This window comes from Parachlamydia acanthamoebae, from assembly GCF_000875975.1.
Lineage (GTDB): Bacteria > Chlamydiota > Chlamydiia > Chlamydiales > Parachlamydiaceae > Parachlamydia > Parachlamydia acanthamoebae.
In genome coordinates this window covers 1-57512 of the sequence record NZ_BAWW01000028.1, presented here as the reverse complement: position 1 = coordinate 57512, position 57512 = coordinate 1, and the positions used below count along the sequence as shown (strand labels likewise).

The 57512-nt window shown below is 40.3% G+C and carries 60 protein-coding genes, 1 tRNA gene and 1 pseudogene (1 of these 62 running past the window's edge); 13 read left to right on the top strand and 49 right to left on the bottom strand.

Annotated features, from left to right (window positions below; translation table 11 throughout):
• Together AOM43_RS06775 and AOM43_RS06770 are read right to left on the bottom strand one after the other, a co-directional pair.
• Positions 1–490, bottom strand: the 5' portion of a protein-coding gene (locus tag AOM43_RS06775; RefSeq protein ID WP_226987435.1) for a thiamine diphosphokinase. It extends 134 nt beyond the left edge of the window; only the first 490 of its 624 coding nucleotides appear in the window; the start codon lies at positions 488–490; the stop codon falls past the left edge of the window.
• Positions 491–513: 23 nt separating this feature from the next.
• Positions 514–597 (bottom strand) — tRNA-Leu (locus tag AOM43_RS06770).
• A 234-nt stretch (positions 598–831) separates the two neighbouring features.
• Here AOM43_RS06770 and AOM43_RS06765 point away from each other — a divergent pair.
• Together AOM43_RS06765 and AOM43_RS06760 are read left to right on the top strand one after the other, a co-directional pair.
• On the top strand, positions 832–1305 hold the full coding sequence (locus AOM43_RS06765) for a Dps family protein (protein WP_006342197.1): 474 nt from the start codon (positions 832–834) through the stop codon (positions 1303–1305).
• A gap of 29 nt (positions 1306–1334) precedes the next feature.
• The gene (locus tag AOM43_RS06760) at positions 1335–2282 is read left to right on the top strand and encodes an NADP-dependent oxidoreductase (protein ID WP_059359570.1); all 948 of its coding nucleotides are present in this window, start codon (positions 1335–1337) and stop codon (positions 2280–2282) included.
• On the opposite strand, the gene AOM43_RS06755 is transcribed toward AOM43_RS06760, so the two are convergent.
• Positions 2273–3214: a hypothetical protein gene (locus AOM43_RS06755; protein ID WP_059359567.1), complete on the bottom strand. Its 942-nt coding sequence runs from the start codon at positions 3212–3214 to the stop codon at positions 2273–2275. The two genes, AOM43_RS06760 and AOM43_RS06755, sit on opposite strands and share 10 nt — an antisense overlap.
• Positions 3215–3370: 156 nt before the next feature.
• On the opposite strand from AOM43_RS06755, the gene AOM43_RS06750 reads away from it, so the two are divergent.
• A complete protein-coding gene (locus AOM43_RS06750; protein WP_059359565.1) occupies positions 3371–5425 on the top strand; it encodes a methyl-accepting chemotaxis protein in 2055 nt (684 codons plus the stop codon).
• A gap of 62 nt (positions 5426–5487) precedes the next feature.
• Here AOM43_RS06750 and rplQ read toward each other — a convergent pair whose 3' ends face one another.
• The 32 genes from rplQ to AOM43_RS06590 form a co-directional block, all read right to left on the bottom strand.
• Positions 5488–5916 (bottom strand): 50S ribosomal protein L17, encoded by a 429-nt coding sequence (rplQ, locus tag AOM43_RS06745; protein WP_036746478.1) that lies wholly within the window; start codon positions 5914–5916, stop codon positions 5488–5490.
• A gap of 11 nt (positions 5917–5927) precedes the next feature.
• On the bottom strand, positions 5928–7043 hold the full coding sequence (locus AOM43_RS06740; protein WP_006342202.1) for a DNA-directed RNA polymerase subunit alpha: 1116 nt from the start codon (positions 7041–7043) through the stop codon (positions 5928–5930).
• Positions 7044–7172: 129 nt separating this feature from the next.
• Positions 7173–7529 carry a 30S ribosomal protein S11 gene (gene rpsK / locus AOM43_RS06735; protein ID WP_013925470.1) on the bottom strand — a complete coding sequence of 119 codons (357 nt, stop codon included), beginning with the start codon at positions 7527–7529 and terminating at the stop codon, positions 7173–7175.
• A 71-nt stretch (positions 7530–7600) separates the two neighbouring features.
• Complete coding sequence (gene rpsM, locus AOM43_RS06730; RefSeq protein WP_013925471.1) at positions 7601–7969, bottom strand: 30S ribosomal protein S13; 369 nt, start codon at positions 7967–7969, stop codon at positions 7601–7603.
• 78 nt (positions 7970–8047) lie between these two features.
• The gene (gene secY, locus AOM43_RS06725; RefSeq protein WP_006342205.1) at positions 8048–9418 is read right to left on the bottom strand and encodes a preprotein translocase subunit SecY; all 1371 of its coding nucleotides are present in this window, start codon (positions 9416–9418) and stop codon (positions 8048–8050) included.
• A gap of 130 nt (positions 9419–9548) precedes the next feature.
• Complete coding sequence (gene rplO / locus AOM43_RS06720) at positions 9549–10004, bottom strand: 50S ribosomal protein L15 (RefSeq protein WP_006342206.1); 456 nt, start codon at positions 10002–10004, stop codon at positions 9549–9551.
• Positions 10001–10501, bottom strand: a complete 501-nt coding sequence (gene rpsE / locus AOM43_RS06715; RefSeq protein ID WP_006342207.1) for a 30S ribosomal protein S5 — start codon at positions 10499–10501, stop codon at positions 10001–10003. Before rpsE ends, rplO begins: the two co-directional genes overlap by 4 nt.
• Positions 10502–10541: 40 nt before the next feature.
• On the bottom strand, positions 10542–10910 hold the full coding sequence (locus AOM43_RS06710) for a 50S ribosomal protein L18 (protein WP_013925473.1): 369 nt from the start codon (positions 10908–10910) through the stop codon (positions 10542–10544).
• Between the two features lie 63 nt (positions 10911–10973).
• The gene (gene rplF / locus AOM43_RS06705; RefSeq protein WP_006342209.1) at positions 10974–11519 is read right to left on the bottom strand and encodes a 50S ribosomal protein L6; all 546 of its coding nucleotides are present in this window, start codon (positions 11517–11519) and stop codon (positions 10974–10976) included.
• A gap of 64 nt (positions 11520–11583) precedes the next feature.
• A complete protein-coding gene (gene rpsH / locus AOM43_RS06700) occupies positions 11584–11985 on the bottom strand; it encodes a 30S ribosomal protein S8 (RefSeq protein WP_006342210.1) in 402 nt (133 codons plus the stop codon).
• A gap of 17 nt (positions 11986–12002) precedes the next feature.
• Positions 12003–12560, bottom strand: a complete 558-nt coding sequence (gene rplE / locus AOM43_RS06695) for a 50S ribosomal protein L5 (protein ID WP_006342211.1) — start codon at positions 12558–12560, stop codon at positions 12003–12005.
• A 2-nt stretch (positions 12561–12562) separates the two neighbouring features.
• Positions 12563–12937, bottom strand: coding sequence for a 50S ribosomal protein L24 (rplX, locus tag AOM43_RS06690; protein WP_006342212.1), 375 nt, complete (start codon positions 12935–12937; stop codon positions 12563–12565).
• 2 nt (positions 12938–12939) lie between these two features.
• Positions 12940–13305 carry a 50S ribosomal protein L14 gene (gene rplN, locus AOM43_RS06685; RefSeq protein ID WP_006342213.1) on the bottom strand — a complete coding sequence of 122 codons (366 nt, stop codon included), beginning with the start codon at positions 13303–13305 and terminating at the stop codon, positions 12940–12942.
• 113 nt (positions 13306–13418) lie between these two features.
• Positions 13419–13661, bottom strand: coding sequence for a 30S ribosomal protein S17 (gene rpsQ / locus AOM43_RS06680; RefSeq protein ID WP_006342214.1), 243 nt, complete (start codon positions 13659–13661; stop codon positions 13419–13421).
• Positions 13662–13670: 9 nt separating this feature from the next.
• A complete protein-coding gene (gene rpmC / locus AOM43_RS06675; protein ID WP_006342215.1) occupies positions 13671–13886 on the bottom strand; it encodes a 50S ribosomal protein L29 in 216 nt (71 codons plus the stop codon).
• A 10-nt stretch (positions 13887–13896) separates the two neighbouring features.
• Positions 13897–14316, bottom strand: a complete 420-nt coding sequence (rplP, locus tag AOM43_RS06670) for a 50S ribosomal protein L16 (protein ID WP_006342216.1) — start codon at positions 14314–14316, stop codon at positions 13897–13899.
• A gap of 14 nt (positions 14317–14330) precedes the next feature.
• Entirely contained in the window at positions 14331–14981 is a 651-nt protein-coding gene (gene rpsC / locus AOM43_RS06665; protein WP_006342217.1) for a 30S ribosomal protein S3, read from the bottom strand.
• Between the two features lie 4 nt (positions 14982–14985).
• On the bottom strand, positions 14986–15327 hold the full coding sequence (gene rplV, locus AOM43_RS06660) for a 50S ribosomal protein L22 (RefSeq protein WP_013925474.1): 342 nt from the start codon (positions 15325–15327) through the stop codon (positions 14986–14988).
• A gap of 11 nt (positions 15328–15338) precedes the next feature.
• Complete coding sequence (gene rpsS, locus AOM43_RS06655) at positions 15339–15602, bottom strand: 30S ribosomal protein S19 (protein WP_006342218.1); 264 nt, start codon at positions 15600–15602, stop codon at positions 15339–15341.
• 2 nt (positions 15603–15604) lie between these two features.
• Positions 15605–16450, bottom strand: a complete 846-nt coding sequence (gene rplB / locus AOM43_RS06650; protein WP_059359562.1) for a 50S ribosomal protein L2 — start codon at positions 16448–16450, stop codon at positions 15605–15607.
• Between the two features lie 59 nt (positions 16451–16509).
• Positions 16510–16845: a 50S ribosomal protein L23 gene (gene rplW, locus AOM43_RS06645; protein ID WP_006342220.1), complete on the bottom strand. Its 336-nt coding sequence runs from the start codon at positions 16843–16845 to the stop codon at positions 16510–16512.
• A gap of 33 nt (positions 16846–16878) precedes the next feature.
• Positions 16879–17562 carry a 50S ribosomal protein L4 gene (gene rplD / locus AOM43_RS06640; protein ID WP_006342221.1) on the bottom strand — a complete coding sequence of 228 codons (684 nt, stop codon included), beginning with the start codon at positions 17560–17562 and terminating at the stop codon, positions 16879–16881.
• A 20-nt stretch (positions 17563–17582) separates the two neighbouring features.
• Complete coding sequence (rplC, locus tag AOM43_RS06635) at positions 17583–18245, bottom strand: 50S ribosomal protein L3 (RefSeq protein ID WP_006342222.1); 663 nt, start codon at positions 18243–18245, stop codon at positions 17583–17585.
• Positions 18246–18700: 455 nt separating this feature from the next.
• Positions 18701–18994 (bottom strand): hypothetical protein, encoded by a 294-nt coding sequence (locus AOM43_RS06630; protein WP_226987434.1) that lies wholly within the window; start codon positions 18992–18994, stop codon positions 18701–18703.
• A gap of 59 nt (positions 18995–19053) precedes the next feature.
• Positions 19054–20256 carry a hypothetical protein gene (locus AOM43_RS06625; RefSeq protein WP_059359555.1) on the bottom strand — a complete coding sequence of 401 codons (1203 nt, stop codon included), beginning with the start codon at positions 20254–20256 and terminating at the stop codon, positions 19054–19056.
• Positions 20257–20590: 334 nt separating this feature from the next.
• A complete protein-coding gene (locus tag AOM43_RS06620; RefSeq protein WP_006342225.1) occupies positions 20591–21316 on the bottom strand; it encodes a hypothetical protein in 726 nt (241 codons plus the stop codon).
• Entirely contained in the window at positions 21313–22263 is a 951-nt protein-coding gene (gene fmt, locus AOM43_RS06615; RefSeq protein WP_013925478.1) for a methionyl-tRNA formyltransferase, read from the bottom strand. Before fmt ends, AOM43_RS06620 begins: the two co-directional genes overlap by 4 nt.
• Before the next feature lie 104 nt (positions 22264–22367).
• Positions 22368–23222, bottom strand: a complete 855-nt coding sequence (gene lpxA, locus AOM43_RS06610; protein ID WP_006342227.1) for an acyl-ACP--UDP-N-acetylglucosamine O-acyltransferase — start codon at positions 23220–23222, stop codon at positions 22368–22370.
• Between the two features lie 50 nt (positions 23223–23272).
• Entirely contained in the window at positions 23273–23746 is a 474-nt protein-coding gene (fabZ, locus tag AOM43_RS06605) for a 3-hydroxyacyl-ACP dehydratase FabZ (RefSeq protein ID WP_006342228.1), read from the bottom strand.
• Positions 23743–24627, bottom strand: coding sequence for a UDP-3-O-acyl-N-acetylglucosamine deacetylase (lpxC, locus tag AOM43_RS06600; protein WP_059359552.1), 885 nt, complete (start codon positions 24625–24627; stop codon positions 23743–23745). Before lpxC ends, fabZ begins: the two co-directional genes overlap by 4 nt.
• A gap of 136 nt (positions 24628–24763) precedes the next feature.
• Positions 24764–26497, bottom strand: coding sequence for an apolipoprotein N-acyltransferase (gene lnt / locus AOM43_RS06595; RefSeq protein WP_006342230.1), 1734 nt, complete (start codon positions 26495–26497; stop codon positions 24764–24766).
• Between the two features lie 32 nt (positions 26498–26529).
• Positions 26530–26967 carry a DoxX family protein gene (locus AOM43_RS06590; protein WP_013925479.1) on the bottom strand — a complete coding sequence of 146 codons (438 nt, stop codon included), beginning with the start codon at positions 26965–26967 and terminating at the stop codon, positions 26530–26532.
• A 221-nt stretch (positions 26968–27188) separates the two neighbouring features.
• Here AOM43_RS06590 and AOM43_RS06585 point away from each other — a divergent pair, with 221 nt between their 5' ends.
• A complete protein-coding gene (locus AOM43_RS06585) occupies positions 27189–28286 on the top strand; it encodes an RsmB/NOP family class I SAM-dependent RNA methyltransferase (RefSeq protein ID WP_226987433.1) in 1098 nt (365 codons plus the stop codon).
• A 75-nt stretch (positions 28287–28361) separates the two neighbouring features.
• On the opposite strand, the gene AOM43_RS06580 is transcribed toward AOM43_RS06585, so the two are convergent.
• Positions 28362–29300 (bottom strand): MORN repeat-containing protein, encoded by a 939-nt coding sequence (locus AOM43_RS06580; RefSeq protein WP_059359548.1) that lies wholly within the window; start codon positions 29298–29300, stop codon positions 28362–28364.
• Positions 29301–29430: 130 nt separating this feature from the next.
• Positions 29431–31305 carry a hypothetical protein gene (locus tag AOM43_RS06575; protein ID WP_059359546.1) on the bottom strand — a complete coding sequence of 625 codons (1875 nt, stop codon included), beginning with the start codon at positions 31303–31305 and terminating at the stop codon, positions 29431–29433.
• A gap of 206 nt (positions 31306–31511) precedes the next feature.
• Here AOM43_RS06575 and AOM43_RS06570 point away from each other — a divergent pair, with 206 nt between their 5' ends.
• The 3 genes from AOM43_RS06570 to AOM43_RS06560 all read left to right on the top strand — a co-directional run bounded on the left by AOM43_RS06570 (position 31512) and on the right by AOM43_RS06560 (position 37970).
• Complete coding sequence (locus tag AOM43_RS06570; RefSeq protein WP_226987432.1) at positions 31512–33284, top strand: hypothetical protein; 1773 nt, start codon at positions 31512–31514, stop codon at positions 33282–33284.
• A 29-nt stretch (positions 33285–33313) separates the two neighbouring features.
• Positions 33314–35014: a hypothetical protein gene (locus tag AOM43_RS06565; RefSeq protein WP_059359539.1), complete on the top strand. Its 1701-nt coding sequence runs from the start codon at positions 33314–33316 to the stop codon at positions 35012–35014.
• 82 nt (positions 35015–35096) lie between these two features.
• Complete coding sequence (locus AOM43_RS06560; RefSeq protein WP_059359537.1) at positions 35097–37970, top strand: valine--tRNA ligase; 2874 nt, start codon at positions 35097–35099, stop codon at positions 37968–37970.
• 55 nt (positions 37971–38025) lie between these two features.
• On the opposite strand, the gene AOM43_RS06555 is transcribed toward AOM43_RS06560, so the two are convergent.
• The 3 genes from AOM43_RS06555 to AOM43_RS06545 form a co-directional block, all read right to left on the bottom strand.
• Entirely contained in the window at positions 38026–39411 is a 1386-nt protein-coding gene (locus tag AOM43_RS06555; RefSeq protein ID WP_059359535.1) for an alanine/glycine:cation symporter family protein, read from the bottom strand.
• Between the two features lie 20 nt (positions 39412–39431).
• Complete coding sequence (locus AOM43_RS06550; RefSeq protein ID WP_059359533.1) at positions 39432–40814, bottom strand: alanine/glycine:cation symporter family protein; 1383 nt, start codon at positions 40812–40814, stop codon at positions 39432–39434.
• A 298-nt stretch (positions 40815–41112) separates the two neighbouring features.
• Positions 41113–42735 (bottom strand): hypothetical protein, encoded by a 1623-nt coding sequence (locus AOM43_RS06545; protein ID WP_059359531.1) that lies wholly within the window; start codon positions 42733–42735, stop codon positions 41113–41115.
• Positions 42736–42827: 92 nt separating this feature from the next.
• On the opposite strand from AOM43_RS06545, the gene AOM43_RS06540 reads away from it, so the two are divergent.
• Genes AOM43_RS06540 through AOM43_RS06530 form a run of 3 tightly spaced genes read left to right on the top strand, consistent with a single transcriptional unit; the run spans position 42828 to position 44807 of the window.
• On the top strand, positions 42828–43904 hold the full coding sequence (locus AOM43_RS06540; protein WP_006342241.1) for a 3-deoxy-7-phosphoheptulonate synthase: 1077 nt from the start codon (positions 42828–42830) through the stop codon (positions 43902–43904).
• A gap of 9 nt (positions 43905–43913) precedes the next feature.
• The gene (locus AOM43_RS06535; protein WP_006342242.1) at positions 43914–44369 is read left to right on the top strand and encodes a hypothetical protein; all 456 of its coding nucleotides are present in this window, start codon (positions 43914–43916) and stop codon (positions 44367–44369) included.
• Between the two features lie 33 nt (positions 44370–44402).
• On the top strand, positions 44403–44807 hold the full coding sequence (locus AOM43_RS06530) for a hypothetical protein (protein WP_059359528.1): 405 nt from the start codon (positions 44403–44405) through the stop codon (positions 44805–44807).
• 32 nt (positions 44808–44839) lie between these two features.
• Here the strand turns inward: AOM43_RS06530 and AOM43_RS06525 are convergent, their stop codons facing one another.
• Positions 44840–46114, bottom strand: coding sequence for a hypothetical protein (locus AOM43_RS06525; protein ID WP_059359525.1), 1275 nt, complete (start codon positions 46112–46114; stop codon positions 44840–44842).
• Between the two features lie 235 nt (positions 46115–46349).
• On the opposite strand from AOM43_RS06525, the gene AOM43_RS06520 reads away from it, so the two are divergent.
• Positions 46350–46727 carry a hypothetical protein gene (locus AOM43_RS06520; protein ID WP_059359524.1) on the top strand — a complete coding sequence of 126 codons (378 nt, stop codon included), beginning with the start codon at positions 46350–46352 and terminating at the stop codon, positions 46725–46727.
• Positions 46728–46780: 53 nt separating this feature from the next.
• Here AOM43_RS06520 and AOM43_RS06515 read toward each other — a convergent pair whose 3' ends face one another.
• The 7 genes and pseudogenes from AOM43_RS06515 to AOM43_RS06485 form a co-directional block, all read right to left on the bottom strand.
• Complete coding sequence (locus AOM43_RS06515) at positions 46781–47209, bottom strand: ATP synthase subunit C (RefSeq protein WP_006342246.1); 429 nt, start codon at positions 47207–47209, stop codon at positions 46781–46783.
• Between the two features lie 18 nt (positions 47210–47227).
• Positions 47228–49147 carry a V-type ATPase 116kDa subunit family protein gene (locus AOM43_RS06510; protein ID WP_059359521.1) on the bottom strand — a complete coding sequence of 640 codons (1920 nt, stop codon included), beginning with the start codon at positions 49145–49147 and terminating at the stop codon, positions 47228–47230.
• Positions 49137–49787 (bottom strand): V-type ATP synthase subunit D, encoded by a 651-nt coding sequence (locus AOM43_RS06505; protein ID WP_059359519.1) that lies wholly within the window; start codon positions 49785–49787, stop codon positions 49137–49139. The genes AOM43_RS06510 and AOM43_RS06505 overlap by 11 nt, the downstream gene beginning before the upstream one ends.
• A gap of 9 nt (positions 49788–49796) precedes the next feature.
• Complete coding sequence (locus AOM43_RS06500) at positions 49797–51113, bottom strand: V-type ATP synthase subunit B (protein ID WP_006342250.1); 1317 nt, start codon at positions 51111–51113, stop codon at positions 49797–49799.
• Between the two features lie 15 nt (positions 51114–51128).
• The gene (locus tag AOM43_RS06495) at positions 51129–52919 is read right to left on the bottom strand and encodes a V-type ATP synthase subunit A (RefSeq protein ID WP_420835510.1); all 1791 of its coding nucleotides are present in this window, start codon (positions 52917–52919) and stop codon (positions 51129–51131) included.
• Positions 52913–53637: pseudogene (locus tag AOM43_RS06490) on the bottom strand (DUF2764 family protein). The gene AOM43_RS06495 and the pseudogene AOM43_RS06490 overlap by 7 nt, the downstream one beginning before the upstream one ends.
• A 54-nt stretch (positions 53638–53691) precedes the next feature.
• Positions 53692–54327 carry an ATP synthase subunit E gene (locus tag AOM43_RS06485; protein WP_013925494.1) on the bottom strand — a complete coding sequence of 212 codons (636 nt, stop codon included), beginning with the start codon at positions 54325–54327 and terminating at the stop codon, positions 53692–53694.
• Between the two features lie 255 nt (positions 54328–54582).
• On the opposite strand from AOM43_RS06485, the gene AOM43_RS06480 reads away from it, so the two are divergent.
• Both AOM43_RS06480 and AOM43_RS06475 read left to right on the top strand, forming a co-directional pair.
• Positions 54583–55647, top strand: a complete 1065-nt coding sequence (locus AOM43_RS06480) for an NAD-dependent epimerase/dehydratase family protein (protein WP_059359517.1) — start codon at positions 54583–54585, stop codon at positions 55645–55647.
• On the top strand, positions 55647–56939 hold the full coding sequence (locus AOM43_RS06475; RefSeq protein ID WP_059359516.1) for a vitamin K epoxide reductase family protein: 1293 nt from the start codon (positions 55647–55649) through the stop codon (positions 56937–56939). The genes AOM43_RS06480 and AOM43_RS06475 overlap by 1 nt, the downstream gene beginning before the upstream one ends.
• A 161-nt stretch (positions 56940–57100) precedes the next feature.
• Here the strand turns inward: AOM43_RS06475 and AOM43_RS06470 are convergent, their stop codons facing one another.
• The gene (locus AOM43_RS06470; RefSeq protein WP_226987431.1) at positions 57101–57466 is read right to left on the bottom strand and encodes a hypothetical protein; all 366 of its coding nucleotides are present in this window, start codon (positions 57464–57466) and stop codon (positions 57101–57103) included.
• Positions 57467–57512: the final 46 nt, after the last annotated feature.

The window sequence follows — 57512 nt, the reverse complement described above, 5'->3', positions numbered from 1 at the left end:
CTTTAGTCGAAACCTGTTGAACAGAACCATTAAAAGGAATCAGTGAAATCGTTTGCCCTGAAAAAGTTTGCAACCGTTCATTTTCTTTTAAAAAAAAGGCGCTTTCAAACTTGGACTGCATTTTAACATGCAAAGGATAGCGAGACATCAAATAGATATTGCTCAAGGTGTGATCTAAGCGGTTCCCAGTCCCTCCAAAGACCGTAATCGATTCAAACCCTTTTTGCAAAAGAATTTGAACGGCGAGAGCAAGATCAGTGTCATCTTTAAGGACCGGGAATTTACAAATAGGTACGGAAGCATAAGCCTGAAGAGCTTCTGGAAGAACGGAATCGAGATCCCCAATGAGAAGATCGGGTACAAGCTGCATGTTAAGACAATGATTAAGCCCACCATCCACAGCTGCTAAAAAAGAAAAGCGCCTTAATTGCATAGAAGTCCATGCTAGATCGACAATTTCTCCATTTGCAATTAGCGCAGCATTCGACATATCTCTCATGAGCTGATAAAAAGTGCGGCCAAGATGACTCGAACATCCACCGAGTTGCCCCGACTAGAACCTGAATCTAGCGCGTCTACCAATTCCGCCATGGCCGCAAGTTAAGTAAGCTTTATAGACTATTCGATATTTTTTGTGAAATAAAATAATCATTCACATGCCTACTCAATTAATCAGAAATAAAAGACTTAATGATTTCTTTTAACCTATTTAAAATTTCACACCCCTACAAATACCAAATAAATATTTGCACAAATTCACCAAAAATTTTACGGTGACATTAAATTCAACAATCTTACCCAACCTACTTTAAACTAACTTGGAGTTATATCATGAAAACATCAAGCGTCAAAGAACAAATCAACTCGGGCCCCATTTGTAAAAGTCTTGCACAAGTACTTGCTGACACCTATATCCTGTATTTGAAAACACAAAACTTTCATTGGAATGTTGTCGATCCACGCTTTTACTCCCTCCATAAGATGCTAGAAGATCAATATGAAGAACTAGCCGAGGCTGTGGATGAAATCGCCGAAAGAATCCGGATGCTCAATGGAAAATCCCCCGCCACGATGAAAGAATTTCTTGAATTAGGCTCCTTATCTGAAGCAGAGGGTGACTTATCTGGTGATGAAATGTTGCAAATGCTCATTGATGATCATGCCTCACTCATCAAAACGATTCGCAAAAAAATTGAAGAATCTCAAACTCTTCAAGACGAAGGAACTGCGGATATGTTCATTCAACGACTACGTGCACACGAAAAAAACCATTGGATGTTGTTAAGTCACTTTGAAGAAGCCTAAAATTTAATCTCACACATTTCGAGGATAGCATGAAAGCGATAATCGTTGAGCGATTTGGAGGAGCAGAAAGACTTAAATTTGGAGAATTTCCAAAACCCCAGTTACAAGAACATGAAATTTTGGTGGAAATTCAATGCACGTCCGTTAACCCAGTTGATTGGAAAATCCGAGAGGGCCTGCTCTCCAAAGTCTTTCCAACACGCTTCCCCTACATTCCAGGATGGGATGCATCTGGAATTGTCGTTGAATGTGGAGCTAAAACAAAAAAATTTAAAAAAGGAGACCGTATTTTTTCCTATTGCAGAAAGTCAGAAGTGCACGAAGGAACTTATGCAGAATATATTAGCATTGAAGAAAAACATGTCGCGCTAATGCCAAGCAGTCTTTCATTCGCTGAAGCAGCTGCAATCCCTCTTGTTGGTTTAACCGCCTGGCAAAGCCTTTTTGACATAGGAAACTTAAAGGCCAACCAAACCATCTTGATTGTGGGAGGAAGCGGTGGAGTTGGAAGCATGGCCATCCAATTTGCCAAACACGCTGGAGCAACTGTTTACACAACAGCTAGCCAAGTACATCATGCCTACGTTAAAAAGTTAGGAGCAGAAAAAGTCATTGATTATCAAAAAGATAACGTTCAAGAAAAGATAAAAGAATGGGAACCCGAGGGAGTGGATGTCATTTTAGATCTAGTCGGAGGACATGCCTTACACGAATGCTATCCTCTAGTCAAAAAACATGGCCGCCTCATAAGTATCGTAGAAAAACCTGCAGTCTTTCAACATATCCACACCGATTACGCCTTTGGAACCCCAAGCGGACAGGAGCTTCAAAAGATTGCCACATTGATTGATCAAGGTAAAATTGTCCCTCCCAAAATCAGCATTTTATCCCTAGAAAAAGCCGCAGAGGCTCAAGAGGAAGTCAAAGCAGGGCATACCGAAGGAAAAATTGTTTTAGCCGTTAAGAATCAACCATGAATGACTTCGACAAATTCCATACTTAAAAAGGGTTCTCCAATCACAGCATAAAGTTTTTGATCCAAATAGCTCGCTAATTCGGGATGCTGTTTTTGGAGCCAGACCCGAAATTTAAAAGTCTTTTTAAATAATTCGTCATGGGAGGTCACAATATTTTTGACATCTTCTCTTTGGGAAAACAGCCCGACATCCACATGAATGGGCTTTCCATTCAGAACAGCTGTATTTTGCATTAGAGCATGGTCTTCATCCACAAATCCCCTTTCATGCTCAAATAGAATCATTTCCGTTAAATCACTTAACAGCTGCTTACTCTCTTCAATTTTACCTTGAGCCATTAAAGAATCAAGCTCTGTGCAAATCATGTTCGCTTTTCTCTGAATGAGAAACTGCATGCCGTCCAAATTAACGGAATGTTTAGTTCCTATTTTATCATAAAGAATCATGGATCGCTTTAGATCGTGGTTGTCATTAAGGTGTGCATAAATTAATCCACCCTCATTTTGCAAATGATCGAAGCTCAGTTTCCAGCTCGCGTACACTCTTTCCAACTTTGTTTGCTTTTTCTCAATTTTTTGCTGTCTGATTTCATCGATGAAAGGGATAAAAGAAAACCATTCCAGCCAAGGTTTTGGTCTATATCTTTGGTATTTGAAAAATTTTATAACAAACTCCTTGTCTTCGCTTTCAAATACATAAGACTGACATCCTTTGCCTAAGTAATGAAAGGATTGATTTAAAATGCGATCTAGAGTTTCTTGCTCCTCACCATCTAGAGCATGCATATTCCAACGAGGATCATAAGAAAATTCCGTGACAATGTTACCGGGAGAAAACCCATCCGTGAAATAATAATATAATCGTCCTGCTCCGTAAGCACAGCTACAAAATACCACTATCCACAAAATCTTTTTTAGATTTTTATACCACATGCCAATCCTCATTCGAATGGAATAAATTCTTTTTTAATAAAACGTAAGTGCATGCTATCAGTTGAGTTATGATTTTGTCAATTTTAAACTAAAATGCTTATTGCTAAAAAAAAAATTCCACTAGAAAATCTAGAAAAATAGCATAAAGGAATTTTAATGACACCCCCACTATTTCAGCTCTTTAGAAAAACAAGCATCAAAACAAAGTTCTTTATTATTTTCGCGCTTACTCTTTTGCTCATGAGTCTTTCTTTATACTATATTTTTAAAGTCAAAAACTTTAGCAATCAATTCATAAAAACTGAAATAGAAAATATCCAATACAATCGAGAAATGTCTAACCTTTTGCAAGGTTTATATAAGCACCAATTATTGATTCACCGTATCTACAATGGGGAATCTTTTTTAAAAGATTCCTTAAAAACACTTCAAGATCAAATTAGCCAACAATTTGAAAGAATTAAGGTATCTCCTCATAAACCGAAAAACCTTTTTCATGTTCTTCAACAACGTCCTTACAACCCATCCGAAAATTGGTTGCTTTCCATTGGGATTGAAGAAGACTGGAAAAACCTTCTTAAAATACCACTTGAACAACAACCTCTTTTGAATAGCGATCTGTACCACGAGCAACTTATCAAAGAAATTCATTCTCTTGTTTCCTATGCAAATCTCTCTCAAAATACAAGCTTGGAAATAGATCCTAAGAATCATTATTATATGCGAAGCGTGATGAGCCAGCTTCCAACGATCCAAGAGCAGCTCGTCAAAATTTTAATCTATGGTGAAAATGCAATTCATGCAGGTAAATTAGTGGGAACAAATCGCCTAAATCTTTTAAATGCGATTGAAACATTTCGATCCAACCTCCTTAGCTCTCATTTGTATCTACAAAATATTGCAGTTAATCAAACAAACCAATCTCCCCTTAATGATTTCTATGAATCTCTGAGAAAATACTTAATTGGATCCGAAGAACTTTTACAATTTGCAGAAAACAATATTATTAACGTCAATCGAATCGCTGTTAATCCCGAACAATTTGCTAATTTGGGAGACAAAACTCTACAAAAAAGCTTTCAGCTATGGAATACTGCCGCCGAACAAATTGAAAGTCTCCTTCAAATGCATTTCGACCATTTTATTAAACGACAGAATCTCACCATTCTTGCCATTATCTTGATTACAGCCTTTTTAATATTGGTCGGATGGATCACCATGGTGCAATGCCTAGATGCCATGCATGAAATTCTTGAAAAAACCTATGAGTGGATTCAAGGAGAATCCCCAAAGGAAATCTCTCTCGATATGCCTGAAGAGTTTGCCCAAATAGGAATTGCTTTTAATAATCTTTCAGAAAAAGCGCGTACACAAGCCGAAAAATTTCACACGGCCGGAATTCATATCACCACCACCACAAATCAAATTTCTGCCGTCTCAAAGCAGCAAGAAGATTTGCTTTTGCAACAACAAACGGCTTCTAAACAAATCACCGAAATGATCCATCAATTATCTTCAAATGCTAATGAATTTGGAAAAATGGTCCAAGATATGAATAATCGAAGTGAGCAGACAGCTGCGTTAGCCCATTCTAGCCATATTGATTTAAATCAAATGGAACAAACCATTCGCGAGCTTGTTGAAACAACTGGAGGGATCGCTTCAAAGCTTGGAATTTTAAACGAAAAAGCAGGCATCATTACAAATGTGATCACCACCATTTCCAAAGTCGCGGATCAGACAAATCTTCTCTCGCTCAATGCGGCGATCGAAGCCGAAAAAGCGGGGGAGCATGGGCGTAGTTTTTCTGTGATTGCAAGAGAAATTAGACGATTGGCTGACCAAACAGCTAATGCAACGTTCGATATTGAAAAAATGATCAATGAAATGGTTTCGGCTGTTTCAGCTGGAGTGATGGGAATCGATAAATTTTCCGAAGAGATTAGAGGGAGTGTCACACAAGCCACAAATCTAAATTCACAGCTAACTAAAATTATTGAGAATATTCACCAACAGGCATCAGCCTTTGAAAAAGTCTCCAGAGAATTAAAAAATCAGCTCAACTACACCAATCAATTACAAAGTGCCCTCCATTTATTGGGAGATGCGACCCAACAGACCAGCACTTCTCTTCCTCAATTCATGGGATTTGTCCACAATTTGAACCAAGTATCAGCTGAAATAAAAGAAATGATGCCAACGAATCACTAAATAAAAAAACCTCACAAGCTAACCTGTGAGGTTTTAAATGATAAAGTCATTAAGAGAAGATACTAGTCAGCAAGATATTCGATTACACAAGTTTGTGCATTGTCACCAACACGTCTTTTGCTTTTAATAAGACGTGTATATCCGCCTTGACGCTCTGTAAAACGAGGACCCAGCTCACCAAATAACTTTTGGATCACTCTTCGGTCTGTATTGTAAGCAGCTGTATCACCATTACGAGCAGCTCTCTCTTCTTTATCTGTCAAAGGATTAAAGCGAATCATCAATTCCGCAATTGCTTGACGACGAGTTGCAAGTGTATTTCTCTTTGCTAGCGTAACCATTTGATCTGCATAACTTCGCAAAGCTTTTGCTTTAGCAACGGTTGTTACAATACGCTCTTCATCAATCAAAGATTTTAACATATTGGCAAACATTGCTCTGCGGTGAGATGATGTTCGGCCAAGTTTACATGTATTTTTCTTATGTCTCATAATATACCTAACTATTCTTCACTTTTTAATACATCTGATTTGTCTTTAGCTTCTTTATGGTACTGGGCGATTTTCTCTTTGACGTTATCCGCAGTAATTCCATATTTAGATAAATCCATTCCGAGGTGAAGTCCCATTTCAGTTAATTTTGCTTTGATTTCATTCAAAGATTTCTTACCAAAGTTGCGGAACTCAAGCATACGACGCTCTGGTATGGAAACAAGCTCGGCAATCGTATCAATATTGGCTCCACTTAAGCAATTTGTAGAACGCACCGACAATTCAATTTCATCGATACGTAATGCAAGTTTTGCCATAATCGCATCTTGATCTGCATCATCACGTGATTGCCCTTCATCAAACAACAACAAGTGTGGATTGATGTGTGTAAACACAGACATGTGTTTAACACCAATTTGAGCGGCAAATGCAAGAGCTTCTGCTGGTGTAACTCGACCATCGGTTGTGATTTCTAAAAGCAATCGATCAAAGTCAGTATCTTGTCCGACACGTGTATTTTCTACAGCATAGTTAACCAATCGTACTGGAGAAAAAGCTGCGTCAATCAAAATTTCATCTGACGTTTTTCCATGAACGTCTAAACGATCAGATGGAACATATCCACGTCCAATTACAACACGCAAATCAACTTGTCTTTTCATTGGCTGTGTTACAGTGAATAGGTGAAGTTGAGGATTCACAACTTCATAATTCCCCTCTGTAAAGACATCGCCTAATGTTACATGGTATTTCCCATGATTTTTATCGAGATCGTCTTGTGTAATTTCTAAAATAGAAGTTACAATGCGATCATCGCGCGAATTTGGTGCATCATCTAATGGAAGCTTGCGTATTAACGCCCCTTTCAAGTTAAGGATAATGTTTGTCATATCCTCAACGATCCCCTCTATCGCCATGTATTCATGAGAAATTCCTTCAATTCGTACAGAAACAATAGCAGGCGCTTCAAGTGAAGAAAGCATCATGCGGCGGAGAGAATTTCCCACAGTGTGGCCGAATCCTTTTTCAAAGGGTTCTGCAATAAAACGACCAAACGTCTGGCTTAGCGTTTCCTCATCCACAGAAATTTGCTGAGGGATTTCAAACTTACCATACTTGACTGCCATGAAGTCACTCCTCATAAAAAATAAAATAAACTGTTCTCGCTCTTCGAGAGTTGATTCACAAAGAATCGAAAGATTATAGCGTTAATTCTGCCTTAAATCATTGATGATTCACATTGCAGATAAAAATGGTTATACACGACGTCTTTTAGGAGGTCTGCATCCATTATGTGGGCAAGGAGTTACATCACGGATTGAAGTAATCAACAATCCTGCACCTTGCAAACCACGCACAGCTGACTCGCGTCCTGCACCTGGCCCTTTTAACTTAACTTCTACTTCGCGCATTCCAACAGACATCGCTAATTTTGCTGCGTCTTGTGCCGCAACTGTTGCAGCGAATGCAGAAGATTTACGTGAACCGGAGAAATTAACTTTTCCTGCGCTTGCCCATGAAACAACATTTCCATTCGGATCCGTGATGGATACAATCGTATTGTTAAAAGTTGCTTTAACATGTGCGACGCCTGATGGGACGTGTGCGTGCAACTTTTTCTTAGGCTTTGCAGCTGCTGCTTTTTTGTTTACGACCTGCTTAGACAAAGTGATTCACTCCTCTCTTATTTTTTCTTATTAGCCACTGTCTTACGACGGCCTTTTCTCGTTCTAGCATTAGTACGAGTACGTTGTCCACGGACTGGAAGTCCAACACGATGTCTTTGTCCACGATAGGAATGGATGCTAATTAATCGTTTAATGTTGTTTTGAACTTGACGTTTGAGGTCCCCTTCAACGACATATTGAGACTGGAGCAATGCGTTGATACTTGCAATCTCATCTTCTGTCAATTTGTGGGCACGCATGTTAGGGTCTAAACCCAGCTTTGCAATAATCTCATTAGCTAGACGACGACCTAATCCATAGATATATGTCAAACTAATTTCTAATCTTTTATTATCCGGTATATCGATACCGATAATTCTAGGCATTCAAATCTCCTACTAATTACATGAAATTGAACTTGATAATTTATCACACATATTCTTTTTGTTCAAAAGAAAACGTATTTATCTTCCTCTGATCCGTCCACGCTTCATAAAACCATCGTAACGCTTCATAAGAAGGTGAGACTCAACTTGCTTCATTGTGTCTAAAACAACACCCACGAGAATTAATAAAGCTGTCCCTCCAAAGAAATAACTAATTGTCTGTGGAATTCCTAAAAAGCGACCAACTAATGTTGGAAGAATAGCAATTCCTGCCAAAAAGAGAGCTCCGAGCAACGTAATTTTATTCATCGTGTTTTCCAGGTAGTCTTGAGTCGGTTTTCCTTGACGAACACCTGGAACAAAAGCCCCATTTTTCTTCATATCAGATGCGATCTGATCGGGTCTGAACTGAGTTGCTGTCCAGAAATAAGTGAAGAAGATAATGAGCAATACAAACAAAGCCATATACACACTACTTCCTGGCGAAACCCAGCTGGCGACCTCTCCTAACCAATTACCATGACCCAAGAAAGCACCAAGCGTTGCAGGGAATAATAACAATGAAGATGCAAAGATAACCGGAATAACACCTGCATAGTTCACTTTAAGTGGAATATACGAGGTTCCGCCTTGCACTTCTTTTCTTCCAACAACACGCCTTGCATACTGCAAGGGGATTCGCCTATGCCCTTGAATAATGAGAATTGTTGCAATTGTGACAAGCACAAACACAGCGACTAAAACCAGGACACTAGCTAAATTCATTTGTCCAGGTTCTTGCGAGTTCAAATTAAGTTGCTGGAAAATGAGTCCCAAAGCCGTAGGGATTTGAGAGAGAATTCCCAACGTAATAATCAAACTCATTCCGTTTCCAATTCCCCGATCTGTAATCTGCTCACCAATCCACATTAAAAAGACCGTTCCAGTCGTCATCGTTGCGATGGTAATGAGATAAAAAAGCCATGGCACGCCAAAGGCTTGAATATCCAAGAGTTCACCAGCGACGATACCTGGCTTTGACATATTGATTTGCAGCGCATATCTTGCAAACAAACCTGATTGCAAAACAGACAGTACAACCGTCAAAATACGAGTCATTTTATTGATTTTTCGCTTTGCCGCTTCCCCATTTTCGCGTAATTCACGCTGTAGAGATGGCCAAAGAGCAACGAGCAGCTGCAAAATAATAGAAGCAGAAATGTATGGAACGACCCCCAATGCAATAACAGTCATTTGAGAGAAAGCTCCGCCCGAAAAAATATCTACCATTTGGAAGAGATTTTGGCCTCCTCCTGTCGCATGTCTAAAAAAACTGACAGCTATTTCACCGTTAATTCCTGGAACAGGAATAAATCCCCCTATCCTGCATACAAATAGCATGAGCAAGGTAAAAAGAATTTTATTTCTCAGTTCAGGAATTTGAAAGACTCGTTGCACTTCACTAAACATCGCATTTAATCCTTAGCTTTAACTTTCCGTTTGATCTATTGTAAACTACTTGAAATCGTACAAGCAAGCATAAAATTAACTGATGTTTTCAATCGAAGCTTTGCATGAATGCGAAAAAGTGCATAGCAAATTAAGACCTCGAAAGTTGAAACGTAATTTTCGCTTTTTGGAGTTTATCACGTGCAGCTGCTGACAAACTGTGCACTTCAAAAGTTACTTTCTTAGTTAATTCGCCATCACCGAGAATTTTTACTCCGTGAGTACGACCACTTAAAAGACCTTTGTCTGCTAGTGTCTCTGCATTTACAACTTCGCCATCTTCATAGGCTTGATCGATTTGGCTTAAATTGACAACATCTAATTCTTTTCTAAAGCGTGCGTTGGAAAATCCACGAATTGGAAGCTTTGCGAAAAGACGGAACTGACCACCTTCATAGCCTAAGCGACGCTTATAGCCTGAACGTGCTCCAGCACCTTTTTGTCCACGGCCGCAAGTTTTACCTACACCGGAACCAACTCCTCGTCCTACGCGTCGAACTTGTTTTCTTCCGCGCAAATCATTTTTTAATGTTCCAAGTGTAATCATGCTAAACCTCTAACTTGTTTCATCTTTTGACGGCTACGCAATAGCGATAAACCTTTAAAAGTTGCTTTTACGATGTTAATTGGATTGCTTGAACGCAAATTTTTAGCCATTACATCTGTATAACCGGCCATTTCCAATACAGCACGTACTTTAGATCCTGCGATCACTCCAGAGCCTTCAGGAGCTGGTTTCAACATCACTGTTGCTCCATCCCAAGTCACTGTAATTTCGTGAGGAATAGTCGTCCCTTCCATTTCGTAAGAAGCGAGATTCTTTCTTGCAGCTTCGCCACCTTTACGGATTGCATCGGTCAATTCGTTCGCTTTAGCAAAGCCATAGCCGACTTTTCCTTTTCCATCTGCAACGAGAATAAGAGCGGAGAAGCTGAACTTACGTCCACCCTTGACAACTTTTGAACAGCGATTAATATAGAGGACTTTTTCAGTCAACTCGCTGCCTTTTTTTTCTTTCTTCTGACCTTCTGCTTGTCTTGTCATTTAAACATCCTAAAATTAATTGGAAATGATGCCAGCGCTATTAGCACTTCAAACCGGCAGCAACTGCCGCATCTTTAAGTTCGGCTAAAACTCCGTGGAATTTAGCTGGACCACGATCAAACTTGGCTGCTTTAATGTTCTGTTCAGAAGCAATCTTTGCAATATGCTCGCCTAATTTGCGGGCAGCTTGCTTGCTTTTTTTGCCGAATTCGCTTCCGCGATATTCTTTCGAGAACGTTGCGACTGAGCCAAGAGTTACTCCAGCATCATCATTAATCAACTGCACTTGTAGATGCTTGTTGCTTTTAACAACGCACAGACGTGGTTCCACACTGGTCCCATGAATTTTTTTACGAATTCGCATTGTTCGTTTTTTGCGAATCGTCTGAATTCTAAGTTCTGATCCCATAACAACCTTATTAAACAATTTGTACTTTATTGCTTAAACAATCACGCACGCAATAAATGAGCATTATTTTTTGGAAGCTGATTTTCCATCTTTTCTGCGAACATACTCCCCTGCATAGCGAATACCTTTTCCTTGGTATGGCTCAGGTGGTCTCATTGCGCGGATTATTGCGGCAAACTGTCCAACTTTTTGTTTATCAACACCAGAAACAATAATTACAGTGTTTTTTTCAGCAACTTCAACTTGAATTCCTTGAGGAATTGGCAATTTAGTTGGGTGTGAAAAACCAAGCTGCAGATCCAAGAGTTGTCCTTGAACGGACGCACGATATCCGACTCCAATCATTTCTAAGCGAGTCTGAAAACCTTTTTCTGCCCCTGTTACCATATTTTGAACAAGAGAGCGATAAAGGCCGTGCAAGTTTCCTGCATCTTTTGCTTCTTCTGTCAATTGCACATGAACTTCATTTCCTTCGATGCTTACAGCAATTTCAGGAAAGATTTTCCCATGCAAAGAACCTTTAGGTCCTTTTACAGAGATTTCCCCATTATTGACTTTAACTTCAACACCGCTTGGGATTGAGATGGGAAGTTTTCCTTTACGCGACATTTCATTTACTCCTTATAAAGCTGCTTGCTTACGTAAGGCAGGCAGCTGTTCACATCGATTGAAGTTACCAGACTCGGCACAAAAGTTCGCCACCAATTTTTCTTTTCTTCGCCTCTCCCCCAGGTAATAAACCTTGAGAAGTTGACAAAATTGACAGCCCTAGGCCGCCATAGAAAAACGGAATATCATCATGTCCTACATATCGACGTAAGCCAGGCTTAGAAACTCTTTCTAGACCTTTAATTACAGACTCGCGTCTTTCTGTGTACTTCAAGTAAACTCTAATGATCCCACGGTGATTCTCATCTTTCTCAATCAGATAACTTTCGATAAACCCTTGGGCTTTAAGGATTTCCGCAATACCTTCTTTGAGTTTGCTCCAACCAATCACAACAAAACGGCGTTGTGCTCTACTTGCATTGCGAATCCTTGTGAGGAAATCGGCTACTGGGTCGCTAACTGCCATAATTCCTTCTCCTATTCTTAAGCTGCTACCGATACAGGTAAATTTTTAAACGGAAGTCCAAGCAAACGAAGCAATTCCACACACTCTTCATCCTTGGATGTACTTGTAACGAAGGTTATATGCATCCCTTGTGTCTTTTTAACATCATCGAGATTCAATTCTGGAAACACTTGTTGGTCATCCAATCCGAGCGTATAGTTTCCGCGTCCATCACATTTTGAAGGAAAGCCACGGAAGTCTCGTATGCGAGGACATACAATATTACAGAAACGATCAAGAAAGTCAAACATTCTCTGTCCGCGAAGTGTAACTTTAATCCCAATGGGCTGCTTTTCGCGCAGTTTAAAGTTTGAAATCGCTTTCTTAGCTTTCGTGATAATAGGCTTTTGTCCTGAGATAAGTGTTAATTCATTAACACAATCTTGGATAGCATTTTTATCCTTGCTTGCTTCTGCAATCCCCATGTTGATCACAATCTTTTTCAAAGCTGGGATCAGGCAAGGATTTGTATACCCAAATTTTTTATGCAGCTCGGGCTTGACTGTTTCCAGATACCGCTTTTTTAACCTAGACATTTTTAACTCTTCTTGCTGTTTGAATTTTTAAGTGAACGATAGGTGACATCTTGACCATCGAGCTTATAGTATAATTCTCGGTCTCCATTCTGGTCAACGCGAGTACGCAACTTCACCCCTTTATCTTCAGCAACACATAATTTCAAATTGGAAACATGGATGGATTGCTCAAATGGCAGGATTCCCCCAGCTGGATTTTGCTCAGATTTCTTTACGTGCTTTTTGCGCACGTTGAGGCCTTGTACAACAACTCTGTCGCCACTGCATCTGAGGATTGTGCCAGCTTTTCCACGATCGTTTCCTGTAATTGCAACAACACGATCGCCTTTTTTGAACTTTTTACATACAGAAATTTTATTCATAGTTTTTTCTCTCATTTCTAAATCACCTCGGGTGCAAGAGATACGATCTTCAAAAATTCTGCACGCAGCTCTCGAGCAACTGGTCCAAAAATGCGCGTCCCGATTGGGTTCTTTTTCTCATCGATGAGAACGCAGCTATTTGTATCAAAACGCAAGACTGTTCCGTCTTCACGTGTGATATCAGCTGTTGTTCTAACGATTACAGCTTTTACAACATCGCCTTTCTTAACGCTTGCACCTGGTTCGACTTCTTGAACTGAACAAACAATAATGTCACCAACACTTGCATAACGTCTTCTAGATCCACCGAGAACTTTAAAGCATTTTACACGCTTAGCTCCTGAGTTGTCAGCCACTTTAAGTTTGGTTTCTTGTTGAATCATAATTAAATTAACTCCGCACTTTACCGTATTTGCTACACTTTAAGCAGCACTATAATATTTATGACGTTCAGGCTTTATTAGGTGACCCGCTTAAAGCCAGTGGATACGAACGACTAGGCAACCACTCTCCATCTTTTCAGCTTTGAGAGGGGCCGTGTTTCTTCAATTGTTACTTGTTCACCCACTTCTAATGGTCTTAATTCATTGTGTGCGTAGTATTTCTTGTTACGTGTCACCACTTTCCCATAACGGGGATGTGGATATGTACGGCTAACTTGCACGACAACGGTTTTTTCCATCTTGTTAGATAGAACAGTACCTTTTTTAACTTTTCGCTTTGATTTAATTTCTTCCATTAAACGTCCTCACACAGCCTGCGACTGTTCTTGCAATGTTTTAGCATGAATCACAGTATGAAGCCGTGCAATATCCTTTTTAAGTGAAGGAATACGATGAGGCTTCTCAAGTTTTTTTGTATTTTTCTTAGCAACCACTAGTGCATACAGTTCTTTGCGTTTATCACTCAAAGAAGCTTGTAGTTCATCTAGAGATTGATTAATTAGTTCACGAGCTTTAGACATTATACTAACCTCACACCTGTTCTACGCGCTCGACGAATCGAGTTTTAATTCCAAGCTTAGCAGCTGCACGTCTAAGAGCATTTTGTGCTAAAACTTTCGGTACGTTGCCTACTTCAAATAAAATACGTCCTGGTTTAACGACTGCTACCCAATGGTCTACAGCGCCTTTTCCTTTACCCATACGTACTTCAGCTGGCTTTTTTGTCACTGGTTTATCGGGGAAAATACGTATCCACACTTTACCACGTCGCTGAAAGTAGCGGTTAATGGCTACACGGCAGGCTTCAATCTGTTGAGCGGTTACCCAGGCTCTTTCTAGGACTTGGATACCAAATTCACCGAAGTGAACAAAGCATCCGCCTTTACTGATTCCGGAAAAATGCCCTTTTTGAAGCTTTCGAAATTTTGTTCGTTTAGGCATCAATGCCATGACCCTAATCCTCCTTACTCAGTTGGCTGTCTAGTTGGTTGTGTGTCTTCGCCTCGGTAGATCCAAACCTTGACACCAATGCTTCCATATGTTGTTTCTGCACGACCGTAAGCGAAATCAATATCTGCTCTTAGAGTATGCAAAGGAGTACTTCCTTCTTTATACCATTCAGTCCGTGCAATTTCAGCACCACCTAAGCGGCCAGAAACTTGGACTTTAATTCCAAGAGCACCAGCATCGGTAGCGGATTGCATTGCTTTTTTCATTGCACGTCGGAATGCGATGCGTCGTTCGAGTTGTTTTGCGATTCCGTCAGCTACAATTTTGGCGTCTAGATCAGGACGTTTGATTTCTTCGACTTCGATCCAAACTTCTTTTCCAGTGAGCTTGAACAACTCAGATTTAAGAGCGTCGATTTCTGCGCCCTTTTTCCCGATGACAAGACCTGGACGTGCGGTGCAAATGGTGATCTCAATTTTATCACTCATGCGGCAAATACGAATTTGAGAAGTCCCTACACATGCAGGTTTTTTCATCAAATATTCGCGAATCATATGATCTTCGATCACGTTTTGACCAAATTCATGCTTGTTAGCAAACCATTTCGAGCGAAATTTACGATTGCGTATTAAGCGAAGCCCAATTGGATTGGCTTTTTGTCCCATAAGATTACTCCTTATCTGCGCTAACAACAACAGTGAAATGGCTGGTTCGCTTCATGATTGGATGACGGCCACCACGGTTTTTAGGTTTCGCACGTTTAATTATTGGCCCTGCGTCGATTCGTACTTCAGCAACTTTCAGTTGTTCTCGTCGAAGATCATGTTGCGATTCTGCGTTCGCAACAGCACTATCGAGCGTCTTTTTCAAGAGCCTTCCAGCTCTTAATCCACTGAATTGGAGTTGAACTAACGCATCAGGTACGGATTTTCCGCGGATAAGTCCTGCTGCAAGACGAGCTTTGCGTGGACTTATTCGAATATATTTACTTAGCGCTTTTGCATAATTCATTGAAACAACCCTTATTTCTTAATTGGATGCCCCTTAAATAGGCGTGTTGGTGAAAACTCCCCTAAACGGTGTCCAACCATATTTTCAGATACAAATACTGAAATAAATTTACGCCCATTGTGGACTTCAAATGTATGTCCAATCATTTCTGGAACAATCATTGAGCTTCTTGACCAAGTCTTGATGGACTTTTTGGTTCCAGCATTATTTTGATCTTCGACCTTTTTCTTTAAATGGTGAGCCACAAAGGGGCCTTTTTTTAAGGATCTAGCCATATTTACTTTTTCCTTCGATCTTTAACAATGAACTTATTCGATTTCTTCAGGGACCGTGTACGGAGTCCACGTGTGCATTGTGCCCAAGGAGTTTGAGGAATATTTCCTTTGTGCTTTCCTTCACCACCACCGTGAGGGTGATCGACTGGGTTCATTGCGGTACCGCGAACTGTTGGGCGAATCCCTTTCCAGCGTTTACGTCCAGCTTTTCCTTCTACACGAAGGTTATACTCGGAGTTTGAAACAGTGCCAAAAGTTGCTCGACATTTTTCATTAAACATACGCACTTCACCAGAAGGCATTCTAACAGTTACATAGCCGCCACTGCGAGCCATTAACTGTGCAGACAATCCAGCTGAACGAACAAGTTTCGCGCCTTTTCCTGGAACAAGTTCAATGCTATGGATGATGGAGCCAAGAGGCATACTCATCATACGCATGCAATTTCCTGTACGGAAAGGTGCTTGATCACTTGTTTGGACTTTATCCCCTTTCTTCAATCCTTCAGGAGCGATGATATAGCGTTTTTCTCCGTCTGCATAATGCAAGAGTGCGACGTATGCGGAGCGGTTTGGATCGTATTCGATTGAATTTACAACAGCTGGGATATTTTCTTTATCTCGCTTGAAATCCACTAAACGATAGTGACGCTTATGTCCTCCACCTTTATGACGGCAGGTGATGTGGCCATTATTATTTCTTCCATTTGTCCGTTTTTTTGGGGACAATAATGATTTCTCTGGCTTTACCGTTGCTTTTGAATGATCGTTTGCACGTGTAAGCTTTTCGTTCACTGGCAACACAAGCTGCCGTGTGCCTGGAGTGATTGGTCGATATTTTTTTAACATCTGCTCATGAATCCTTTTTTGTGAAGCTCTTCATCTGGCTTCCGTCACGTTCCATGGAATTATACGTTATCTAAATTGTCGCCAGCTTCGAGTGTAACCACTGCCTTTTTAAAGCCTGGCTTGTTTCCCATGCGCCCACGGACACGTCTTGCTTTTGGCTTAACATTAATCGTGTTCACTGCAACAACTTTGATATTTTTTTCGCTATAAATCTCTTCAACTGCTCGAGCGATTTCTTGTTTATTCGCCTTGCGATCTACAATGAATACATATTTAGGCGATTCACACGCGGCTAGCGAGCGGTTACTTGTAGCGTTTTTTAACCCTTGAAGCATGACTGACTTTTCTGTCACATGTGGACCTTTTACCACATGATAGGGATCTTTATTCGCCATGATTATTTTCCTTCATCCTGGTAGTTTCTTAAGTTAGCAAAGCCATTCTTTTAACTGTTCGAGCGCTGAGGCACCAACAATCATGTTTTTTGCTACAATTACATCATATCCACTGACATGGGATGTTAAAGCAAACTCGATCTTTTGTAGATTGCGAATGCTTTTAATAAAGTTGTCATGTTGTTCGCAGCGTACGCTAACTTTTTTGCCGTCATTGTCGTTACCGACTTGAACGAAATTTCCCTCGCCAATAAACAACGTTCTTCCGCTGATTCCTTGTTTTTCAAGAAAATCTGCTACGTGCTTAGTTTTAGGTTCTTCCATGTGGAAATCTTGCACAACGGTTAATGCGTTGTTGCGGATTTTTTCGCCAATCAAGAATCGAATAACTGCTTTTCGTTCTTTTTTGTTAATACGTACATGTTGATCAAATTTTGGTTTTGGACCAAATACTCGACCACCACCGCGGTACTGAGGAGCCACGAGCGATCCTTGACGAGCTCGTCCTCCACCCTTCTGTGGATGAGGTTTCTTTGTCGAATGCTTAACTTCGGAACGCCCTTTTGTATTAGCGGACCATTGTCTTGCATTTGCTCTGAGAGCGGTAACATAATCTTTTACGACTTGAGAATTAATTTGAGCTTCAGCAAAAGTGCTATCAACCTCTAATTCTCCAACTTCATTGCCTTTAATATCAAAAACTTTTAATAAAGCCACGATCTAATTCTCCAAGCTAATTATTTCGCACTGCGCTTTTTTCTTGCTTCTCTAAGGAAAAGCAAGCTGTCATAAGCCCCAGGAACTTGCCCTTGAACCAAGATCAGATTATTTTCTTCGTCGACCAACACAATTTTCAAATTTTCAACAGTGACACGGTCGACACCCATATGACTTGCTCTTTTTCCACCTGGCAAACAACGGCCTGGGGTGGAGCGCATTCCGGTCGATCCAGCGTGACGGTGAAATCCTGAACCGTGAGCAGCAGGGCCGCCACCAAAATTGTGCAGCTTCATTACCCCTTGATAACCTTTACCTTTGCTGACCCCGATTACATCGAGATATCCAGCTTCTTTGAAAAGGTCCACCTTAAGCTCTTGCCCGAGAGAAAATTCGGCTGAATCTTCAATGCGAAACTCCCCAGAAAATCTGCGGGGCTCAACACCTGCTTTTGCATAGTGTCCTTGCAAAGGTTTAGACGTACGTCTTTTCACTGTGCGAGGATCATTTGCTTCAATTTTTTCAAATCCCAACTGGACAGCATTATAGCCATCTTTTTCTTTCGTCTTAAGCTGTGTCACAACATTGGGTTCGACTTCAATGACTGTGCAAACGATGAGGTTGCCAGCTTCATCAAAACGCTGTGTCATCCCTCGTTTTTTACCCATTAATTTTATCGCCATGTGCGAATTCCTTTCATCAAAATTGAAACCATTAAACTAAAATACTATCAACTGAGCGTATTCAAGAGTTATTCTCCCTATTCTAGTGAAAAGGTGCACACGCAATGTGTTCTTTTCAGAGGGTAAGAGAGGAATTTTGGTTTTTAACCAACCTTTTTAGTCGCTTAAAAAGAGTAGACTACCAAACTTGGAGATTTATCACAACCAGTTTTCTCTCTAGAAAGAAAAAAAATTAATTATTTTATATTCACCCAGCATCTACTCCCTCTTAAAAAAGGTTCTTTAAGCTAGTTTAAGGTCTATTTTTATAATTGCACACACCCTCTTTTATTTTTTCAATAACCGATGTATTCACACAACAAACACCCCGAATTCGCCAAAGATTATCCTATTGAAAACAAGAATCTTAGAATCTGCATTAAAATTCAGAATATCACCCCTCACCCGCAGACAACCTAAGACAAAAACAACCCCACCTTCACCCCCTCACCCCTGCTTTTTTTTCTTTGTGGAACGCCCCGTTTTTTGGAAACCTTCTTGAGCTTTGATACCTGAATTTTTTTGACTAATACGCGCCGTTCTTTTATAGAAGGCAGCCGCATCTCATCTGTTCGCGACGCAAGCGTCACACCGACCAAAACCATTAAACAGCCCATCACAACAAAGACTGAGAACCATTCGTATGCAAAAAACTTTGGAGAAACTGGAGAAGATTTTTTTAGGAAAGAAGAGGAAATAGAGACCATCATGATCACACAATAAACTGGCGAGGAGCCCCTCGCCAGCTAAATAAAAAGCGAAACGAAACTTACGCCGCAGGCGCAGCCACCCTTTTCTCGCCAAGGAATTCCCATGTTGCGTAGCTAGCCAATCCGCCAACGTTGATCGCAAGGCTTGCTCCCATCAAAATGAACGCAAACGGCACACCTGAAAGACCTGTTGCTAAGAATGTAAGACTTGTTACAATCAGCGCAACCTTTGCAATATTCAAGACCACACCAACCACCGCCTTAGCAATCTTTCTATTTTCATTAAATAGCTTAGCTTTTTTGGACTCGCCTTTATATTTAATGAGCTCCACCGTGAAATCGTACGCTTTTCCAGACACAGCACCACTCAATAAATCTCGGCGCTTTTCCCACTTTCTGATGTTCGCAGCACCTTTGGCCAGCTTGCTTTTTGCCGCCCGATCTAATTTAGGAGCTGTCCCTGGGTTAGCAACATACTCTTGCTCTTGTTGCAGTAATGCATTATACTCAGCAAGCTTGGCTTCGTATTTGTTTGCAAGCTCAATCGCTTTCCCATCTACTTCACTGTTTTTTTCTAAATCTAAGTTGGAAAAATCTTTTTTCCAGGTGTTCAATTTATCTGTTGCATGCTTACGCTCACAAACTGCCACGTATAGCTCACGACCTTTGATCGCAACCTGCAAGAGGACACCCGCGCCACCCACAACATCTTTCACAAGACCGAATACAGGAATAGGGACACTGCCAAGCCCTTTAAATGTAAAATCTAAAGCTTTGGTGCCCACGTTAAATGTTCTAGAAAAGAACTCAAATACTTCCATGCCACTTGAGACTGTAAAGAATACAGTTGAAGCGACTTTTGGAACTGTCCAAAGAGCAACAACCACACTACGGGGCTTGCTTGCGTTCTTCAAATACCCAGCCAACTCTCCGACATTATCCACAACTTCAACTAAATCAATAATTTTTTTTACGCCCTTAACCAGAGTCGTCACTTCTTTCAATCCCTGTAACTTCACGCCACCAATAGCGGAAAAAATGACCAAAACGAGCTCTGAAGTTCCTGCAGCAACTTTTATTGCTTTCCCAAAGCCTTCTTTTTTATCTATAATCATCTTTGGCTTTTGCGCAAGAGATGCAGCTCCTCGTCCGAGTTTTTCAAATCCTCTTCCAATTTTTGCAAATCCTTTTTTCGCTTTTGAGCCGTCTGTAGCTGTTGGAAATCGATAATCTTCCGTTGCAGCAGTACGTGTTAGAGCCATATCTACACCTTATTTTTTTGATATTTAAAACTTAAAAATTCCAGAAGCTAGAACTCCACCCAATTTATTTGAGTGATTTTGTTAAAAAGCTCTTTCTATACTCAGGTTTAGGCTGTTAATTCAATCGATTATCACGATAGGTTTTATTTTAATCCAACCCGAGCCCACTCATCAAACGCTTTAGTGGCGCTTGCTTTTTTTAACATCTTCCACATAAATGGTGATGTTGAACATGTTTACATATACGATGAATTTTTTATGGTAAAGGAAAAAAGTTAATTTGTAAATAACTAAAATATTTGATACATACACTTTTCCAAGGCTAAAAACCCTATTACATACGCGATAAATCGTTGCGATAAAAGAAGTCGAATAATCCTTTTAAACAACTTGTCAATCCCGCAACACAACCGATCGCAAAAGCAACTCCAATCGGAGCTCCGAAGAGAGCCAAAGCGCCAGCTAAAAGATAAGCAAAACAAATGAAAATGCCCAAGCCAGCTGAAATTCTCATTTTGAGCGCGACTTGTCGTGTATCTCCTGAACTCGACTTGGCAAGCTCAGAAGCAGAAAAAAAAACATTTACATAATATTGCAAAGAAAGAATGTCGCCAAACATAAAAAATCCGCGCGCTGCGGAACCCAATATATTCGCGGCACATGAAAGACCCTGATAACTTAACCGACAAATTCCACTTGCGATCCCACATCCTCCCGCCCCTATGGCAGAAAATCCATATAGAAAGGAAAACTGAGTCGTTTGAAATTGAATAGACTTAATCCTTGCATAAAACCCTTGGAAAACTTGGGAAACATACCCAATCGTGCCCCCTTTGTTTTCAATATGGAGCCTAATGCGATTTCGCAAACCGTCCCATATGAAGACTTTCAATCCATAGCCAACATAACCGCCCCCTTGAATAATCGGGAAAAAGCGAATACCAAAGTTAGCAACTTTTTGCGTAATCACAACCGCTTCCTTGACTGCCGGCCCCCCATGAACACTTAGATAAGAAACTGCTCCAAAGAGAGCCGAAGAAATAGACTGAGTTGCCATCATGCGCCCATTACAAACGAAAACATTTGCCTTGGAATGCCCCTCATGAGATCCTCGGCACTCATGGCATTTTTCCCCTCAAGTTGAAGCGTTACAATGCGAAGAGAACCTTCTCCACACGCCACAATCAATCCCTCTTTTCCATACCCCAGAATTTCTCCCGGTTGACCACTGCCTGAAGTCATCATTTGGCTTTTTAAAATTCTTAAACGCTTTTTCTGCTGCTTCACTTCCACATAGCACCAAGCTCCGGGCTCAGGTGTGACAGCACGCACAAGATGATGGAGATCTGAAGCGGAACGATTCCAATCGATATAACAATCTTCTAACTCAATTTTAGGGGCGTATGTTACTTCATCATGATTCTGAGGCTGACGCATACTCGCCCCTGCTTCAATTTCTCGAAGCACCTCAAGGAGAGCATGGGATCCAATGCGACATAAAGCTTGCTCAATTTCAGGAAAAGATTGATTTTCATCTACGACAATAGAAGCTTTTTTGATCATATCGCCCGCATCCATTTTTTTAACCATATGCATGATAGTCACACCAATTTCGGACTCCCCATTCATGATCGCTCGCTGGATGGGCGCAGCTCCTCGGTACTTTGGAAGCAAACTAGCATGTAAATTAATACACCCCATTTTAGGCATGTCCAAAAGATGCTGCTTGATAATTTCGCCATACGCAACAACAACGAACAAATCCGGCTTAAAGGCAGCAAGCGTATCTGCAAACTCGGGAGCGGACACAAGCTCAGGTTGAAAACAAGGAATAGGAGTTGCCTGCATCAAGGCGACCTGCTTGACAGGAGTCGGGACTAATTGCTTAGATCGACCTTGCGCCCGATCTGGTTTTGTGATGACCGCCACAACATCTATGTGACTATTTAAAAGATCACTGAGTACGTTTGCAGCAAATTGCGGTGTCCCAAAAAAGACAACTTTCATAACAGGCACCCTTAAATTGTAAAATGACTAGATATATATCAGAAAAGCAGCAGAACGATGCAAATTCTGCGCTTGATTTCCCGTGTATCGTGTGAGACTGTGACTTATTTAGAAACGAGCTCAGAAACTTCTTCCTCTTCTTCCTCTTCCTCAAATTCTTCTGAATTGGAGATTCCTTGCAGCCCCATTAAGCCTCTTTTAGAACTTCTGCAAAAGTCAATCCAATGCTGGACTTCAGGCAAAGATTCCAATTCCTGCTCAATCAGATCTAAAGCCTCTTCCAGACGAAGTTTAGAGCGATATGTTAGCTTAAAAGCCTTACTTAATTCACGACGTGTATTGAGTTGGAACCCATGCCTTTTGAGACCCACAAGGTTTAACCCACCAAACTTAAATGGTATTCCAGCGCCAATTGTATAAGGAGGGATATCATGGGTAACACGACTCATTCCACCCACCATTGCATAGGCCCCAATTCTGACAAATTGGTGGATCGGGGTAAACCCCGCCACAATGGCATAATCCTCTAAAATCACATGCCCTGCAAGAGTAGCATTATTGCTCATAATAACTCTTTTCCCTAAAACGCAGTTGTGAGCAATATGACAATAGGCCATAATTAGGCATTCATCGCCAACCTCAACAACGGAATTCTCTTGGCAAGACGAATTAATCGTTACAAATTCACGAATTTCACAGTTTTTCCCAATCTTTACGAAGGTTTTTTCTCCTCGAAACTTGAGGTCCTGCGTCTTGGTCCCAATGCTTGCATAGGGATAAATTTTGGTCCCAGCTCCAATCGTGGTATTTCCTTCGATGTAGGCACCCGACATAATCACCACATCATCTTCTAGGGTGACCGTGCTTTTTATAACTGCAAAAGGCTCTATTGTAACGTTTTTACCAATAACTGCCCCTGGCTCTATAATGGCTGCTGGGTGGATTTTAGATTGACTCATGCTTTATGAAATCTCAGTCTGTAGTTTTAATAACAATAATTTTATAACTTTTAAATTTGGCTTTTGGGAACTAAAGCAAAACCAATTTCAGCTTCAACAGCGACCTTATTATTGACATAAGCTGTTGCCTTGATTTTCCCACCTTTTTTACTAAAATGTTGCCCCTCTCCTTTCAGAAAAAGGACATCTCCTGGACGCACAGGACTGCGAAATTTCGCTTGATTCACGTTCATAAGAACAGCGATTTTTTCAACCTCGCTTTCTCCTTTTAAATACACTAAAATTCCCCCTGCTTGCGCAAGAGCTTCAAGAATTAACACTCCGGGCATAATCGGTGCACCCGGAAAATGGCCTTGAAAAAAAGATTCATTAAAGGTGATGTTTTTTTGGCCTAAAATATACCCCTTTTCTAAATCCATTTCAACAATTCTGTCAACCAACAAAAAGGGATAGCGATGGGGCAAGATTTTAAGAATCTCTTTAATATCAAAGACCGCGGGCATTTCGCTAAAGTCAGGAGTCATGAACATCTCTCCGTTGTAATAGAATGTAAGAGCTTTTTCGCGAAGGCAAAATTAGAGGCATGTCCTGAGCGAATAGCTATAACATGCGCCAAAAAGTCAAACCCGACAAGAGAAAAATCACCAATCATATCCAATATTTTATGCCGAACCATTTCATTAGGGAAGAACAATCCCCCCTTACTTAAAATAGCTCCATCTTTAATGGTGACTCCATTGTTTAAACTCGCGCCTTGAATCAAACCTTTATCCATCAGTACAGAAACCTCTTGGTAAAGAGAAAATGTGCGACAAGGAGCAAGCTCATTTTTAAAACTTTCTGCTGTTACTGACAAAGAGTGAAATTGTGCTTGCAGAATACTTGGGGTTGGATAACTAAGTGTGTAACTAATGCGATATTCATCTGCGGGGAGAGCAACCAAGTGAATGTCTCCCTCGGACCAATAAACAGGCTCTTGAATTTTCACGACCGGAATAATTCCGTCCTGCTCTTCGATCCCTGCCTCTTCGATCATTTCGACAAAAACATCCGAGCTTCCATTTCCGACAGGAGGCTCAATGCTAGTAATCTCAATGCATAAATTGGAGATTTCATAAGCACGAATGGCTGCCAAGACGTGTTCAACGGTATGAATCCTTACGGACCCAATCCCTAATGTGGTGCTGCGGTTAGTTTCGCACACATATTCAACAGTGGCAGGAATAAGAGGCTGGCTGGGAAGATCGACTCGTTTAAAGACAATTCCCGTACCCTCCTTGGCTGGACAAAATTTGAGGGAAACCCCTCTTCCCGTGTGAATCCCGATACCAGAAAACGAAACGCTTTTTTTAAGCGTGCGCTGTCTCCTACATGTTTTTTCTAGGCTGGAATTGAAGGCATTCACAGTTGTCGAACCTGCTCATTAATATTGATCTATTTCGTGATGATGCAAGTTAGAATAATTAAAGCCTTTTGTTTTTATCAAGGGAAAATCGTGAAGATTTTGGTTTTGTGCTATTACTGAAATTAATCATTGGTTTTCAAGGGCGCCTACGATGTTTATATTCATAAATACCAAAGCCGAACAATCCCAAAAAACAAAATCCGATAATTAATTTATCACCAAACAAGGTATATAATGTGCGATAGTGGTAAAGAGGAACATGCACCAAAATCGAATCGGAAGACTCCTCTGTTTCTGCTAAAGTATTTCCAAGCTTGGCTGTTAACCGCCCTAAGCTATCAATCGATCCAGTTACACCCGTATTGCATGCCCTGATTAAAGGCACCCCATTTTCAACCGTTCGTAATCTAGCATGATCGAAATGTTGCTGCGGCAAACGCGAACAAGGGAACCAGGCATCGCTTGTTAAATTGACTAAAAGATTTGCACCCAACTGTCTATTTTCTCGCGTCAGATGCCCAAAGGTTTCTTCGTAGCATATGCAAACCCCAAAAGGAAGCTTACTTCCCGTCAAAATCTTGGCTTCTTGTCCCCCTGTAAACGATCCGTTTACGCCGTAACGAGCCGCAAGCTCTCTGCAAAAGCTAAAAGGAATGTATTCTCCCATGGGAACAAGCACACGCTTAGCATAGCGCTCCGCTCGCCGAAATTTTTCTTCTGAAAAAAGTTCGCGCATTGGATGAAAAAACAGGGCTGCGCTATAATATTCTCGACCATTTTGTGTATCTTCCGCGTCTTCTAATCCAATCACCATGTCGCTATTGAAATAGTTACTCAATCCCTGCGCCCAAAACGCGTTATTCACAAACCAACGGATTCCTTCATCTGTTAATGACTGAGCCGCAAAGGGCAATTCTAAAGGGGGAAGAAAATTTAAACTTTCTTTCCCTAAAATGTCTTCAAATGCTTTCGCCACTTTTTCATAAGGATAAACAAATGTATAGGTTCCAAAAGGAACCATAAATTCCGGAAGAGCAATTAAATCAACCGTTTTTCCTGAGTGCTTTTGGGTAATTTTAAGAATATGTTTCCACTCTCTCATTACAAAAGAGACAAAATCTCGGGTATCCCCAAAATCAAACGCCTCTTCAGCAGGAAAAGCAGGTTGCACCAAAATCGCAGAGAAATAGGGACTTTTATTTTCATTTAAGGCCAAGCGATGTTCTTCTTCCATCCAGTATTCATGGTAAACAACGTGCACATAACCATAAACATAGGGCATTAAAGCAGCCAAAATCCATACCACATAAGCAACTCGAGCTTTAAGTAACCACGCCCTGAGACCCAATAAATTCACAAGTAATACCCAAAAAGAAAGCCCAAAAACGCCCCAAAATGAAGCTAATTGAAGAGAAAAGACATTTCCCGTAAGCACAAGCCCTGAAGGATTCCAGGAAAAACCCGACAAGATAAATAACCTAGACCATTCCAAAATCACCCACGCGGAAGGAATCGCAATAATCCCAATGAGGGAACGCAATCGGCGGGGGGTAATCAGTATACCCACTAATCCGAATTGCGCCCCTAATAACAAAGACACTCCGACATAAACAATATAAATATACGCATAGGGATGCGAAACAAACCAGGAGAGTTGGACCATTTGCACTGCAAAATACCAGATCCCCGCCACCCAAAAACGAGATAGTGGACGAGAATAGGAAATCACAACACGCCCTATTAAAGCATATCCAAGAAAAGCAGCAAAAGCACCCAAGGAAGAGCTCCATGCTGGCTGGCCAAAAGCCACGATAAAAAACCCTAGAATAGCTAAAACACATCTCCATGGCTTATTCAAATCTGTCGACATCAGTAGTTCCGCGCTATTATTTTGTTTTCTTCTTATGAATCGATCTTGGAATCGGGAGTCCGTGAACAGCATACGGCATCACAACCATATCTTCCTGAACCACAACATAGAACATACCATAGGCCACCAAATATCCCAAGATTTTTCAAAAACATTGTCATCTGTAATTGCCGGGCCGCAGGTTCTGCCACATCCCAAAAATTATGGAAAATTCCTGTTGTCGGAATCAAAAACAACATCAACAAAGCTGCTGCAAGTCGGGTTTTATACCCAATCACCAAGCAAATCCCCGCAAGGACTTCCAAAAGAGCTGCAAGAACCAAGAAAAAAGGTGCCATTGGAATCCCTTTCGAGACCATATAAGCCAATGTGGAATCATAGTCTAGAATTTTTCCAATACCGGCAATGATAAAAATGGCAGCTAAGCACAAACGTGCTAAAAACATGCTAATTGAACATAACGCTTTCATTAAATCCTCCTATATCAATGTTTTTTTAGATGTATTCTACTTAGTATTTTTTTGCAACTCTTTGAAGTCGTACAGAATATTTTTGCTATTTAATGAGTGAATGATTGCAATTGATTGTAAAATGAAGTATGATTTTAACTTTTTAATCTTAATCTTTTTATTTTATGTATTCTGCAAATCCTTTTCGTCTTAGACACCTCTTTTCTTTACTAGATTTTTGTATGGAGCAAGAGCTCCCGTTAGATCTGGTGATTAGTCGCTACTTCAAACTACGTAAAAGTTTGGGATCGAAGGATCGTGCTTTTGTAGCAGAAGCCATATATGGGATGATGCGCTGGATAACGTTGATCGACTTTTTCTGCGAAGAAAATGCTTCTTGGGAAAAGAAATGGGAAATCTATCAAACGCTTGATATTCCAACTTTAATTAAGGATACCTCTATCCCCGAACATATTCGCTTTGGATTTCCCAAAGATCTTTATGATTTGATCTTAAAAAGTCATGGAATTGAAAAAGGTCAAGAGATTTGCTTAGCAAGTAATGCGCCCGCCCCGACAACAGTGCGCGTGAATCTTTTGAAAACAGATCGAGAAACACTTCTTTCTCAGTGGTCCGAAAAATATCAAATCTCGGCTTGCTCCCGCTCTTCAACCGGCATCGTTTTCCATAAAAAGATTAACTTTTTTGAATTACCTGAATTCAGACAAGGATTGTTTGAAGTTCAAGACGAAGGAAGCCAATTAATTTCCGAACTTATGCAAGTTGAACCAGGGCAACAAGTCTTAGATTATTGTTCAGGATCCGGAGGAAAAACACTCGCTTTTGCTCCAAAAATGGAGAAAAGGGGACAGATTTTCTTACATGATATCCGCAAGAAAATTTTGCTGGAAGCAAAAAAAAGATTGCGTCGAGCTGGTGTCCAAAACTCACAAATTGTAAATCCAGACGACGAGCCTAAACTCAAAAAACTTAAAAAGCAAATGGATTGGGTTTTAGCTGATGTTCCTTGTAGCGGAATCGGCACACTGCGACGAAACCCTGACATGAAATGGAAGTTTTCGGAGGAAATGTTAACGCGCCTTGTAGGACAGCAGCGCACAATCTTTGAAAAAGCGCTAAGTTACATGAAACCAGAAGGACATATTGTCTACGCAACCTGCAGTATTTTGAACGAAGAAAACCAACAACAGATTGATCACTTTGTGAAAACGTATGATTTGGAAATTGTTGGCGAAACTTTTCAATCGATTCCTCACGAAGGAAGAATGGATGGTTTCTTCGCAACAGTTCTTCGAAAGCGCCGCGAAAAAACCACATAATCAAGGTGGTGTGTGGCAATCGTCTAGATCGCCATACACTGAATAAAAGAATGCAATTCTCTAAGATTTTCCTTCTTATACCTTAGTCTCTCGTCGCACCCTTATTTTCGCTCCATCCACTTCAGTTTCTATACCTTCAATTAGGCGGCCCTTTTTAAAGACACCCTTTTCTTTAGACCCATCTGCATAAATTTTTAAACCTTTAATCAGTCGCCCTTTTTCAAAGACACCTTTCATAGAGCCATTTTTAGTGATATATTCCCCCTTGCCATGCGACTTACTCTTCTTCAACTCACCGATGTATTGATCACCATTGTAATACGTAACAGTTCCTTTTCCGTGAAACTGCTCTCCTTTGAATTGGCCTGTGTATTGTTTTATTTCATTACCTGCCGCTTTTGGGTAGGTTAACGTCCCATGGCTATATTCCCCATTCTTAAATACACCTTCGAATATTTCCTCACGGCCACTCCAAAATATTTTTTGAAGGATTCCTTTACCGTGAAATTCGTCATTTCTGAAGTGACCGTCATATATAGATAATTTTGGTTGCAATGAACCGAATGAGCTTTCCGCTATATCCCGACCAATCCCATGACGTTCCCCCCATTCGTTTCTTTCTCCTTGATATCCAGCCGATAGAGATTCCGCTTTAGCTTCTTGTATTTTTTTTGAAATGAATGCGGTTAAATCTGATCCATGTTTTTTTGCATCTTTGAACTCTTTCTTAGATATTCCAAATCTTTTCCGAAGGCTTGCTTCATTGACTTTTACATATCCTGTTGAATTTGTCTCGACGTCCTTCACGTTTAATACAACGACCCTCTCCCAAAAACGGATTTTAGGCTTATCTTTAAATATTTTAAAACTGTTTACAGCTACATAATGTGTTGCATAATTAAAATCTTCAAAAACGATCCGTTTTGTCTTTTTGCCCGCACTTTTTTCTGGGTAAAATGTTGGGATTGCGGATGAATTGTCAAAAAAGCCAACGGAAATAGGTGAGACACTCATAAAAACTCCATCTATTAGTAATTAATTATTATTAATAAAAGTTAATTATATCTCACTATTCATTATAAAACACACCAAAACACTCCTTATTTATGAAAAATATGAAACCCATTAATGTCATCGTCTTTTTTTAACAAGTTGAATCACGAGGGAAACCTGTGGAACGTTTTGTTTTTAGTAAAATCATTTGGGGATTAAGTGATAGTGTTGAAAGAGAGCTTTTTATCAAAAGAAACATGAACCATTTTTTAATGATGCGATGCGATTGTTGGACAAGCGATACCCCGCTGCTCAAAACCCCAATTTCTTGCTGATGATGCACAAATGCCGGTAAATAGACCTCTCCTGTCTCCCAGAAAAAATGATTTCGCATCGATTTCCATACTTTTTTTCCTTTCTCATAGATCCACTTTCCTCTCCAGGCTCCCATGAAAAGATGTGCACGTGTCAACACAAAAACCTGAAGAAATTTGGGTAGCTTTTTGATTCCATTAAAAATATAGGCCACCAAGCCAGCTGGCTCTGTGTTCAATAAAGGCATGCGATATAAATTCGGAACCGCGTTTCCTATAAGTCGCTCTAAATTTCCTTGAGACCATAACGCGCAATTATCCGATTCAATTTGATAAACCATATTTCCAGCCCGAGAAACTTCAATATCTTGTTTAATAAATCCCATTAACTTCATGCCTTGCTCGGGCTTAATCGCAAAAGAGTAGTAAGCATGTTGTCGGTGATTGTAAAATACATTTTCATCGGGATAAGCTATGGTGGCTGTGACTGTCGGACAGAGCATTGTAAATCGCTCCCAAGAATTTGCAGGAAAGCGGGTGGCAAATTTTCCTAAGGGATAAATCGCAAATTTTTTGCCGGGCATAGGAATCGCGATCTCTTGAAAGGCATGACTATTCTCAAAGTCCAAATTTAACGCCTCCCTTGTTGAAGTAGCCGCTACATTCCAGGCTTCTGGATCCAGTCGAAGATTGTACCTTCTTTGAGCTTCTTTAAGAGAAATGACCTCAAAAATAGGCATTTTTTGCCACCAAAGGGGATCACTTAAGGCAATTTGTCTAAATTCATTGGAATCCGCATCCCACCACCCCAATTGGTGAGCATTCCAATTGACGACCCCATCCGCTAGGACTTCAAGATTTCCAACTTCGAAATCTTTCTGAGCAAAAATTTTATAAATTTCTTGCAGGGAAAGTCGATAGTTTCCCCTAAAACAGACGATTTTATGCTCATCTAGAAGACTAACTTCTTGTTTTTCCATGCGCAGGGCTATAATTTTTTCACCCAGTGGAGTTTTATGCATATGTAATAATTTCGGATTGACGCGCCCTATTCGACGTGACAGACCGCAATTTTGTAAATTTCGGGCTATTTTGGGAAATTCGATGAAAAGAGCAGGGGCGTTTTTATCTTGTAAAACCCACGACAAAAAGAAAAGACATGTATCAGAATCGACTTGCAAGTGCTTGATAAATGCAGGATATCGACAGGCATCGTCCAGTCGATTGATCTCATCATGCGTCAGCTCTTTGTCCACAACAGTAGAACGATAAAATTTCCATTCTAAAGCTTTTTGAAATAAGAAGGGTGGGATAGCATGAGATTTTGGGAGACGGTTCCATCCTCCATTTTTTTCCTCTAATCGATAGCGCAAAGCGATTTCTTGAGATTTTATGTGAGCGCGAACATGACAGATTTTTTCATTTAGATAAGGAAGCAAGAGGGAAAGAACACTCTCTGTCCCCTTAAGGTATAATTCGATGTCTACCTTTTGAGGTGCAAAAAATTGGATAGGGATATGCTCCAGATTTTCTAAGCATCGGCTCCAGGTTTCTCCAATCGTTAAAATTCTATTTACATCAAATCCGAACCATCTTCTAAAATAAGATTTTATGGAGCTTTCAACATACCAATACCCGTTTTGACAGACTACCGATTTCTTTTCCTCTAATGCTGTAATAAATTGAGCCAGGTTTTGAATTATCTCATTCATAACCACCCCTAATAAAATAGCACTAGGTTATAAACATATTTTACTCTATTTTTCTTACTTTTTCTAGGTATATAACTATTTACTAAATATCAAATATAATTTAAAATTCCCTACCAAAATTTAATTACCCACTTCGTTATCTTTTAAATTTAAGTAAAAAAATGCAACCATCCTTTACACCACTTAGAGACTTAAGTAGAATGACAATGCCTATAATTGGGGGCGATGAGGAGGTCCAAAGTTATATTCAAATCAAAAAAGAGAAAACGGAAGAGCAAGATAAAAGACTCGATCAAGAGGTTAAGTCTTTTCTTTCTCAGCACCCCAACGCTTTTACAACAGACTTAATGGCATCTGAATTAAAAGCCCAAGAATTTTTCAAAATATTACGTCATTGCTCATCATTAGATAAAAATACGCTGCGGGCTATTGCGATATCGCTTTGTGTTGAATTACATGCACTCAAAATTTTTAAAGATACCTTTTTAGAATTCAGAGAAATTACTAAAGAATGGCAAAAATTTTCCAGCAGGATTGAAAGCGAAACCTTTACCCTCACCACGACGAAAGGACTCGCTTTTTACTTTCGCTTTTTAGGTGAGAATTCCGTCCTCGAAGAAAAAATTGATATGATGGAAGGTGATAGAAAAAAGCATCTCTACGCAGCATTAGAATCTCCTCATGAAGAAATTCGAGGGCTTGCGGCAATGATTTTTAAAAAATATACGACAATATTATTAGAGAGACGAGCCGAGAAAGTTTCCTCTATTTTTTGCGAGTTTATCATGCTCTTCAACATCGAAATAAATCAGCAACAAAACTCTTTTTTAAAACATCACATCACATATTTCCCCTCATTGATTAAATCTCTCAATTTTTCGATTAGTTTAGTCAAAAAAGAGATAGAAAAAACATTATTTGATACCCCCTGGACCTTTAATTATTCAGATGAGCAATATGCCGATATTATGCAAATGCTATGCTCTCTCGAAAGTGATGTTAAAGGACGAGCACATGCATTTAAATCTATCTATAACTCTTTACTTAATCTGAGAAGCAAGGAAAAAGGAAACAAACTGGAGTTTAATCAAAAGTTTCTCACACACAATTTCGCTAATGTTCCCATTCAAATTTTAGATTATCAAAGATTACACAAAGAATATTTTTCATCCGGTTTACCTAAAACAATTTCGGAGAAAAAAAATGTGGTCGTGCAAGATAAAAAAAGGGGGACATTTCCTAAAAAACCGCAAAGAAAAGCTAACCGACCTCCTTCTCCGCACCCCTTAAAAACCAGACAACTCAGAGAGCTTAAAGCTCAAAATATTAAAAAGATACAGGATGAACAAAACAATCCCTATTCTCCGGATAGCTCGGCAGTGCCCATACAAGTTCCGCAAATACCTCAAACAAAATTCAACTTCTCTTACGCATGGCGGGTTGCCGATTGGTTTCAAAAGCATCCGAAGCAATTGCAAAAGGAGAGTTATGCGAGTTTGCCATCCGATTTACAATTTAAGCAGATCATCTATCATGCTTTTGCTCAAGATGTCGAGAATTACATTTTTTCGCATGGACGCGAAAGAACCTATGAAAATCCCACGACACACCACAACGATCGTCATTTTTGCATTGCGGGAGAAATTCGATTTAGGGAAGGACTAAAAAAGACAAGAGAAAGAGGCATTTATACCTTTTGCGTTGGGCAAGATGAAGAACTCTATCATCGCTATTTTACACGAAAAATAGACCTCCTTCCTTATGCAAAAAATATCTTCTATGAGACAGATTTTCCTACACCTAAGGCTTCACTAAAAAAGAAAACTTTTTTTCCACAGCAAATAAAACCATCTAAAGCAAAGGTTAAAGTTGACGAGATCACACAAGCTGTCAGCATAGAAGACCCCCGCTATCCGTTTATTAAATATATTCTTTTCCAATCTGGGGATTTTCGTAATCATTCATACCAAACAAGCTAAATAATTAAAACTTTTTCAAGGATATTAAAATGCAACTTCCCTTTGGGTCTTTATTGTATGTACATAAGCCAAATGAAACGGAAGAGATGGTCCGCCGAAATCGAGAATCTGAGCTAGATAAACTCATAGAATTTGGCAAGTTAGCGATGCAGGTCCTCTCTCCTCCATCTTCTTATGAAGTAGATCTAGCAGAAGACCTCAGTTCACCTAAAAAATATAAACTTCAAGTAAGCAGTCTTTCCCTATTAGCCCCTCAAGAATTACATGCATGGGCTGTTGCTTGTTGCATAGAGCTTCACGCTTATAAAATATTCAAAAGTTATTTTACCGACTTGCAAGACATAGGTAGACAATGGAAATCTCTCCCTCCTCCTAAAGCAGACTTAATGTTTGTTAATTTTGATTTTCAAACTTCTGAAGGATGGGCCTTTTATTTTCGCTTTTTTGGAAACCATTCAAATGGAGATTACCTGAATGCGTTCAAAGGAGAAAAATTTCGTTACCTTAAGTTAGCAGCTCAATCTACAAATGAAGAAATAAGATCTGTTGCTGAAAAAATTCTTTTGAGCCATCGATATAGAGCCATAAAAGAGCGAGCTTGTCTGTCATGGAAAGAGATTGATCATTTAACAGTCCCCTTAAATCGATTAATCAATAATCAATCCGCTATTAAGGAAAAACTATCCCTTTTTACTTCTTTCCGCAAAACACTTCTCTTCACAAACGCATTTTTAACTAAATGCAATTCAACCGAAGATGATGATTCAATCCCCTGGTTCGTAAGCTTTCCTAGCCATAAAGAAAAGGAAGCGGAATCCCTACTATCCTCTCTAGAAAATGACATAAAGAATGAAAGATCTAAACTCTTTGAAAAGGTACACCAGCAGCTTATTCAAAAAAGAGATAAAAGTCGGGGTCGACTTGTTTATACAACAACTTTTTTAAGACATTCTTTTGACGCTATTTCAATTCAATTCAATACCTATCTTTCATCCTATCAAGAATGCTTCTTTGCAAAAGAAAAAGTCGCTAAAAAAGAGGAAAAACCGAGACTCGCACCTTCCGCTCCAGCCAAGCAATCTAGTCAGAATACGAGCAAAAAAAGAACTAAAAAGAAGGCAGCCCGGCCATCGATTATTTCTCAGCCCAAGGTTGAAAACAAAGCGATTGAAACTCCTCAAAAACCTCCTATTCATTTTACGTATGCTTGGCGTGTAGCGGAATGGTTTAAACCTTCTCCCATTCACTTAGAAAAAGATTCCTACAAGAATCTTTCTGAGCACCAACAATTTATGCAAATCCTGTACCATGCCTTTTCTTTAAAAGTTGAAGATTATATTCCAACGCACGGAAAAGAAATGGTTTACGTAAACCCCACAACTGAGCAAAAAGAACGATTGATTTGTATTGCTGGAGAGATCCATGTAGATGCGCATGTAGAAAGAGGAATTTATACATTTTGTATTGGGGAGAATGGGGAATTATACCATCGTCATTTTACTAAAAAGAAAGATGAAATGATGTACCACTTTGCAACCAATATTTTTTATGAGAAAGATTTTCCACCTCTTAAGGCTTCCTTAAATAAAAAACCTTCAACACAGCTCATAGAAACCCATGAAGGCGTTAAAATTACAATGGATGAACTCACGGGAGCGACCACCATTTATGATCCACATCACCTATCTGTCAAATATGTACTTTTTCAAGGGGGAGGAAATGAAGAATAATACGAAATCTCCCCATCCGCTCTTGAGAGATAGGGACTTTATCTGTTATTCTTTGTAACATTTGATCCAAAGGGAATTACATATGACAAATATAGCAGAAGATAAAAATCAGCCCGAATTGCCAAAAGCATATGAGGCCAAGCTTGTTGAATCCAAGTGGGCAGAATTTTGGGAAAAAAACCAATTTTTTAAAGCTAACCCCCTTTCACCAAAACCTGGATATTGCATTGTCATTCCTCCACCAAACGTAACAGGAGTGCTCCACATGGGGCATGCGTTAGTTAATACGCTGCAAGATATCCTGATTCGTTGGAAACGGATGCAAGGATTTGAAACCTTATGGATTCCAGGAACAGACCATGCCGGAATTGCCACGCAAACTGTTGTAGAACGCAATCTGATGAAAACGGAAGGCAAAAGACGGGTTGATTATTCACGCGAAGACTTTCTTCAAAGAGTCCAAAATTGGAAAGATGAGAGTGAAAAAGTCATCCTTCATCAATTAAAGTCTTTGGGCTGCTCCTGCGACTGGTCTCGCCTAAGATTTACGATGGATGCGGGCAACAATGCAGCTGTTAAGAAGATGTTCAAAAAGCTCTATGATGCCAATTTGATTTATCAGGGAGACTACCTGGTCAATTGGGATCCTGTCACACAAACAGCTCTAGCTGACGATGAAGTAGAATATGAGGAAAAGCAATCCTTTTTGTGGCATTTTAAATACCCCTTGAAAGATCAATCCGGCTATATTCACATTGCGACAACACGCCCTGAAACCATGCTTGGTGATACAGCGGTTGCTGTCTCCCCCAAAGATCCTCGCTACCAACATTTGATTGGGCAAAAAGTGATACTGCCTTTAATGAACCGGGAAATTCCAATCATCGCTGATCATCATGTCGATCCTGAATTTGGAACGGGTATGGTTAAAATTACTCCTGCACATGATCCAAACGACTACCAGATGGGGATTACCCACAACCTTCCTTTTATCAACATCATGACCCCCGACGGAAAAATCAATGAAAATGGGGGGAAATTTGCCGGTCTTAGCATGGCAGAAGCTCGTGAAGCTGTTGTGCAGGAATTAAAAGCGCTAGGATTAGTCGAGAAAATTGAACCACACGTCAATCGTGTAGGCGTTTCATATCGCTCAAAAGCTGTGATCGAACCTTATATCTCTAAACAATGGTTTGTTCGCATGAGCGAGTTTGGGAAAAAACTGCGCCACATTATCGAAAGCAAGCAAGTCACATTGATTCCAAAAAATTGGGAAAATACTTACTTTCATTGGATTGATAATTTGCGCGATTGGTGCATTAGTCGTCAGCTATGGTGGGGCCACCGGATCCCTATTTGGACAAATAAAAATGATCCTGAAAAACGAATTTGTTATGACGGAGAAGGAGTCCCGCCTGAAGTGGAAGCCAATCCTGATGACTGGACCCAGGATGACGATGTCTTAGATACCTGGTTTTCCTCTTCCCTTTGGCCATTTGCGACTTTAGGATGGCCTGAAAATACACCCGAATTGAAGAAGTTTTATCCCAATTCCGTGTTAATTACGGGTCACGACATTCTCTTTTTCTGGGTGGCACGTATGATTTTCATGGGAGATTATGCTATGGGCGAACCTCCTTTTCCAGAAACGTTCCTACACGGTTTAATTTATGGAAAATCCTATTGGAGAGATGCACCGGGAGGAGGGATTACTTATTTAAGTGAAAAAGAGCGTATGGAATATGACCTCGGAAAACCACTTCCTTCTGATGTACATTACAAATGGGAAAAAATGTCCAAATCGAAAGGGAACATTATTGATCCCCTGGAAATCATTGAGCAATATGGCACAGATGCGATGCGAATGGCTCTCTGCGTAAGCGCCACACAAGCTCGTGAGATAGATCTTGATCGACGCCGTTTTGAAGATTTAAAGAACTTTGCCAACAAAATCTGGAATGGCGCGCGCTTTGTCTTAATGAATTTGAAAGGCAATGAGCATAATCCAGCTCTAACGGCCCAAGAATTTAGCCAAGGGGTTAATTTTTCTTTGTTAGCTCTGGAAGATCGCTGGATTCTGTCTGTGCTTAACCGTGTAATTAAAAGTGTGGAGCAGAAACTGACAACCTATCAGTTCGATCAAGCTGCTCAAGAAGCATACGATTTCTTTTGGAGAGATTTTTGCTCGTATTACCTAGAAATTGCCAAACCTGTGCTGATGGGTAAATCTGGCCTACCTGGCGAGCGCTCTAACAAACAAAAATTGTTAGCGATAATCCTTTGCCAAGCGATTCGACTCATGCACCCAATGGCTCCTTTCATCACGGAAGAGCTCTTCCATGCACTTAAAAGTCAATTAGCGGGGGTTACAGAAGACCCGCATGCCGATCCTTACACACAAGATGCGGTTAAAGCACTTTTAAGCACAGCTTGTACTGTATCCCCTTACCCTGTTCCACGTGAAAACAGCATTGATTCAGACATTGAAAAAGCGTTTGGCTTTATGGAAAAAGTGATTTATACCATTCGAAATATTCGGGGTGAAATGAAGCTTCCACCAGGAGCTGCAACAGATGTGCACATTATTGGGACACCTCAGCAAGAATCCTTCCAAATGATCGAACAAAATTTACGCATGATCTCTTCTCTGGTCAAAACCGGAAGCATTCAAATGCACGAGAATGAACCTCAGCTTGGATTTGCCTCTTTTGGACTCATCGAGTCGATCAAAATTGCCATCCCACTCCCCGCTGAACTATTGAAAAATGAAAAAGATCGTTTGCTCAAAGAACAAGAAAAGCTCAATGCATCTATTGAGAAATTACGCGTTGTTTTGGCAAATCCCGAATTTATCAATAAAGCGCCTCCCCAATTAATCGAAAAGCAAAAGCAAGCTTTTTCACAAAATGAAAAAGATCTCGAAGAAATTACTCTGAAATTGAAAAGTTTGGACTAAAATAAAAGCCCCCAGCGAAGCTAATTCGACTGGGGGCTTTATCTTTTATAAGAGACTAGGCTTTGGAAGCCGCCAGTTTTTGAGCTTTTTCCGCTTCAAGTTCTTTAAGAAATACTTTGGTTTCTGCAATGACAACCCCAGAAAGTGCGCACAGGCCAATCAAGTTAGGGAATGCCATAAGACCATTAAAGATGTCAGAGATTAACCAAACAGTTTCTAGTTCTAAGATAGCTCCTGGAATGATCATCAAGCTAAAAATAATGCGATAAAGCGGCACAATTTTTCGTCCCCACATGTATTCGACACATTTTTCACCGTAGTATGACCACCCTAAAAGGGTTGTGAAAGCAAACAGCACAAGACCGAGAGAAACCACATAACCTCCCCAACCAAACACGGATTGGAAAGCCGTGACTGTCATGGTCGCTCCAGTTAGCATTTTACCATCCGGTCCGATTTCACCAAGCAGATTGGTGACACCCAAAATCAATCCTGTGATTGTACACATCACAACAGTTGCTAAAAAGCTTCCTGTCATCGAAACCATTGCCTGTCGGCCTGGAACATCACTTTTTGCAGCAGCCGCCGCAATCGAAGCCGTCCCCAAACCTGCTTCACTCGTCATCAAGCCTCGACTAATTCCCACTTGCATCGAAAGAAGTAATGTAGAGCCCGCAAATCCCCCAACAGCCGCTTGTCCTGTGAATGCGTGAGAGAAAATTCCCCAAGCCGCAGCTGGAATTTGCTCATAACATTTTATTAAAACAAGTAAACCACCCCCGATGTAAATAATTCCCATAAAAGGAACCAATAGGGAGGCGACTTTTCCTATACTCTTAATGCCACCCAGGAGCGTCAATCCGATCAAAATGGCCATGACAATCCCTGTCAAAAGAGGATCTAATTGGAAAACACTCGACATGACATCCGCTACAGAGTTCGCTTGAAGCATATTTCCACCACCAAAAGCGGCTATCGCGCCACTTCCAGCAAAAACAAGAGAAAGCCACTTCCAACCGAGTCCCTTTTCGATAAAGTACATGGGACCACCGCACATTTCCCCTTTTTCATCCGTTGTGCGGTACTTCAAAGCGAGTAAGGCTTCGGCAAATTTGGTAATCATTCCAATCAGGGCTGTTACCCACATCCAAAATAATGCACCTAGGCCACCGATGGTAATAGCAGTGGCAACACCTGCGATATTTCCAATTCCTACCGTCGCTGCCAAAGCTGTCATGAGAGATTGAAAATGAGTGATATCCCCTTTTCCTTCTTTCACTTCATCTAAGCCTAGACCTAGCTTAAGTGCATAGCCTAGATAGCTAAACTGCATCCCTTTTAGGACAATCGTTAAATAGATCCCGATTCCCATCAATAACATCAATAAAGGGAATCCCCAGACAATTTCATAAACTGCGTGTAAAAACCTTAAAAAATCCATATTAAGCCCTATTCAATGAGTCAAGTTGTTGATCCTGCCGAAAGTCTACGTTCATTCGCTATTTCCTTTAGAAAATGGCGCGTCTCTCCAGAAATCACACCTGAAAGAGCAATCAAAGCAATCAAATTTGGAAAAGCCATCAAGGCATTGGCGATATCCGCTAAATTCCAGACAATATCCATTTTTAAAGCAGCACCTGGAATAATGGCTGCGATATAAAGAACTCTGTACATAATGATGCATTTTTCACCAAAAATATACTCGAAACACTTTTCACCATAATAGGCCCAAGCTAAAAGTGTCGTAAAAGCAAATAAGACTAAACCAATCGTGACCAAATATCCTCCACCGGGCACAGATGTGTTAAAAGCGGCAATCGCCATGGAAGCACCGTTCAATAATTGCCCATCCACATTTGTTTGACCCAACACACCCGTTATAGCTAAAACTAATCCCGTCATGCTGCAAACAAGGATTGTGGAAAAGAACGTGCCTGTCATATTAATCATGGCTTGTCTTCCAGGCAAATCTGTGCGTGCAGCAGCGGCAGCTATGGAAGAAATTCCCAGCCCTGCTTCATTCGTAAAGACGCTGCGAGCGGCACCCGTCTGAATAGCCATCATGATCGAGGAACCTGCGAAACCACCAAGAGCGGCCTGTCCGTCAAATGCACTTTGGAAAATCAAAAATAAAGCATGCGGAATTTCATCTGCATTCACCGCTAAAACAATCAAACCTGCACCCAAATAAAAAATGGCCATAAAAGGAACGAGAATACCAGCGACCTTTCCAATGGCTTTAACTCCGCCGACCAACACTAAACCCGCGAGGATAGCAAGGATAGTTCCCGTCCACCAAGGATTGAATTGCAGGGTATTTTGCACAGCATCCGCAATCGAGTTCACTTGCACTAGGTTGCCCGTACCAAAAGCCGCAATCACGCCAAAAGCAGCAAAAAGAATCGCCATCCATTTCCAGCCTAAACCTTGCTCGATATATTCCATCGGCCCGCCAACAACTTCCCCTCGCTTATCCTGTATTCGATATTTCACGGCGAGGAGAGATTCTGCATATTTAGTTGCCATACCAAAAACAGCCGTCAAACACATCCAAAATAAGGATCCTAATCCTCCAACAGAAATACCCGTGGCAACACCCGCTATCGTCCCTGTTCCTATAGCACCCGCCAAAGTGGTCATTAAAGCTTCAAAATGGCTAATGTCCCCTTTTGAATTTTGCTTTTGTTCGGCAAAAACGGCTTTTAAAGCAAAACCGAAATAGCGAAATTGAACTCCACGTAAAAGAATAGTCAGGTAAATACCCGTGCCAAATAAAAGCATGAGTAAGGGAGCACCCCAAAGCATATTTTTGATTTCAGTTAAAAAACCCTCGATTTGTTCCATGATTTCCTTAGTTTCCAATGTTACCGGCTAAGTTAAACCTATCCAATTCTTGATATTTCGATAGCCACGATCGCAAAGCATGATTAGATAGCCAGGAAAAGCATAGCTCAAAAGTCGTTTTGCGAAAAGAATTTTAAAAACACTTAAAATGCAATTAAAAATTATATCATACACCGAAAAAAAATTCATTAGAAATTAACTGGCATTCTTAGCTTCTAATTAATTTAATTTTTTCAAAAAAATAAAACGAAAAAACAATAAGAAATGTATAATATCTTTCAAGGATTTTTATTTATAATCAGGTAAATAACCGATTAGCTTTATAAATTTGATTCATCTGATTATTTTCTTCCCCTTGATTGGGTTTATCCAAAAATAAAATTTTGGCTCCTCCTCTAAGACCCTGCCCTCCCCCTTCTTGAACAGCCGTCCAAAATGAAGGGGCGAAATCCTCCCCTTTGAGAGAATAACCAATTGAAACGTTAAAACATTGTAGAAAATGATGGATGATACGTTTAGCATCGCGAATGAAAGAAGTACAATACGCATTAAACGTTTGATTTCTTCCCCCATCCCTTCGCAAGAATTCCTGCAAATAATGGAGGCGAGCCAACAGACTTTCCGAGAGAGCTTTGCATTCTTCTGAAGATATTTTGTCTCGATTTTTTTCATTTGTCAAGGAGCGCATGGCGCTCAACTCGATTGCTATTTCCCGATTTTTTTTCCAAATGTCCGCCAAACCTCGATAATTCATTTCAGGATAATAGGCAGCAAACCACGTTTCAGCTAAAAGAACGGCTGATAAATGACTCCAAGTAGCTTGAGAAGCAACCCAAAGAGAGCAATCAAGGACAGCGCCCGGATGTGGTAAATGATTAACAAGATGAATAATGCCGGCAAAGTGGTGACGTTGGCAGCGACTATAATAATGATCAACGCAATCAACCGCTAAAGATGGCCAGAGACCTTCCCCTTGGTGGATGCCTCCCACATTTAAGATAGGCATTAGAGGCGTTGCAGATACATCAAGAAGCTCTCTTAAAACATCCCAAATGGGATGGGGAGGAGCATGATCGTTAATCGGATCATCAGAAACTGCAGAGAAAGCGATGATCGTATGTGCACCAACATCGTCACAAAAATGAGGGAGCCACATCGCTTGATCGAGGGCGGCTTCCCCATCTCGAGATAGAATAGAGTAAATAAGGCCGTATTGATTCCCTAAAATTTTTTCAAAGAATCTCACCTCATATAGGGCTTGGTCAGCGGAAGTCAGTTCTCTCTGATCTACGCTCGTCAAGAGATGCGAGAGAACCGAGCCACTTTCTATAAACAGATAATCAAAAGAATCTATTTTTTTAATTTCTTCTAAAAAAATGTGTTCATTCAAATGAGCCATCTTTTCAGAAAAAATAGGTTTTAAAATAACTTTGATCCCAAAATGTTGAAATGTCCGACAAATTTTTTCTAAAGACAGTTCCTTGGCTTGCTTAGGTAAAACGTGATCTCTTGCCCCCAAAATAATCGCGTTATAGCCGAGGGAGATCATTCGTTTAGCAAAAATAATCTGCTGTTCGACTTCACCTAAATAGTTGGGAATTGCCCAATGCATGTCACTTTCTGTTTGAATGGAAAGATCACATTCAATCCATAAAGGACGAAGGTTAAATTTTGGCGACATCTTCCCCAAAAAATCGGCATGGTGTCCACTCAAAGCGGCAATTTTTAAGCTGTGAATAGCGTAAGCGGAAACCAGTGGATTAGAGGCTTGGATTTGAAACGTTCCCATGCAGTAATCCGCGTCATAAAATTCATCCTTGGAGGATTTCATCTCTAAATTTAAGGATGGGAGTTTATTTTGAATGGAAATTTCTTTATAATTCCGAATGAAATCTTCAACCATTTCTTTTGCATTTTCCATACATATCTCTAGGTTTCGATGCTTAAAATCTACAAGTTTGTTAAGATAACGTAGAAAATAGCAACCACAACTTTTTAAAGGATTTTATTTGCATGACGTTGGAAGCCTCTCCCAAAAAACATCATAGCTCTCTACCTACACCTCAAGAGCTCATCCATAAAATTTCTCCCTCGTCTGCAAACGTCTCGTTTATTGAAACCAGCCGCCAGCAAATCCGAAATATCTTGGATGGTCACGATTCAAGGCTTTTGTTCATTGTAGGCCCCTGCTCAATCCACGATATCACAGCAGCAAAAGAATATGCCATTAAATTGCGCCACCTCTCTACAATCTTGTCAGATACTTTTTTTGTTATGATGCGTGTGCACTTTGAAAAGCCACGAACAGCACATGGTTGGAAAGGATTCCTTTATGACCCTTATTTAGATGGTTCTAACGACATTCAAAATGGATTTACGCTCACACGACAGCTATTATTAGATTTAGCTGACCTGGAAATGCCTGTTGCGACCGAGTTTTTAAATCCTGCGTGCGCACCTTATTTTGAAGATCTGATTTCTTGGGGTTGTATTGGAGCCAGAACCTCCGCTTCCCCCATTCACCGTCAATTGGCATCAAGTCTTCCTATGCCTATTGCCTTCAAAAATAGCGTCGATGGGAATATCGAAATTGCAGCTTCAGGTGCCGCCGTTGCATCTAATGCCCACTATTGGATTGGGATCAATGATGAAGGACAAAATGCGATTTTAACATCCACAGGTAATTCACATGCTCATATTGTTCTTAGAGGAGGAGAAAGACATTCTAATTACGACTTCGAATCCATTGATACGGCTTTGAAAATTTTAGAAAAATTGGAACTCCCCCCCCGTTTGCTCATTGATTGTGCGCATGGCAATGCCTCTCGACAACATCTCAAACAAATGGATGTTTTTCAATCTGTCATCGAGCAAATCATTCAGGGAAATACATACATTCGTGGCTTAATTTTGGAGAGCCATTTATCTGAAGGTAATCAAGCCATTGAAAACTTACCTCTTCAGCATGGCGTGTCGATTACCGATCCTTGCTTAGGTTGGGCATCCACTGAAGATCTTGCCAGGTGGGGCCGCGAGCAATTGAATGCAAACGCTTGCAATGAAGCCCATTTGTCTTTCCAAACACTTTAATGGTTTCTCATGTCGAAAAAAAACGTCCCCTTTTTATGCGTATGCCTTTGCCTGCTTCTTTCGGGTTGCATGCGACAAATTCTGACCGTCCAAACCGAATATCTCAGTCATGAAAACTTGGCGAGCTATCATGTCAGAACACCCGATCCCTTGTTATGGAATCCTCCCATAGGCCAACGTTTGCTGGTAAGTTGGCAATTACCACCTTCCATAAAATGCACTGAAGATCTGGCTTTGAACATCCAGCTGCATTTTCACAATCACACCACGAAGACAGAGATTGTGCCCGTTCGAAGAAATACGGGAACATATGTTTACGCATTATTGAATGCCGATTATTCAGAAAAAAAAGGCATCTTAACTTACAAAGTTCAGCTAACCTTGGCCGACCAAATTTTGGAAGAATGGAGACATCAGCTTTGGGTAGAACTCATCACACTGAATGAAGACAAAGAGCAAGAATAAACCGACGTAACTTTTTATAATTATTGAGTAATCATGACCATTTCTTTTATCACAATCGATGAAAATACGCCCTCTGAATGGTTTGTCGTTAAACATTCATTCCCACAAATCTCAAGAGAACAAATCCATTTATACTCAAACGTAAACGTGGAAAAAGTTTGCTCAACTGAAAAAGCCGCTGAATTGGCAGCAAAAGCATTTGCCACATCAAACAATCTCCATTATGTAACAACAACCTTCGTCATGACAGTCTGTAAGCTTCCCAGAGGCTATGTTCCTGTGAAATTATCGCCTCGCGGAGGGGTTAAAACACAAGAAAGCACCCCTGATTTCTCCGTTGCTGTCAAAAAAGCACAACAGTATGCCATTGAGGAAGGATTGACTTTTATCTTGCCGCATTCAATCGAAACAAACAGCCTTGACGCGCTCTTAGACTAAGTTTGCTTCACTCTGCAAGGCCTTAACTGACCTTAGTAAGTCTGCGTGCTCAATATCTCGTGAACGATTTCTTTAATTTGGATTTTATAGTTTTCCCTAAAAGTTTTTGGTAGAGCATTAACCCTAAAAATTTTGATTCCCTGGTCGGGTTTTAGCAGATAAGCTAACAATCGACATTGGGGAGTAGACAACACCGGGAGACCCCCTCGAAATTTTAAATATTTTTTAGCCTGTTTTAATTTCCGAGCTTGTAAAAGATCGCCCACTTGTTCAAAAGAGGCGCCTGTAGTTTTTAATGGAATTCCATGATGCGCAGATAGCCAAAGAGGACTGCTTTCAGAGTAGGCTAATTCTTTTGGAATACAAATAACGAGTAAATTACCCACTTGGGACTGTTCTCCAAAGCCTTGTTTAATTATTTCAATTTTGTCGTTAATCAAAGCTCTTTGATCAGATGTTAAATCATATAAACCTAATAATTCCTCTAATAATTCATTTAACACGTGCGTCGGGTTGAGCGCATTTCCATTTTTTCTAACGTAATCAAATGCAGATTCTGAAGCCTCTATATTTTCATCATAAATATCAGCGGATATAATCTCATTTCTATCGCGAGTATCATCTATCCGTCCTTCTTGTTTGATCTCTTGAAATTCAGCAAAATTTCCATATTCTTCGGCTTCAACAGGATTTCGTAAAAATTTAAAGCTTTTCAGATCATTTTGAGGATTTTGAATTTTTTGAATTTCTTTTACTAGATCGGTGTAAATGTTTAAATATGTGCTTTGCGCATGAATGACGATAGAATAGTCTTGGCTAAAATAATTGCGAATGTAGGCGTATTTCTTATAAACCTCAGCAAGCTTTGCGCTATCATTACTAAAAACCAAGTTTTTACGAATTTTTGGAGGGATCGTGTCCATGCACTCAGTTTTTTTCCACCCGACTCTTTTTTTAATCACTTCAAAGGCAAGTTCGGCTAATTCTTCAATTGGATTAGATGGAAGAATATGAAAAAAGCGTAAGCTATCTTGAAATGGCTTCTTTGCACCGGAAGACTGAGTCTTACGAAGCAAATTCACTAGATTAACATAAAAAATTTTAAGAAAATCTGTTTCTTTTCCTTCCAAAGCTTCCTTTACGTCTTGAGAATTTTCTGTTAAAAAAGTTTGAGTGAATTTGCGAACAGGAGCCAAATCACATTTGTGATTTTCAATGACTAACTCATCATCCCGAATACCGAGATATTTAAAATCTGTAGAACCCCAAAAAATAGGTTTTTCAAATAAGCTATTGGGAAGAAACATTTCACACCTTTGATAAAGAAAATAATCAATAAGTATAAACTATCCACAAAAAAACGCAAACAAACTACTTTAAAATTTAATTAAGTTATCAAATTAGAAAAAGCAGGAAAGATTTACTTCTTTTCAATGTGCGAAAAAGAGAACAGCAGCCACTCTCGTTCAAATAAAACAACGTTTGAAATTATTTATTGATTCGCTTATTTTCAGGCATTTCACCTTTAATCATTGAGAAAACATGACGATTTCATTTATTACGATTGCTGAAAGTGAGCCCCATAAATGGTCTGTAGTAAAGAATACCTTTCCTAAAATCTCGGGAATGCTCATTCAATTCTCTTCTGATGTAACTGTCGAAAGTACCCATGCCAGTAAAAAAACAGCTAAATTGGCAGCAAAAGAATTCGCCAAAGCAAGAAATCTTCATTATATCAAAATGCATACAAGTGTGATGACGATTTGCAAAGTTTTTGGCAGCTATTCTCCAGTGAAATTATCGACTGATGGAGAAGCTAAGTGGGAAGGAGATCCATCCGATCTAAATACAACGATTATCAATGCGTGGCTGCATGCTGTGCGTACCAAGCTTATTTTTATATTCCCAGAGCTAATCTGAGTAGCTACCAAATAAAAAAGCACACAAAGCGAATGCCTTGTGTGCTTTTGCATTTACAGAAGTAGTAAAGAGAATACAAATGTAAATAGCGCAAACGATTCGATAATTCCCAATGCAGCAAAACACTTACCAAAAATTGCCGGTTGTTTTGCAGAAGCTTGAATACCTGTCGCAGCAGCCATTCCTTGATAAATCGCTGAAACCATAATTGCCGCACCCGCAACTGCCCCAATCCCGATTCCGGATAAAGGTGCTAAAGCGCCAGCTTTAATGGCTCTGCTCATCAAAAGCATTAAAATAAACCCATAAATAGACTGTGAAGATGGAGCAGCAGCCATTCCAATGAATTTTCCGTGTCCCTCTTCTACTCTACTCATTACAGCATGAGAAGCCATTCCTGCGATACCGCAGCCAATACTGCTTCCAATACTACTTAAACCCAGCGCCAAAGCGGGTCCCACCATGTCGAAATTGAAATCCATTGTGATTTCTCCTAGAAGTTAGTCAAGTGAAATTTTTCGAAGAGGATTAAACATTTTTCCTCCCCCTTCAAAGCTATAGTGATACCATTCCAAAAAGTTAAGACGGAGCCCATGGATGACGCCGCTCATAATAGCTAAGGCAAAGTTGACAGCATGACCCAATATCATCACAATCAAAGCGAGAACAAAAGTCATCGATTCACTCATTTCATTGATCACGCTTGCCATGATCGCTCCAGCCAATCCTAAAGCATATAAACGCAAATAGGAAAGTACATCTGAAAACACCTGAATCGCCGTCATTGCCTCAAACACGCCCAAAAACTTTTGTTTGAAAATGGCAATGATGACTGCAATTGCCGTCCCAATCATTAAAAGATAGAGGCCCTGAATTCCTGCCTGTTCTTTATCCAAATGGAAGATGTAGTGCAGCATAGAGGTTGCATCCAAATAGTAAGGAAAATATAAATATCCCCCCACCAGGCAGATTAACCATCCGATTGCTGTCCAATTCCGATTTGCATAGCGAATGAGCGAAATTCCAATATGAATGACACCAATAAAAAGGGCAAATTCCAACATAATATTATCTGAAAATTTGCTAATAATGTCATAGCTTTTTTTACCCTTTTGCTCGCTGTAGCCTTTGGCTAAAAACTCTTTTGGATCTGTGACCCCTTTGAGTTGCGGAAATTTATCTACCCATTCTTGGTACACCGCATCTTGGTGTTGGATGTGATAATCCGCTTTCTTTTCTGTCAGCCACGTTAAGGGGGCCATTTTATGCAGCGGATTGTCAGGGCTTAGATTCATCCCAAAAAAAGAGTGGGTGACAAGGCCCCAACCAATACAAAAAACAGCTAACAGGGTCGTAAGATTCAAAACACGCTTCCCTAAATTTTTCAAGTTTGGCTTTTTGTATCGAATGAAAAGCACAATGCCTAGAAGGATTAATCCATATCCCCCATCGCCCATAATCATGGCGAAGAAAAGTAAAAAGAAAAATAATACCCACAAAGAGGGATCTTTGTCACTAATAGAGGGAGAATCGTAAATATGCACGAGGTCTTCCCCCATGCGAGAAAGATTTTGATTCTCCAAATAGGTCGGAACAGTATCTGTCGGTTCAATTTCAATTTCTTCTGAATGTACCCTAAATTTGTCGACAAGTTTTTGGATTTCATCTTGTTTATTAACCGGAACCCATCCTTGAACAGCAAAGAGATTTCCATCTAAAATATCTTCTGCATAACCTTTGGCATGTATCAAATGATACTTGTTCAGCTTGTCAACAAGACCTTGATGCAAAAAGTGGTTATATTTCTCATAACTTCTTAAAAGATGTTCTGTTTCAATCCATTCTTTGTGCGCTTCTTGGTTGCGTTGTTTTAGCTTTCCAAGAGGATGTTCGATTTTCATCTCCACCATTTTCTCATATTGCTTCGGTATTTTGCTAATCGAAACAAAATAATCGAGACCATGGTCGGAACCAATTTTTATGAGCTCATCTGAAAGTGCGTGATGATCAAAGAAATCCTTTTTAGCGAAGAAAAACTGCACCTTGCGATTTCCTTCTTTTTCGATAGCAGCAATGTCATCCAATGAAAAATCACCAAAAACCTCAATCCGGCTAATTTCCAAAGCCGTCATCCGCTTTTCTTCTTCCAACTGATCAAGCTTATGTTTAAGCTGCAAAATTTTTTGGGCTAAACCATCTGCGAGAGCAATATTCCCCTGGTCTTCTTGCGGTAAAGTGGGAAAACCCCGCACGATTTTAATAGCAGAGGCTAGATCCTGCACTTCTTGTGGAATTTCTCGATCTTTAACTGCCGAGGGAGAAATAAATTGGACTTGCCCGATTTCTTGAGCTTTTTTAAAGAAAACTTCCCGTTCATCCTCAATTCCTACAAATAGAACTTTTTTCACGTCATAGCGCATCAGTAGCCTCCTGAAGTGTTTTTTGTTCTAAAGCCGCCGCCTTCTGAGCCTCCACCTTTTCCTTTGCAACCTTTGCACGTGCAACAGCTGCGAGTTCCTGGTCTCCCAAGAAAACTTTAATTTTCTTGATGTTGACAAGGGCACGAGGGATGAGAATTTTTTCAAAAAGGTTCACGCGAATTGAAACTTCACGAAGTTCTTTTTCCAAAGCGCTCTTTTTTTCTCTAGCCACTTTGATTTTTTCGGTAGCCTCAATTAGCGAGCGTAGCCCTGTGATTAAAGGATCTACCCATGGAGGCGTGTCAAACAAATCGTAAGTCAAATCAGCAAATTTAATGGATTCGAAATGGGGAACTTCCACACCTGCAATATTTTCAAAACGCTTATTGAGGGAAACGACTCTGGTTGCTTCCTTAAAGTCCACAGGCGTTTTTTCCGTAAAAAGCTCGCTATAAGCTTCTACCTGATAATGCTTTTGCTCATATAATTGCTCAAGTTGGGCAATTTCATTACGTGCATCATTGACTTCCGTTTGCAACATCGCTTTTTTCAACTGCAAGGTGGGCAAATATTTTTGTAATTGCCCCAAACGACCTTGCTGAGAGCGTAGTTCATTTTTCGTTAACTTAATTTCTGCCATACTTTCCTACTAAGCACCAACAAGTGCATTTTTTGGCCAGTATTTGTCTAATAATGTTTTCTTAATCCCAACTTCCTCAGATTGGAAACATTCTGCGAGAGTTTGCCATCCTAAATCTAAAGCTTCTTCGAGAGAATAGTTGACTTCCAAGTTCATCATACGGTCCTCAAATAGCTTTGAATAAGCTAACAACTGCTCATCCCAGCGAGAAAGTTTAAAACCCATTCCTTGTCTTTCACGTGCTTTTTTAGAACTTGCATAAAGACGAATCATGGTGTTAGCCAGATCTCCATGATCTTCGCGTGTTTCTTTTCCAATCACAAGCTGTTTTAAACGAGATAAGGAACCAAAAGGGTCAATTTGTTTATTATGCAGATAAAACTGACCTTCAGTGATATAACCTGTATTATCAGGAACCGGGTGAGTCACGTCATCGCCTGGCATGGTTGTGACCGCGACGATTGTGATAGAACCGCTACCTTCAATTAACACCGCTTTTTCATAGCGAGATGCTAGATCGGAGTATAGAGATCCTGGGTAGCCTCGATTGGAAGGGACTTGGTCCATCGTGATCGCAATTTCTTTGATGCTATCTGCGAATGCCGTCATATCTGTCATCAACACCAGCACGTGTTTTCCGTTAACAGCAAATTTTTCTGCACAAGCTAAAGCCATGTCAGGCACCAACAGACATTCTACGGCAGGGTCGGTTGCGCGATGAACGAACATTACCGTTTTGTTCATCGAACCGGATTCTTCTGCATTATCAATAAAGGCTTGGTAGTCAGCAAAAGTAAGCCCCATCCCTGAGATGATAACCACATCCGCATCTGTTTGGTTGGCAATACGCATTAAAAGCTGGTTATACGGTTCTCCTGGAACAGAAAAAATCGGGATTTTTTGTGATTTCACAAGCGTATTGAAGACATCAATCATCGGGATATTCGTTCTTACCATTTCCCGCGGGATCACACGACGTACAGGATTAAACGAAGGCGCTCCAATGTTAATGGACTCGCCAACAATGCTGGGTCCACCATCAATAGGTTCACCTGCACCATTTAAACGCCTTCCCAGTAAAGCATCTCCAAAAGAAGCTTGCATTTGCCGACCTAAAAACGTCACCCGGTCTCCGGTTGAAATTCCGCGTGTATTCTGGAAAACCTGCAAAGTCACAGTTTCTCCTTCAATTCGCAAAACAGATGCATAAATATGACGCCCGTCTCTTAAATCGACTCGAGCTAATTCTCCCAAACTAACGCCCTGAGCCGTGACAGTAATCAGGTTTCCACGCATGTCATTAATACGATCATATACTTTTTTCATGGGTATCCTCAGAGGTTAATCAGCTTGTGCGCTTTCGATGCTTTCTTCTATTTTGCTGTAAGCAGCGCGATATTTATCAGAATCAAACGGAAGAGAATTCATGTCTTTGATCTGATTTTGCAAGCGCAAGAAATATTGCCTAGCATCATCATGGGTTGCAAACACAAAATGTGTGTCAAAAATTTTACGAATAACTTCTAAAAGCTTCACTTGACGATGAAGAGGGCAATAAGTGTCTTCTTTATCAAACGCATTTTGTTGTAGGTAGCAAAAGTCATAGAGCTCAGCTTTTAAATAGAGGATTAAATCTTCTAAAGCCGTACCTTCCTCACCCACAACTTCCATACGCTTCCCGATCTCATCTCCTCGACGAAGAATGTTCGCAGCTTTTTTAACAACCTGCCCCCATCCTTCTAGTTGAGAATCCATTTCTTTCGCCACTTGATCGATGTATTTCGACCAGGAAATTAAAGGATCGATAGCAGGATAGCGTCTCGAATCTGAACGCTCTCGCGACAGCCCCAAGAAAGCCCCCACAACAGCCAAAGTAGCTTGCGTCACAGGCTCTTCAAAGTTACCACCCGCAGGCGAAACAGCTCCACCAACAGTAACAGAGCCCTGCTTTTCATTGCGTAAGGCGATCACACCCGAGCGTTCGTAGAATGCTGCAATTCTAGATGCTAAATAAGCTGGGAATGCTTCTTCGCCAGGAATTTCTTCAAGTCGGCCTGACATTTCACGCAGCGCTTGTGCCCATCTAGAAGTGGAATCTGCTAAAAGCAGGACATCCAATCCCATTTGGCGATAGTATTCTGCAATTGTCATTCCTAGATAAATGGAAGATTCACGCGCTGCAACAGGCATGGAAGAAGTGTTACAAATAATAACAGTGCGCTCCATCAACGTATTTCCTGTGTGAGGGTCTGTTAGATGGGGAAACTCTCTTAAGATTTCCACCACTTCACCTGCACGCTCACCACAAGCTGTAACAACGACAATGTCGACCGACGAATATTTCGATAAGTGGTGCTGAATGACAGTTTTTCCTGCACCAAAAGGACCTGGAGTACAAAACGTTCCCCCTTTCATGACAGGAAACTGCGTATCAATAATCCGTAACCCCGTATCCATCATTTTCGTGGGTTTAATTTTTTCCCCTTCAAATAAGGCGTTTTTGATGGGCCATTTTTGTACCATCGTAAAAGCATGTTCCTGTCCTTTCTCATCTTCAACGCGAGCCACTACAGTATCGACATTATAAGCACCAGGAGCAATCACCCATTTCACTTTATATGTTCCATAAAGAGCAAAGGGAACCATAATATGGTGATGAAAACGTCCTTCTAGCGTCGTCCCTAAAGTATCGCCACGACGCACAACATCTCCCACTTTTGCTTTTGGCTCATAGTCCCAGCTTTTAGCGCGATCTAAAGGTACCAAGTAGAGTCCTCGAGGTAGAAAATAGCCGGCATGTTCCGCAACTTTTTCTAACGGATTCTGAAGCCCATCTAATATAGAAGAAAGCAAGCCAGGGCCTAATTCTGCTTCCAAAAGATCGCCGACAAAATCAACGTCAGTTTCGTATTGAACACCTTTGGTATCTTCAAAGACCTGAATCTTCGCTTCATTTTTGTTGATTTCAATCACTTCAGCTTTCAGGCGAATTCCATCGACATGTACCATTGCCACTTCACCCTGTCGAATATTGCCTTCAAACTCTACTTGAAGCAAGTTTCCAAAAGCTTTGACAACTTTCCCTACGGCTTTTTTATTTTCTTGAATGGTGGTTTGGCTTTCACTCATGATGCATCCTTCACTAGGGTATCCACAGTTTGTATTCCTTTTTGCCTATCTAAAGCTCGCCATTTTTCAATGAGGGCAAGCTGAACAAAATAGGCATATATCCGATCGATTGAAAACACGTCGGTGCCCCAAAAGCTTTCTACTTTATGAAAACGGTATTCCGTTAATGCTTGGTAGAGAGCGAGTGGGTTATTGTAATGTTCATCAAATAGTTGTTTGAGATCCTCATACCCTTCCGGTAGCTCAAAAGAATTAGAATCCTTTTGGGCTAAAAGTTGAGCAACTAAATCATCTGAAGAATCTTCATACTGAAAAACTTGAACGAGGTCCCGCCTTTTTTGGCGCGAAATGCGGCAAAAACAAGCCGCCATTCTCTTTCAAAGCGTAAAAATTTTTGGGTGAAGCCTTTTGAATGGGCTGCCTCTTCTCGAAAAAATGTGGACACAAGGCCAGAAAAATGAGACAGGCGATCTTCAGTTTTTTCGTGAACATCCAAAAAATCAAAGACGTAATCGGGAAATCCCTCCCTCACAACAAGCGCATCCTCCAGCTCATTTTCATCAAAAGCGCCTAAATGATCAAAGGGCTCCTTTTTCCAAAATGCGCGCATATTTTGAATATCATAATAGCGACGAAGAAGTTTAAGACCTTCTAAATCATCAGGTTGTAAATTTTCATACAGCAATGTTTCGAATTCATGAAAATTCATTTCAGGAGGCATATCGATTTTGAGCTCGGGAAGTGCTGAGCCAACAAAATAATACTGGGTCATAAACTACCCACCTTTAATGCCAAAAATAAGCTGACGGAAATCTTTTCGCGCGTAGCCGGCCAAAAGTTCTTTTAATGTTTGGTCTGTGATGTCAATTGTTAGGCGTTTGCCATGCAATTTAACTTCTGCACCACCCGAAAAATTGCCTAAGGTGACTCCTTTTTCATTCAGTTTGCTTTTCACATTCTCTAAAAGCAAAGCGTTCACTTGTTCAGGAGAAACTCGTTTGGAAATGACAGCGCTTAAATTGGAAGAGATGCCTTCTTTTTGAACAGCTTCAACAATAGCGTTCACAACATTTGCAATAAGTTTTGGATCTGCCGTTTGTTTTTCTAGAAGACCTTCTAGTTCTTCGTTAAAGAGCTTATGCTCAATTGATTGACGTAAAGATTCAAGACCTTGTCTAGCAGCTTGTTCCAAAGAGGATTGGAAAACGTTCCGCTCTTGTTCAATGGATTTGCGGGCTTGTGCATGCAATGTAACAGCCTGCTGTTCAGCTTCTTTGATAATTTTAGCAGCCTTGGCATGCGCTTCAGCAATAATTTCCTGAGCTTCTTGCCTTGCTGGTTCAAGAGTTTCCTTGCGAAGAGTATCGCAAATTTTCTGAATCTTATCCTGACCTTTCTCAAATTTTTCCATGATCACCATTGCATCTAAAAGGGTTTAAGTCGTTCCTTTGCAAAGAATTTTGTTTAAACAATTAGAATAGCCCGAGACATCCCTATTATTTTCCCAAATCATTAGGTTATTAGATGAGTTGTTTCGAGTAAAGACAAAAACGCCATTTTATCAGAGTAAAATCCTAATAAAATTGGTTGTATTATTTTCTTAGACTGATTAGAAAGCAAATTAAGAGTTTAGAACGTTGAGTGACATAATTACAGGAGAAATCAGGTGAATGAAGAAGGCTTTGTTCTCATAACAGGAAGCAGTGGAAGGATTGGACGAAGCGTCATTCAAAGACTAGGTGGTAAATACCCACTGGTAGGATTTGATGTTGTTCCCTCTAAATACAAAAATGATAACGTTGAATTCATTCAAGTCGATATCACTTCAGATGAAAGCGTCAAAAATGGATTACATATTGCCCGCACAAAATATGGCCCCAAAATCATTTCGGTCATCCATCTCGCTGCATATTATAGCTTTGGAGAGGGAGACCCGACTCTTTATCAAAAAATTACCGTCGAGGGAACAGAACGCTTACTTCGAGAAGTACAAAAATTTGACACCCAACAGTTTTTATTTTCTGGAACCCAATTAATTTATGCCCCTTGCCCAGTAGGAAGAACGATTAACGAAGACTCTCCGATTGATCCTAAATGGGACTATCCAAAATCCAAGGTTAAAACGGAAGCTCTGATTCAACAAAATAGAGGCACTATTCCCGCCGTTATCATGCAAATCGCAGGATGCTACGACGATCAGTGCCACTCCATCCCTATCGCGAACCAAATTCAACGCATCTATGAAAAACAACTCATTAGCCATCTTTTTTCTGGCAATCTCAACCATGGCTCTCCCTTTTTGCATTTAGACGACCTTGCGGAAGCCATTTGGTTGGCTGTCGAAAAAAGGCATACACTCCCCCCCGAATTAAAAGTGTTAATCGGGGAAGACGCCACATTAAGTTACGATCAAATCCAAAGGATTATCGCTTCTCAACTTTATGGTAAAACATTCAAAACCTATCAAGTTCCTAAGTGGATTGCCAAAATAGGTGCATGGATTTTAGATCACTCCCCATTTGAAAAAATTTTTTTTATCAAACCTTGGATGATCGACATCGCGGATGATAACTACACGTTAGACATTACGCGTGCAAGGGAGACTTTGGGATGGACACCGAAAAATTTTGTGGGTCATTCCCTTCAAAAAATGATCAAATCCCTTAAAGCAGATCCTCTGGAATGGTATAAAGCCAATGATCTGTCAATTCCTAAATCGATGAAAGAATAATGCTTTACTCTGAACAAAAAGACCGTTGGACTCGTTATGTAATTGTCATTTTAGGGTGTTGGTTAATTTTCACTCCCTTGACATTTACCTCTCAGAGTCGCACCCTCTACTGGAATGATATTTTATGCGGCATTTTGTTGGTCACCTTTGGCTTTTATGCATTAAACACTAGACACACATGGGAGCCCTGGGTTTGTGCCGCAATTGGCGTTTGGCTTCAATTCGCGCCCCTTCTTTTTTGGGCACCCGACGCACTGACTTACTTAAATGAAACCCTTGTAGGATCATTAGTCATCATCTTTTCAATTTTAATTCCTGGTGTGACTGTTCAAAACCAAACGTTCGGAAATCCCATTCCAGAAGGATGGTCTTACAACCCCTCCTCATGGCCTCAAAGAGCTCCCATTATTGCCTTAGGATTTGTTTGTTGGTTTTCATCTCGCTACATGGCCTCTTATCAATTAGGCTATCTTAATCATATTTGGGATCCTATTTTTGATAACGGAACTCTTAAAGTCATTACCTCATCCGTTTCAAAAGCATTCCCCATCTCAGATGCAGGCTTAGGAGCATTTGCCTATACAATTGAGACTTTGACAGGATTCAAAGGTGGTATAAAACGGTGGTATACCATGCCATGGGCTGTGATTTTTTTTGGAGTCTTGGTGATTCCCGTTGGCCTGACAAGCATCATCTTAATCATGCTCCAGCCCATCTTAGTAGGATACTGGTGTTTTTGGTGTCTTTTAACCGCTTTTTGCATGCTGGCAATGATTGCCCTGACCGTTGACGAGGTCGCAGCAACCCTGCAATTTCTATCACAATCAACGAAAAGCGGAAATTCTTTCTGGAAAACATTTTGGAAAGGTGGTGAGCCGTTATTGAATGAGCGCGATGCCTCGATAATCACTTATGGATGCTTGGATAAATGTTTAAGCATGGTAAAAGGTGTTGGTCTTCCCTGGAACTTAGCCTTAAGCGCTCTTATCGGAATAACGCTTCTTTTTTCCAAATCTTTTCTCTCCTTTGGAGATGAAACAACAGCACCTTATATTCTAGGAGCTCTCATCACCACGATTTCGATTATATCGGTAGCCGAAGTAATCCGATCTTTTCGGTATTTGAATATGGGTTTAGGATTGTGCTTAATCGCAAGCACCTGGTTTTTAAAAGAATTCACCCCTCTATCTTTAGCCTTGACTTGCGGAATGGGAATAGCCTTAATTCTTTTATGCATTCAACGAGGAAAAATTAACGAAACCTATGGAAGCCTCAATCACTGGATTTTATGATGACAACGTCGAGCAGTCAAAAATTTGGAGTTCGCTCGTAAACTCGAACATAATCTAAAATCAAGATTTCAATATTTATGAATATTTTTTCCCCTCAAAATTAATCGAGGAGCATTTTAGAGAGGATTTTTGAAATCTGAAATCCTCTCTAAAATGCGCTATCATTGCTTTGTCAGCGTTAAATTAGCTTCATAAAAAATGAGATCCGTCTCGATACTAATTTGATCACCAGCATTTAAAAGCTGCGAGGTTGTTGAAGAGACTTTCTGAGAATTTGCTAGCACATCACTAATTGTCACAGGAAGATCAAAAACAGCATTATTGACTTTTAGTTGAAAAGTAAAATTTGAGGAAACATTGGATGTCCCTTCAAATTCAATGAGATAGTTTCCAGACAGTGGGATTGTAATAACACCACCAGTTTGCGCTTTATGAACAAGCGTTACAGCTCTGCTATTAAAAGGAATAGCTCCTGGAGCGGAGATATTGTCAAATGTTGTGTTTTGAGCATCTAATAGCGCATCCAATTTTTTAAAAATTAAGCTGTGTATTTCACGTTAAAGACTTCTTCCC

What these genes read in the sequence shown, in the direction of transcription:
- AOM43_RS06740 (WP_006342202.1), bottom strand. Translation starts at nt 7,043, where the DNA reads ATGGCAGTCAAGTATGGTAAGTTTGAAATCCCTCAGCAAATTTCTGTG.
- AOM43_RS06525 (WP_059359525.1), bottom strand. Translation starts at nt 46,114, where the DNA reads ATGTTTCTTCCCAATAGCTTATTTGAAAAACCTATTTTTTGGGGTTCT.
- rplC (WP_006342222.1), bottom strand. Translation starts at nt 18,245, where the DNA reads ATGGCGATAAAATTAATGGGTAAAAAACGAGGGATGACACAGCGTTTT.
- AOM43_RS06520 (WP_059359524.1), top strand. Translation starts at nt 46,350, where the DNA reads ATGACGATTTCATTTATTACGATTGCTGAAAGTGAGCCCCATAAATGG.
- AOM43_RS06550 (WP_059359533.1), bottom strand. Translation starts at nt 40,814, where the DNA reads ATGGAACAAATCGAGGGTTTTTTAACTGAAATCAAAAATATGCTTTGG.
- rplF (WP_006342209.1), bottom strand. Translation starts at nt 11,519, where the DNA reads ATGTCGCGTAAAGGAAAACTTCCCATCTCAATCCCAAGCGGTGTTGAA.
- AOM43_RS06565 (WP_059359539.1), top strand. Translation starts at nt 33,314, where the DNA reads ATGCAACTTCCCTTTGGGTCTTTATTGTATGTACATAAGCCAAATGAA.
- AOM43_RS06505 (WP_059359519.1), bottom strand. Translation starts at nt 49,787, where the DNA reads ATGGCAGAAATTAAGTTAACGAAAAATGAACTACGCTCTCAGCAAGGT.
- AOM43_RS06560 (WP_059359537.1), top strand. Translation starts at nt 35,097, where the DNA reads ATGACAAATATAGCAGAAGATAAAAATCAGCCCGAATTGCCAAAAGCA.
- AOM43_RS06585 (WP_226987433.1), top strand. Translation starts at nt 27,189, where the DNA reads ATGGAGCAAGAGCTCCCGTTAGATCTGGTGATTAGTCGCTACTTCAAA.
- AOM43_RS06540 (WP_006342241.1), top strand. Translation starts at nt 42,828, where the DNA reads ATGACGTTGGAAGCCTCTCCCAAAAAACATCATAGCTCTCTACCTACA.
- AOM43_RS06535 (WP_006342242.1), top strand. Translation starts at nt 43,914, where the DNA reads ATGTCGAAAAAAAACGTCCCCTTTTTATGCGTATGCCTTTGCCTGCTT.
- AOM43_RS06555 (WP_059359535.1), bottom strand. Translation starts at nt 39,411, where the DNA reads ATGGATTTTTTAAGGTTTTTACACGCAGTTTATGAAATTGTCTGGGGA.
- AOM43_RS06755 (WP_059359567.1), bottom strand. Translation starts at nt 3,214, where the DNA reads ATGTGGTATAAAAATCTAAAAAAGATTTTGTGGATAGTGGTATTTTGT.
- AOM43_RS06765 (WP_006342197.1), top strand. Translation starts at nt 832, where the DNA reads ATGAAAACATCAAGCGTCAAAGAACAAATCAACTCGGGCCCCATTTGT.
- AOM43_RS06625 (WP_059359555.1), bottom strand. Translation starts at nt 20,256, where the DNA reads ATGGCTCTAACACGTACTGCTGCAACGGAAGATTATCGATTTCCAACA.
- rplE (WP_006342211.1), bottom strand. Translation starts at nt 12,560, where the DNA reads ATGTCTAGGTTAAAAAAGCGGTATCTGGAAACAGTCAAGCCCGAGCTG.
- AOM43_RS06545 (WP_059359531.1), bottom strand. Translation starts at nt 42,735, where the DNA reads ATGGAAAATGCAAAAGAAATGGTTGAAGATTTCATTCGGAATTATAAA.
- rpsC (WP_006342217.1), bottom strand. Translation starts at nt 14,981, where the DNA reads ATGGGACAAAAAGCCAATCCAATTGGGCTTCGCTTAATACGCAATCGT.
- AOM43_RS06760 (WP_059359570.1), top strand. Translation starts at nt 1,335, where the DNA reads ATGAAAGCGATAATCGTTGAGCGATTTGGAGGAGCAGAAAGACTTAAA.
- AOM43_RS06485 (WP_013925494.1), bottom strand. Translation starts at nt 54,327, where the DNA reads ATGGAAAAATTTGAGAAAGGTCAGGATAAGATTCAGAAAATTTGCGAT.
- lnt (WP_006342230.1), bottom strand. Translation starts at nt 26,497, where the DNA reads ATGTCGACAGATTTGAATAAGCCATGGAGATGTGTTTTAGCTATTCTA.
- rpsS (WP_006342218.1), bottom strand. Translation starts at nt 15,602, where the DNA reads ATGGCTAGATCCTTAAAAAAAGGCCCCTTTGTGGCTCACCATTTAAAG.
- rplB (WP_059359562.1), bottom strand. Translation starts at nt 16,450, where the DNA reads ATGTTAAAAAAATATCGACCAATCACTCCAGGCACACGGCAGCTTGTG.
- AOM43_RS06475 (WP_059359516.1), top strand. Translation starts at nt 55,647, where the DNA reads ATGCTTTACTCTGAACAAAAAGACCGTTGGACTCGTTATGTAATTGTC.
- fmt (WP_013925478.1), bottom strand. Translation starts at nt 22,263, where the DNA reads ATGAAAGTTGTCTTTTTTGGGACACCGCAATTTGCTGCAAACGTACTC.
- rplV (WP_013925474.1), bottom strand. Translation starts at nt 15,327, where the DNA reads ATGAATTATGCAAAAGCGCTAAGTAAATATATTCGAATAAGTCCACGC.
- AOM43_RS06515 (WP_006342246.1), bottom strand. Translation starts at nt 47,209, where the DNA reads ATGGATTTCAATTTCGACATGGTGGGACCCGCTTTGGCGCTGGGTTTA.
- AOM43_RS06590 (WP_013925479.1), bottom strand. Translation starts at nt 26,967, where the DNA reads ATGAAAGCGTTATGTTCAATTAGCATGTTTTTAGCACGTTTGTGCTTA.
- rpsE (WP_006342207.1), bottom strand. Translation starts at nt 10,501, where the DNA reads ATGACAAGACAAGCAGAAGGTCAGAAGAAAGAAAAAAAAGGCAGCGAG.
- rplP (WP_006342216.1), bottom strand. Translation starts at nt 14,316, where the DNA reads ATGGCATTGATGCCTAAACGAACAAAATTTCGAAAGCTTCAAAAAGGG.
- rplW (WP_006342220.1), bottom strand. Translation starts at nt 16,845, where the DNA reads ATGGCGAATAAAGATCCCTATCATGTGGTAAAAGGTCCACATGTGACA.
- rpsQ (WP_006342214.1), bottom strand. Translation starts at nt 13,661, where the DNA reads ATGGAAGAAATTAAATCAAAGCGAAAAGTTAAAAAAGGTACTGTTCTA.
- rplN (WP_006342213.1), bottom strand. Translation starts at nt 13,305, where the DNA reads ATGATTCAACAAGAAACCAAACTTAAAGTGGCTGACAACTCAGGAGCT.
- rpsM (WP_013925471.1), bottom strand. Translation starts at nt 7,969, where the DNA reads ATGCCTAGAATTATCGGTATCGATATACCGGATAATAAAAGATTAGAA.
- AOM43_RS06530 (WP_059359528.1), top strand. Translation starts at nt 44,403, where the DNA reads ATGACCATTTCTTTTATCACAATCGATGAAAATACGCCCTCTGAATGG.
- AOM43_RS06630 (WP_226987434.1), bottom strand. Translation starts at nt 18,994, where the DNA reads ATGATGGTCTCTATTTCCTCTTCTTTCCTAAAAAAATCTTCTCCAGTT.
- AOM43_RS06510 (WP_059359521.1), bottom strand. Translation starts at nt 49,147, where the DNA reads ATGCGCTATGACGTGAAAAAAGTTCTATTTGTAGGAATTGAGGATGAA.
- rpsH (WP_006342210.1), bottom strand. Translation starts at nt 11,985, where the DNA reads ATGGCAGTTAGCGACCCAGTAGCCGATTTCCTCACAAGGATTCGCAAT.
- AOM43_RS06750 (WP_059359565.1), top strand. Translation starts at nt 3,371, where the DNA reads ATGACACCCCCACTATTTCAGCTCTTTAGAAAAACAAGCATCAAAACA.
- rplO (WP_006342206.1), bottom strand. Translation starts at nt 10,004, where the DNA reads ATGATTACACTTGGAACATTAAAAAATGATTTGCGCGGAAGAAAACAA.
- lpxA (WP_006342227.1), bottom strand. Translation starts at nt 23,222, where the DNA reads ATGAGTCAATCTAAAATCCACCCAGCAGCCATTATAGAGCCAGGGGCA.
- AOM43_RS06575 (WP_059359546.1), bottom strand. Translation starts at nt 31,305, where the DNA reads ATGAATGAGATAATTCAAAACCTGGCTCAATTTATTACAGCATTAGAG.
- AOM43_RS06620 (WP_006342225.1), bottom strand. Translation starts at nt 21,316, where the DNA reads ATGATGGCAACTCAGTCTATTTCTTCGGCTCTCTTTGGAGCAGTTTCT.
- AOM43_RS06580 (WP_059359548.1), bottom strand. Translation starts at nt 29,300, where the DNA reads ATGAGTGTCTCACCTATTTCCGTTGGCTTTTTTGACAATTCATCCGCA.
- rplX (WP_006342212.1), bottom strand. Translation starts at nt 12,937, where the DNA reads ATGAGAGAAAAAACTATGAATAAAATTTCTGTATGTAAAAAGTTCAAA.
- rpmC (WP_006342215.1), bottom strand. Translation starts at nt 13,886, where the DNA reads ATGTCTAAAGCTCGTGAACTAATTAATCAATCTCTAGATGAACTACAA.
- AOM43_RS06710 (WP_013925473.1), bottom strand. Translation starts at nt 10,910, where the DNA reads ATGGGATCAGAACTTAGAATTCAGACGATTCGCAAAAAACGAACAATG.
- AOM43_RS06570 (WP_226987432.1), top strand. Translation starts at nt 31,512, where the DNA reads ATGCCTATAATTGGGGGCGATGAGGAGGTCCAAAGTTATATTCAAATC.
- fabZ (WP_006342228.1), bottom strand. Translation starts at nt 23,746, where the DNA reads ATGACTCCTGACTTTAGCGAAATGCCCGCGGTCTTTGATATTAAAGAG.
- secY (WP_006342205.1), bottom strand. Translation starts at nt 9,418, where the DNA reads ATGTTTAGTGAAGTGCAACGAGTCTTTCAAATTCCTGAACTGAGAAAT.
- rplQ (WP_036746478.1), bottom strand. Translation starts at nt 5,916, where the DNA reads ATGAGACATAAGAAAAATACATGTAAACTTGGCCGAACATCATCTCAC.
- AOM43_RS06500 (WP_006342250.1), bottom strand. Translation starts at nt 51,113, where the DNA reads ATGAAAAAAGTATATGATCGTATTAATGACATGCGTGGAAACCTGATT.